Annotated in this window: 46 protein-coding genes, 2 tRNA genes and 1 pseudogene (2 of these 49 cut by a window edge); 27 read left to right on the forward strand and 22 right to left on the reverse strand. The window is 67.9% G+C overall.

From position 1 onward, the window contains the following. The 5 genes from NO998_RS08065 to NO998_RS08085 form a co-directional block, all read right to left on the reverse strand. Window positions 1–330: the 5' portion of a hypothetical protein gene (locus tag NO998_RS08065; RefSeq protein WP_267646596.1), read on the reverse strand. It extends 105 nt beyond the left edge of the window; the window shows 330 of its 435 coding nt (coding positions 1–330); the start codon lies at window positions 328–330; its stop codon lies off the left edge, out of view. Window positions 331–332: 2 nt separating this feature from the next. After that, window positions 333–1,763: a hypothetical protein gene (locus NO998_RS08070; protein ID WP_267646597.1), complete on the reverse strand. Its 1,431-nt coding sequence runs from the start codon at window positions 1,761–1,763 to the stop codon at window positions 333–335. A 225-nt stretch (window positions 1,764–1,988) separates the two neighbouring features. After that, a tRNA-Gly gene (locus NO998_RS08075) sits at window positions 1,989–2,059 on the reverse strand. 166 nt (window positions 2,060–2,225) lie between these two features. Next, the gene (locus NO998_RS08080) at window positions 2,226–3,266 is read right to left on the reverse strand and encodes an NAD(P)/FAD-dependent oxidoreductase (protein ID WP_267646598.1); all 1,041 of its coding nucleotides are present in this window, start codon (window positions 3,264–3,266) and stop codon (window positions 2,226–2,228) included. Window positions 3,267–3,344: 78 nt separating this feature from the next. After that, entirely contained in the window at window positions 3,345–4,319 is a 975-nt protein-coding gene (locus NO998_RS08085; protein ID WP_267646599.1) for an MBL fold metallo-hydrolase, read from the reverse strand. Between the two features lie 118 nt (window positions 4,320–4,437). Here NO998_RS08085 and NO998_RS08090 point away from each other — a divergent pair, with 118 nt between their 5' ends. After that, window positions 4,438–5,631, forward strand: coding sequence for a DnaJ domain-containing protein (locus NO998_RS08090; protein WP_267646600.1), 1,194 nt, complete (start codon window positions 4,438–4,440; stop codon window positions 5,629–5,631). Here NO998_RS08090 and NO998_RS08095 read toward each other — a convergent pair. Continuing rightward, window positions 5,628–6,263: a uracil-DNA glycosylase family protein gene (locus NO998_RS08095; RefSeq protein ID WP_267646601.1), complete on the reverse strand. Its 636-nt coding sequence runs from the start codon at window positions 6,261–6,263 to the stop codon at window positions 5,628–5,630. The genes NO998_RS08090 and NO998_RS08095 overlap by 4 nt on opposite strands. A gap of 89 nt (window positions 6,264–6,352) precedes the next feature. Here NO998_RS08095 and NO998_RS08100 point away from each other — a divergent pair, with 89 nt between their 5' ends. Further along, window positions 6,353–6,856, forward strand: coding sequence for a DUF5797 family protein (locus NO998_RS08100; protein ID WP_267646602.1), 504 nt, complete (start codon window positions 6,353–6,355; stop codon window positions 6,854–6,856). On the opposite strand, the gene NO998_RS08105 is transcribed toward NO998_RS08100, so the two are convergent. From NO998_RS08105 to NO998_RS08115, 3 genes are all read right to left on the reverse strand, one after another. Continuing rightward, entirely contained in the window at window positions 6,853–8,157 is a 1,305-nt protein-coding gene (locus tag NO998_RS08105) for an MFS transporter (protein WP_267646603.1), read from the reverse strand. The two genes, NO998_RS08100 and NO998_RS08105, sit on opposite strands and share 4 nt — an antisense overlap. A gap of 99 nt (window positions 8,158–8,256) precedes the next feature. Beyond that, a complete protein-coding gene (locus NO998_RS08110; RefSeq protein ID WP_267646604.1) occupies window positions 8,257–9,057 on the reverse strand; it encodes an HD domain-containing protein in 801 nt (266 codons plus the stop codon). Window positions 9,058–9,104: 47 nt separating this feature from the next. Next, window positions 9,105–9,632 carry a redoxin domain-containing protein gene (locus tag NO998_RS08115; RefSeq protein WP_267646605.1) on the reverse strand — a complete coding sequence of 176 codons (528 nt, stop codon included), beginning with the start codon at window positions 9,630–9,632 and terminating at the stop codon, window positions 9,105–9,107. 94 nt (window positions 9,633–9,726) lie between these two features. On the opposite strand from NO998_RS08115, the gene NO998_RS08120 reads away from it, so the two are divergent. The 3 genes from NO998_RS08120 (at window position 9,727) to NO998_RS08130 (ending at window position 12,979) form a co-directional block, all read left to right on the forward strand. After that, window positions 9,727–9,999, forward strand: coding sequence for a Sec-independent protein translocase subunit TatA/TatB (locus tag NO998_RS08120; RefSeq protein ID WP_267646606.1), 273 nt, complete (start codon window positions 9,727–9,729; stop codon window positions 9,997–9,999). Between the two features lie 45 nt (window positions 10,000–10,044). After that, window positions 10,045–10,117, forward strand: a tRNA-Arg gene (locus tag NO998_RS08125). A 291-nt stretch (window positions 10,118–10,408) separates the two neighbouring features. Next, a complete protein-coding gene (locus NO998_RS08130) occupies window positions 10,409–12,979 on the forward strand; it encodes a heavy metal translocating P-type ATPase (RefSeq protein ID WP_267646607.1) in 2,571 nt (856 codons plus the stop codon). 27 nt (window positions 12,980–13,006) lie between these two features. Here the strand turns inward: NO998_RS08130 and NO998_RS08135 are convergent, their stop codons facing one another. Continuing rightward, on the reverse strand, window positions 13,007–13,600 hold the full coding sequence (locus tag NO998_RS08135; RefSeq protein WP_267646608.1) for an AsnC family transcriptional regulator: 594 nt from the start codon (window positions 13,598–13,600) through the stop codon (window positions 13,007–13,009). Window positions 13,601–13,712: 112 nt separating this feature from the next. Between NO998_RS08135 and NO998_RS08140 the strand changes: the two genes are divergently transcribed. The 9 genes from NO998_RS08140 (at window position 13,713) to NO998_RS08180 (ending at window position 25,499) form a co-directional block, all read left to right on the forward strand. Further along, window positions 13,713–17,129, forward strand: a complete 3,417-nt coding sequence (locus NO998_RS08140; RefSeq protein ID WP_267646609.1) for an ATPase, T2SS/T4P/T4SS family — start codon at window positions 13,713–13,715, stop codon at window positions 17,127–17,129. Continuing rightward, window positions 17,130–19,163 carry a type II secretion system F family protein gene (locus tag NO998_RS08145; RefSeq protein ID WP_267646610.1) on the forward strand — a complete coding sequence of 678 codons (2,034 nt, stop codon included), beginning with the start codon at window positions 17,130–17,132 and terminating at the stop codon, window positions 19,161–19,163. It abuts the gene before it with no gap. After that, window positions 19,160–19,666 carry a DUF7287 family protein gene (locus NO998_RS08150; RefSeq protein ID WP_267646611.1) on the forward strand — a complete coding sequence of 169 codons (507 nt, stop codon included), beginning with the start codon at window positions 19,160–19,162 and terminating at the stop codon, window positions 19,664–19,666. Before NO998_RS08145 ends, NO998_RS08150 begins: the two co-directional genes overlap by 4 nt. A gap of 50 nt (window positions 19,667–19,716) precedes the next feature. Then, complete coding sequence (locus NO998_RS08155) at window positions 19,717–20,256, forward strand: DUF7288 family protein (RefSeq protein ID WP_267647201.1); 540 nt, start codon at window positions 19,717–19,719, stop codon at window positions 20,254–20,256. Then, on the forward strand, window positions 20,244–21,227 hold the full coding sequence (locus NO998_RS08160) for a DUF7261 family protein (protein WP_267646612.1): 984 nt from the start codon (window positions 20,244–20,246) through the stop codon (window positions 21,225–21,227). Before NO998_RS08155 ends, NO998_RS08160 begins: the two co-directional genes overlap by 13 nt. Next, a complete protein-coding gene (locus NO998_RS08165) occupies window positions 21,220–22,626 on the forward strand; it encodes a DUF7266 family protein (RefSeq protein WP_267646613.1) in 1,407 nt (468 codons plus the stop codon). The genes NO998_RS08160 and NO998_RS08165 overlap by 8 nt, the downstream gene beginning before the upstream one ends. A gap of 50 nt (window positions 22,627–22,676) precedes the next feature. Next, entirely contained in the window at window positions 22,677–24,182 is a 1,506-nt protein-coding gene (locus tag NO998_RS08170) for a DUF7289 family protein (RefSeq protein WP_267646614.1), read from the forward strand. A 228-nt stretch (window positions 24,183–24,410) separates the two neighbouring features. After that, window positions 24,411–24,968: a winged helix-turn-helix domain-containing protein gene (locus NO998_RS08175; RefSeq protein ID WP_267646615.1), complete on the forward strand. Its 558-nt coding sequence runs from the start codon at window positions 24,411–24,413 to the stop codon at window positions 24,966–24,968. A gap of 36 nt (window positions 24,969–25,004) precedes the next feature. Further along, window positions 25,005–25,499 (forward strand): phosphopantetheine adenylyltransferase, encoded by a 495-nt coding sequence (locus NO998_RS08180; RefSeq protein ID WP_267646616.1) that lies wholly within the window; start codon window positions 25,005–25,007, stop codon window positions 25,497–25,499. Here the strand turns inward: NO998_RS08180 and NO998_RS08185 are convergent, their stop codons facing one another. From NO998_RS08185 to NO998_RS08195, 3 genes and pseudogenes are all read right to left on the reverse strand, one after another. Then, complete coding sequence (locus NO998_RS08185; protein WP_267646617.1) at window positions 25,500–25,808, reverse strand: transcription initiation factor IIB family protein; 309 nt, start codon at window positions 25,806–25,808, stop codon at window positions 25,500–25,502. It abuts the gene before it with no gap. A 43-nt stretch (window positions 25,809–25,851) separates the two neighbouring features. Then, window positions 25,852–26,250, reverse strand: coding sequence for an acyl-CoA thioesterase (locus tag NO998_RS08190; protein ID WP_267646618.1), 399 nt, complete (start codon window positions 26,248–26,250; stop codon window positions 25,852–25,854). Between the two features lie 51 nt (window positions 26,251–26,301). Further along, window positions 26,302–26,490, reverse strand: a pseudogene (locus NO998_RS08195) (HVO_2922 family protein); the annotation flags it as partial. A 98-nt stretch (window positions 26,491–26,588) separates the two neighbouring features. Here NO998_RS08195 and NO998_RS08200 point away from each other — a divergent pair. Next, a complete protein-coding gene (locus NO998_RS08200) occupies window positions 26,589–29,696 on the forward strand; it encodes an FAD-binding and (Fe-S)-binding domain-containing protein (protein WP_267646619.1) in 3,108 nt (1,035 codons plus the stop codon). 134 nt (window positions 29,697–29,830) lie between these two features. On the opposite strand, the gene NO998_RS08205 is transcribed toward NO998_RS08200, so the two are convergent. Both NO998_RS08205 and NO998_RS08210 read right to left on the reverse strand, forming a co-directional pair. After that, window positions 29,831–30,910 (reverse strand): pyridoxal phosphate-dependent aminotransferase, encoded by a 1,080-nt coding sequence (locus tag NO998_RS08205; RefSeq protein ID WP_267646620.1) that lies wholly within the window; start codon window positions 30,908–30,910, stop codon window positions 29,831–29,833. Between the two features lie 60 nt (window positions 30,911–30,970). Further along, window positions 30,971–31,423 (reverse strand): GIY-YIG nuclease family protein, encoded by a 453-nt coding sequence (locus tag NO998_RS08210; RefSeq protein WP_267646621.1) that lies wholly within the window; start codon window positions 31,421–31,423, stop codon window positions 30,971–30,973. Window positions 31,424–31,497: 74 nt separating this feature from the next. On the opposite strand from NO998_RS08210, the gene NO998_RS08215 reads away from it, so the two are divergent. The 4 genes from NO998_RS08215 to NO998_RS08230 all read left to right on the forward strand — a co-directional run bounded on the left by NO998_RS08215 (window position 31,498) and on the right by NO998_RS08230 (window position 38,215). Next, on the forward strand, window positions 31,498–33,837 hold the full coding sequence (locus tag NO998_RS08215) for a DEAD/DEAH box helicase (protein WP_267646622.1): 2,340 nt from the start codon (window positions 31,498–31,500) through the stop codon (window positions 33,835–33,837). A gap of 67 nt (window positions 33,838–33,904) precedes the next feature. Next, window positions 33,905–34,528 (forward strand): nucleotide exchange factor GrpE, encoded by a 624-nt coding sequence (locus NO998_RS08220; protein WP_267646623.1) that lies wholly within the window; start codon window positions 33,905–33,907, stop codon window positions 34,526–34,528. A 138-nt stretch (window positions 34,529–34,666) separates the two neighbouring features. After that, complete coding sequence (gene dnaK / locus NO998_RS08225) at window positions 34,667–36,571, forward strand: molecular chaperone DnaK (protein WP_267646624.1); 1,905 nt, start codon at window positions 34,667–34,669, stop codon at window positions 36,569–36,571. 354 nt (window positions 36,572–36,925) lie between these two features. Next, window positions 36,926–38,215 (forward strand): aminoacyl--tRNA ligase-related protein, encoded by a 1,290-nt coding sequence (locus NO998_RS08230; RefSeq protein ID WP_267646625.1) that lies wholly within the window; start codon window positions 36,926–36,928, stop codon window positions 38,213–38,215. A gap of 164 nt (window positions 38,216–38,379) precedes the next feature. Here NO998_RS08230 and NO998_RS08235 read toward each other — a convergent pair whose 3' ends face one another. After that, window positions 38,380–40,152, reverse strand: coding sequence for a Rieske (2Fe-2S) protein (locus tag NO998_RS08235; RefSeq protein ID WP_267646626.1), 1,773 nt, complete (start codon window positions 40,150–40,152; stop codon window positions 38,380–38,382). 129 nt (window positions 40,153–40,281) lie between these two features. Between NO998_RS08235 and dnaJ the strand changes: the two genes are divergently transcribed. The 3 genes from dnaJ (at window position 40,282) to NO998_RS08250 (ending at window position 42,624) form a co-directional block, all read left to right on the forward strand. Continuing rightward, entirely contained in the window at window positions 40,282–41,445 is a 1,164-nt protein-coding gene (dnaJ, locus tag NO998_RS08240; RefSeq protein ID WP_267646627.1) for a molecular chaperone DnaJ, read from the forward strand. Between the two features lie 45 nt (window positions 41,446–41,490). After that, window positions 41,491–41,811, forward strand: coding sequence for a cupin domain-containing protein (locus NO998_RS08245; RefSeq protein ID WP_267646628.1), 321 nt, complete (start codon window positions 41,491–41,493; stop codon window positions 41,809–41,811). Between the two features lie 81 nt (window positions 41,812–41,892). Next, window positions 41,893–42,624 (forward strand): acyl-CoA synthetase family protein, encoded by a 732-nt coding sequence (locus NO998_RS08250; protein ID WP_267646629.1) that lies wholly within the window; start codon window positions 41,893–41,895, stop codon window positions 42,622–42,624. Here the strand turns inward: NO998_RS08250 and NO998_RS08255 are convergent. Further along, complete coding sequence (locus NO998_RS08255) at window positions 42,621–44,627, reverse strand: AMP-binding protein (protein ID WP_267646630.1); 2,007 nt, start codon at window positions 44,625–44,627, stop codon at window positions 42,621–42,623. The two genes, NO998_RS08250 and NO998_RS08255, sit on opposite strands and share 4 nt — an antisense overlap. A 141-nt stretch (window positions 44,628–44,768) precedes the next feature. Here NO998_RS08255 and NO998_RS08260 point away from each other — a divergent pair, with 141 nt between their 5' ends. Next, window positions 44,769–45,482 carry a CPBP family intramembrane glutamic endopeptidase gene (locus tag NO998_RS08260; protein ID WP_267646631.1) on the forward strand — a complete coding sequence of 238 codons (714 nt, stop codon included), beginning with the start codon at window positions 44,769–44,771 and terminating at the stop codon, window positions 45,480–45,482. Between the two features lie 152 nt (window positions 45,483–45,634). Here the strand turns inward: NO998_RS08260 and gyrA are convergent, their stop codons facing one another. From gyrA to NO998_RS08275, 3 genes are all read right to left on the reverse strand, one after another. Continuing rightward, complete coding sequence (gyrA, locus tag NO998_RS08265) at window positions 45,635–48,115, reverse strand: DNA gyrase subunit A (protein WP_267646632.1); 2,481 nt, start codon at window positions 48,113–48,115, stop codon at window positions 45,635–45,637. Next, window positions 48,112–50,043, reverse strand: coding sequence for a DNA topoisomerase (ATP-hydrolyzing) subunit B (gene gyrB / locus NO998_RS08270; RefSeq protein ID WP_267646633.1), 1,932 nt, complete (start codon window positions 50,041–50,043; stop codon window positions 48,112–48,114). The genes gyrA and gyrB overlap by 4 nt, the downstream gene beginning before the upstream one ends. A gap of 193 nt (window positions 50,044–50,236) precedes the next feature. Continuing rightward, complete coding sequence (locus NO998_RS08275; protein WP_267646634.1) at window positions 50,237–50,611, reverse strand: DUF2267 domain-containing protein; 375 nt, start codon at window positions 50,609–50,611, stop codon at window positions 50,237–50,239. A 143-nt stretch (window positions 50,612–50,754) separates the two neighbouring features. Between NO998_RS08275 and NO998_RS08280 the strand changes: the two genes are divergently transcribed. The 4 genes from NO998_RS08280 to NO998_RS08295 all read left to right on the forward strand — a co-directional run bounded on the left by NO998_RS08280 (window position 50,755) and on the right by NO998_RS08295 (window position 56,372). Further along, window positions 50,755–53,211 (forward strand): DNA topoisomerase VI subunit B, encoded by a 2,457-nt coding sequence (locus NO998_RS08280; RefSeq protein WP_267646635.1) that lies wholly within the window; start codon window positions 50,755–50,757, stop codon window positions 53,209–53,211. Further along, entirely contained in the window at window positions 53,208–54,305 is a 1,098-nt protein-coding gene (locus NO998_RS08285; protein WP_267646636.1) for a DNA topoisomerase IV subunit A, read from the forward strand. The genes NO998_RS08280 and NO998_RS08285 overlap by 4 nt, the downstream gene beginning before the upstream one ends. A 57-nt stretch (window positions 54,306–54,362) precedes the next feature. Continuing rightward, window positions 54,363–55,499: a serine hydrolase domain-containing protein gene (locus NO998_RS08290; RefSeq protein WP_267646637.1), complete on the forward strand. Its 1,137-nt coding sequence runs from the start codon at window positions 54,363–54,365 to the stop codon at window positions 55,497–55,499. Between the two features lie 63 nt (window positions 55,500–55,562). Further along, window positions 55,563–56,372: a nucleoside phosphorylase gene (locus tag NO998_RS08295; RefSeq protein WP_267646638.1), complete on the forward strand. Its 810-nt coding sequence runs from the start codon at window positions 55,563–55,565 to the stop codon at window positions 56,370–56,372. Window positions 56,373–56,381: 9 nt separating this feature from the next. Here NO998_RS08295 and NO998_RS08300 read toward each other — a convergent pair whose 3' ends face one another. Further along, a complete protein-coding gene (locus NO998_RS08300; RefSeq protein WP_267646639.1) occupies window positions 56,382–57,152 on the reverse strand; it encodes a class I SAM-dependent methyltransferase in 771 nt (256 codons plus the stop codon). 59 nt (window positions 57,153–57,211) lie between these two features. Then, a protein-coding gene (locus NO998_RS08305) for a glycosyltransferase family 2 protein (protein WP_267646640.1) crosses the window boundary here: on the reverse strand, window positions 57,212–57,671 show its end. The gene runs 764 nt beyond the window's last position; 460 of the gene's 1,224 nt are visible here — the last part of the coding sequence; its start codon lies off the right edge, out of view; the stop codon is at window positions 57,212–57,214.

Genomic DNA, 57,671 nt, shown 5'->3' on the forward strand with positions numbered 1-57,671 from the left:
CGCCAACACGATCGAACTCCCGCCAGTGGTAATCAGGAGCAGCAACCCGAGCGCAAGGCTTCCGCTTCCGGCACCAACGATTTGATAGTTCAAGTCGTGCTCGTTGAGGCAGTCCGGGCAGTGGAGTTGGGTGCGCTCGGTCTCCCCATCACTGGTGTACTTGTACTTCACCAGTTGGGGCTGGTGACGGATCCCGATCGCACAGCTATCACAAAGTAGCCGTCCACAGTCGTGACAGACGGCGTCGACATTGAACTCGCAGTCGCGTTCGTTCACTTCACACTCCGGCGATTCGGGGTAGGGTTTGTCGAACTCTTTTTCTATCAGCATTTTCAGACCTCCGTGGCCATCGAGTCGAGTGTCATCTGAATGTCGTTGCGCAGATCGTTCACGTAGCTTTCGACTTTCTCGTTGTCAGCACCACGACCGACGATGTCGACGCCGACTCGGCCGTACGCCATCGAGACGTTGCGACGTTGGGCAGGGAGACTCTCGCCTTCTTCGCGAGTCGCCTCTACCTCGCCGGTCCGTCGCTCACCCTTGATCGCGACTCTGACAGCGATACGGGTGTCCTCAACAACGACTGAGGCGTCGGTGAACTCGCCGTTGAACTTCGTCACTTCCGCATCCTCGTGCATTTCGCGAGTCTCTTCGAGGTTGGGGCCGGACGCGTCGAGGCCGCGTCGGCTCAGAATGGATTCGATCTCGCCCGCGGCCGTCGGCGGGGTCACCCCTTCGACGGTCAGCCGCTTGGTCACCTCGGCGCCTTCGCCGACCGTGATCGCCGACGTGGGCGTATGGAACTCTGCCTCGATCGCACAGGTCGAGGAGACATCGGCCATCCCGGCGTCGGCAGCGCCGTCCATGTCATACACCTTCTCACCACCGGCGTCGAACACCGCGTACGGCCAGAGATACGAGAACGTGTGGTCGGTGTGGATCTCGGCTTCACCAGCGACCTGTTCGAGATCGCGGCCAGCCGACGGTGGAACGACGAACGACACCGCAGTGTTCTCTCCCGGACCGAGGCCATCGATCACAAACTCGTACACCTCGTCTGCAGGGTCGTACGTCCCCGTCGTGTTCGGCCCGAGTTCGGCCTCCCGACCGATCTCTGGTGGCATCGAGAGGCTGATACTCGAATTCCGTGTCGGGTAACGTCGGTTGTTCCGGACAGTAAGCGTGAACTCGGTGCCGAACACGTCCTCGTTCTCGTCGGCAATTGGGTCGGCGCGAGCTTGGATGTGAATCGGGACGCCGATCTCGTACTCGCTGGGGGGTACTCCTTCCCGCTCCAAGTGATCCCGCAGGTCCGATTCCAGCGCTGAGTGGTTCGTCTCGTACTCGATCTCCTGTCTGAGCTCACGTTTCAGGTCGCTCGGGGAGGTTTCCTCGACCCGCTGGACTGAAACGTCGCTGCGTAGCGGCATCGACGGCTCGACCTCGTCCAGTGGGTCTGTTCCTCGGAGCACGAGCCGCCCGTAGTTGAGGCGTAACTCGTCGGCCGACGAGGCACCGTGGCTCCAATTTTCGAGCACCATATTGAGCCGGTCCCTGATCGTCGGCTCCTCGGCTCGCTCGATCACCTCCACCAGTTCACCCCGGTTCGCCTCGTACTCGACCAGTAAGCGACCCTCTATGCTGCCCAAGTCGACGTACTCACCGTCGCCACTCAGATCGTACTCCGCCTGTGCCCGCTCCTCGATCCGTACATCGATAGGAGCGTTCTGTGTCGTCATTTCCCGGGTTATCGGGATCTCCATGATGTCACCTTGGATACGCGTAAGAAAAACGTTTTGCCTGCTGACACATGTAACAGAGTAGCATGTGGTTTATTAACTTAATAACTGGTGGAACATTCTTCCCTGCAAAACGGTATGCAGTGGATAACTGTTTGGGATGGGCCGGCTGGTCGTTTACCATGAACCCGACGCCGTGGTCGTCGCGCCGCTCACGAAGCTTGTTTCGGCAGTAGCGAACGAAGAGAATGCACCGGCCGGGATTTGAACCCGGGCCATGAGCTTGGAAGGCTCAGGTCCTGCCACTAGACCACCGGTGCGCGTTCGGACAAACTACTGGGGGCAATAAGGATGTTCCCCTTCACGACGGCCCGACCCTCGCCGCAGAGGACGGGACCACCCACCCCGTGCGCTGAGGGCCTGCCGCGGAACGGGCCGCGAATGTGTGGCCACCCGTTGCGCGCCGACCGACTGGCGCCTGCTCGCTCAGTCGTCGTCGGCCGCCGGCGCTTCGGCATCGTCGTGACGCTTGGCGGCGGCGTCGCGGAGTTTCTGTGAAACCGCTGGCGTCGCCGCCGGGTCGACGGAGTCGCCGTCAAGTTCGGCCAGCGACTTGGGGTACTCCCGGAGGTCGTAGTGGAGCGCGATGCCGGCCTTCGCACCCTCACCCATCGCGACCGGGATCTGGTTGTGCCCCGGCGTCAGGTCGCCGACGGCGAACACGCCCTCGACGGAGGTTCGGCCGTGGTCGTCGACCTCGACTGCCTCCTCGCCGTCGTCGTCGACGCGTTTCAGCCCGAGCACGTCGGCGAGTTCGGCGTGGTAGTCCGAGCCGAACATGGGGAAGCCGCCGCGGTACTCCCGGACGGTCCCGTCCTCGAACTCGAAGGACTCCAGCCAGCCGTCGTCGCCGGTGTTCATCCCGGTGATCTCCTCGTCGATGATCTCGACGGGGTGGGCCCGAAGCTGTTCGTCGGTGGTGTCGCTCCACTCCGGCTCAGCCCCGCGGAGCAGCAGGTCCACCTCGTCGGTGAAGTTGAGCATGATCATCGCGACGTGGGCGGCGCTCTCGCCGGTGCCCATCACGTACACCGACTCGTCGATGAACATGTAGGCGTCACAGTGCAGGCAGTAGTGAAGCCCGCGGCCGGTTCGGGGCAGCGGCGGGTCCGGCCGCTCGTCGGAGAACCCCGTCGCGAGGACGACGCGCTCGGCGGTGTAGCTGTCGTCGCCCACGTCGAGGGTGAAGTTCCCCACGCCGCCGTGGACGTCCGAGACGTAGCCCCGGACGGTGTCGGCGCCGTAGGACTCGACCTGCTCGGTGGCGGTCTGGAGCAGTTCGGCGCCGGATGTCTCCTCGGTGATGCCGATGACGTTGTGCGTGTCCTGCATCATCGCCGCGCGGCCGCCGCCGCGGTTGATGAGGACGGTGTCGTGGCCCAGTCGGGTGGTGTAGAGCGCGGCTGTCAGGCCCGCGGGCCCCCCACCGACGACGGCGACTTGGTACTCGGGATCGGCTTCGCTCATACGCCTACTCCGGACTTGGAACGTAAAAACGCACCACTCGTGGCAGGCCCGTGGTCGGCCGCGCGAACCCGCGGCCGGCTACGGCGACGGGAACAGCGCGTCGAGGTCCGGGTCGTCCGCGACAAGCCGGTAGTCGGTCGCCTCGTGTTCGACGATGCCGTGTCGCTCCAGGTGATCGAGGTGGGCGAAAGCCTCACCCGGCCCGTGGAGGATGTGGATCGTCTCGAGTTCGCCGAACAGGTGGTGGCTCACCGTCCAGACGTCGCAGGCGCCGTGACGCTCCAGCACGTCGACGACGTTCCCGGTGCGCTCGCGGTGGTGTTCGAGGATCTCCCGGGCGCGTCCGGCGGGGTCCTCGATCGGGTCGCGGTGGCCCGGCAGCGCGCGGTCCCAGTCTCGTTCGACGATTTCGACGAGGCTGTCGGTGTACTGCGAAAGCGGCGCCTCGACGCGGACGTCGGCGCCGCCAACGTTCGGCGTGTACTTCGGCAGGATCGCGTCGCCGACGAACGCCTCGCGTCGGCCGTCCCGTTCGACGGCGAAGGCGGTCAGGCCCGCGGCGTGGCCCGGGAGGTGGACCGCCTCCATCTCCAGGCCGTTCACCGCGAAGGTGTCCCCGCCGGTGAAGGGCGTCACGTCGACCGGGTCGCCGCGGAGGTCCGCGTGCCCATCGAGGAAGCTGAGTAGCTCCTCGCGGGGGCCGTCGGGAAGCTGCCACGCCTCCAGCATCTCCTGTTGGCGCGTGTGCTCCTCGGCCAGTGACGCCTCGTCGCCGGCGATCAGCGGCGCGTCCGCCTCGTGGGCGTGGACCGTCGCGCCGCTCGCTTGCTGGATCATCCCCGCCAACCCAGAGTGGTCGTAGTGCCAGTGGGTCAGGAACAGTCGGTCCACGTCGGCGGGCGTGACACCGTGGTCGGCCAGCCCGTCGATCAGTTCCGTCCGCGTCGGCTCCGTGGCGACACCGGCGTCGACGAGCACGGTCTCCTCCCCCTGCAGGAGGTAGACGTTGTTCTGCCCCTCGAAGACGGTGTTCCCGAGCCGGATACGCTCCATGGAGGCTCTCCTCGGGCGGCGACAAAGAGGGTTCCCACTCGGGACGGGCGGGCGTCCCGTCGGCTGGCTGTCGGGTCGTGGCGGTAGATTCAAACACGGACTGTTCGTAGGCCGTGGCATGCCGGCGGACCTCTACGACGTTCTCGGGACCTCCGACGACGCCTCCGCCGAGGAGCTGAAGGGGGCCTACCGGGAGCGCGTCCGGGAGTACCATCCAGACGTGAACGACCATCCCGAGGGGGACGCCCAGTTCAAACTCATCCGCAAGGCCCACGACGTGCTCTCGGACCCGGCCGAGCGGAAGGATTACGACCGGCTCGGCCACCGCGAGTACGTCGAGAAAAACCTCGATGACCTCCCGCCGATCTCGGTGTTCCCCGACGAGGACCTCCCCGACGGGACGACGACGAGCGACGCCGATCAGACGACGAGCAGCAGCAGTTCGTCCGGTTCGAGCGCATCGACCGGACCGAGCGACCGGAGTCGGTCGACGACGACCGACACGTCCGGGTCCGCGTCGGGGTCGTCGTCGCGGACCTCCGCGTCTACCTCGACTACCTCATCGACTACCTCGACGGATACCGACTCACGCGAGAGCACCACGACAGACAGCGGGAGCCGCGGCAGCGACACGTCTGCCTCGGCGAGTGGGAGCACGAACACGACCCGCCAGCGCCGCGAGCGCGACGAGCGCGGAACGAGCCAGCGCGACAGTACGACGAGTAGCGGCGGAAACGGCGGCGGAACGACGGCGGGCGCCGAACGGGACAGTTGGGACGCCGCGACAAACACCGCCAGGTCACCGAGTACCGAACCGTCCACGTCCGCGGGCGCCCGTCGCCGGCGCGGACTGCGCCGCTGGTACGGCGTCGTCGCCATCGGTCTGCTCGCGTACCTCGCTGGGCTGGGCATCTACGCCGCCGGCCGACAGGCGGCACTCCGGACGGCCGTCAGCGATCTGACGGCGAACCCGGTCGGCACGCTGCTCGGGGGGTTCCCGCTCGCCTCGCCGGGGCGGTACGCCCTGAACGCTGTCGAGACAGCGACGGCCGGGACGCCCACTCTTGGACTCCTCCTCCCGGTCGGGGCAGCCGTGCTCCCGCTGGTCGTGCTGACGGCAGTCGGGCGGTTCGGACGCGGCGCCGCGTGGGTGTACGCGCTCCCGTCGCTCGCGCCGGCGGTCGTGCTCGGGTTGTGGTTCGTCAGCGCCGTCCCCACGTGGGCCGCGCTGCTGGGGTTGGTGGTGCTGCCGGTCCTCAGCGGCGGCGGGTTCCTCGTCGACGTGGGTCGGTACCTCCGGGCGACGCGCTAACGGACGTGGTAGGACTCCCCTCCCGGGAGGAACCGGCCGAGGTCACTCTCCCGACGGAAGTCCGTCGACTGAAGTTCCAGTAGCGACTCGACGAGCCGTTCGTCGTCGCCGTCGTTCCAGTCGTCGGGGTCCTTGATCGGCATCACGAGCCAGCCGCTGCCCAGTAGCTCTTGACCGTGGAGTCGGTCCATGTCCATCTCGGTCCGGTAGGCCTGCGCGGTGAACGTCTCCAGTACGTGTCGCGTCGCTCGTTCGCCGACGGGGAGCAGAACGTGTGCCGCGATCGCGCGGAGTTCGGCGTCGAAGTACCGCTCCATCTCGACGTAGTCGGCGTCGCTGGGGCCGTCCTCGCCCGTCGACACACAGCTGTGGAGGTACGACATGAACGTTCGCTCGACGGCGGGTTCGTCGCCGATGCTGTGGAGGAGCCCCGCTTCCTGTAACGCCCGTTGCAGCCGTTCAGCCGCCTCGGTTCCGGAGAACGGGACACCCGTGTCGGCGCCGCCGTGGACGCCGGGGTGATCGCCGACGACGTGGAAGTCCGCGTTCGCGTCGCCGTAGCCCGGGACGAACCGCTCACAGGGCGGCGTCATCCCGAAGGGGTTCGAGACCCGATCGGTGATGTTTCGCACACGGGGTGGTAGCCGGCTGTGGGGCTTAGCTGGCGCGGTTCGCTCCCGCGACCGGAATAGCCATAGGGCCCGATACCCCAGTCCCGCCAATGAGTCTGAGCGACGAGGCGAAAGAGCGCCTCGCGGACATCGTCACCCTCCAGCCGACGAAGAACAAGGAGCTACAGGACCGCTGGGGGATGGAGTCGGGCAGCGAGGTCCACCAGTACCTCGAAGGGGAGCTCAAGGACTACTACTACCGCGACGACGACAGCCTGATCCGGGCCACCGAGGAGGGCGTCGAACTCGTGGACGTGGAGCCGAGCGTCCCCGCCGAGGACACCGACGGCGTCCCGGAACTCATCCGCGTCCCGGAACTCCACGCACAGGTCCTCGACGTGATCGCCGGCCCCGACGAGGAGTCAGAGAGCGTCGTGAGCGTGCTGGGGAAACTCCGGACGGAGTTCGACATCGACCCCGAGGTGGAGGCGGTCCGGGACGCCCTGGGGAGCCTGCGCCGGAAGAACGTCGTCGAGGTCATCTACCGAACCGTCCCGACCTACCGGCTCGCCGCCGACCGCGACGAGTTCGAGGTCGAGAACATCGACGACTAATCCCCGAGCGCGGGGTCGACGCCCTCGGGTTCCTTCGAGAGGCTGTGGGTCACCCAGAACACCCCGGTTGCGAAGACGACGAACACCGAGGCCGTCAGGAACGCCTCGACGACGCCGATGAAGTCCTTGATCAAGCCGACCCCGAGCGGGCCGACCGTCTGGCCGATCTTCCACGAGATCGAGCGCAGCGACATCGCGCTGGCGACCGAGTCGTAGCGTTCCCCCTCCTCGACGAACAGCGCCATGCTCGCGGGAAGCCGGATGGAGTCGCCGATACCCATGATCGCGTAGGCCCCGAACAGGACGAGGAAGCCGCCGCCGAGTTCCTGCCCGCGGCCGAAGTAGCCGAACCGGAACCGTCCCACCATCTCCTCGGCGGGCAGGGAGAGGGGAATCAGGGCGATCCCCACCCCGTACAGCAGCGCGCCGACGGCGACGAACTTCGCGCGGTCGCCGATCCGGTCGGTCAGGTCGCCGACGTAGCCCTGTAACAGCGCCTTCGTGATCTTCCCGCCGGCGAGGATCCAGCCGATGGCGAACGCGCCGATACCGAACTGCCGGGCCGCGAGGATGGGCAGGAAGATGATGACCGCCATCTTCCCCACCGAGAAGGAGAGGCGGAACAGCACCAGCGACCGGAGCATCGGGAGCGCGAGCAGTTTCTTGATCGTCCCCGTCCCCGACTGGGCCTCGGGGTCGTCGACGCCGCCGCCGGGGTCGTCACGGAGGTTCAGGTAGACCAGCGCGAACGCGACCAGCGTGATGACGGTGAGGACGGCGAACACCACCCGTGACTGGAGCGGGTCGTAGATCGAGAGGAGCAGCCCTCCCACGACGTTGCCCGCGAGCGAGGAGAGCGCGGCCACCTGGTTGTACGACCCCAGCCAGCGGCCGCTCTCGTCGTCGGGTGAGATCTGTCCGACGACCGACGCACCCGTAATCCAGAGCATGCTGGCGCCGATGCCCTGCAACATCCGGACGAGGACGATGTGGACGGAACTGGTCACGAACATGTAGCCGACGAAGACGAAGACGTTGACCAGCAGGCCGCCGAGCAGCCAGTTCTTCGCGTTCCCCGTGTCGATCTTCCGACCCAGCGGGAGGACGATCAGTAGCTGGACCGTCGCGAACGCCGTGCCCCAGAGTCCCTCGACGAACCCGGTGGTACCGAAGGCGTCGGCGTAGAGCGCGAGCGCGATGATGATGGTCGAGTACGCCTGACTCCGGGCGAAGGCGGTCCCCGCGAGCGCGAGGAACTCCCGGTTCCGGAGCAGGCCGACCGAGTTTCCGAAACGTGCCACTCTCGTCCGGACCGACGAAACAGCGACGCAAAAAGGAATCCATCCCCCGCCGAGATTACCGCAGTCGGCCGACGGCGTCGACCGACGACACCCCCGCCCTCAGAGTTCGATGCGCTCGACGAGGTCGTCGTCGGTCTTAGTGTTGACCGCGACGATGCGGACCGCGTCCTCGATCGTCGAGTCGGTGAGTTTGGCCTTGAGGAGGTTGTCGACCTGATAGACGCCTGCCGCGTTGATCATCTCGATTTCGACCAGCACGGGCTTGCCGTCGCCCGGTTGGAGGCTGACCTGCCGGATCGCCTGGCTGGAGAGGGTGTTGATGCCGCGACCGCCCTCTTCGTAGGGGATACGCGAGCGGCCGTGTTCCATGTCCAGCGCGTCGGCGACACGGATCACGCCCGCCTCCCGGGTCAGCGGCGTCTCCTCGGTGTGGTGACAGAGGATCGCGTGCAGCACCTCCCCCTTGATCCGGACCTTCGCGCCGATATCGTAGAACGGGTCGAGAAAGCGGTCGAGGAAGTCGGCCGCCAGCGGGATCGAGTAGTAGGCGTGGTCGTCCCGGTGAACGACGTGGCCGATGTCGTGCAGCGTCGCCGCCAGCGCGACGATGACCGCCTCGTCAGCCTCGTCGAGGCCCTGCTGACTGGCGCCGTTGAACTCGACGCCGCCGGCTTTCAGCAGGTCGTACAGCCGGAGCGCGCGGTTCCGGACGATCTCGATGTGTTTGCTCCCGTGATCGTTGTACCCCTTGCGCGTGACCGCGTTGACGTTCTGGGCGTCGAGGTACGCAACGAGTTCGGGGTCCTCGATGAGCGCGGGGAGCACGCGGTTGAGCCGTTCGTCGGGGAACGCGTGCCGCGCCTCCGGGTCGTACTCGTAGCTGGAGGAGTCCGTCGCCATAGCCCCACCTCACAAGGGCAACACAAAAAGACCGTCGGGGTGGCCGCTCACTCGGTGGGTTCGGCGCCCACGCTGGTGGCCGCTGCCGCATCGGCGACGGCGGCGTCGACGGCCTCGTAGTCGGGTTCCTGCCCCGAGTCGTCGGCGAGCCACCGGTACGTGATCGTCCCCTCGGCGTCGAGGACGAACACGGATCGTCGCGCCACGTCGTCGATACCGAGGCGCTCGAAGTGGGTCCGGACGCCGTAGTCCGTACAGATCGTGGCGTCGTTGTCGGCGACGAGAGCGAACGGGAGCGACTCCTCCTCCCGGAACGCCGCGAGCGCCCACGGGAGGTCGGTGCTGACCCCCAGCACCGTCGCGTCGCCGTTGGCGAGCGGGCCGAGTCGGTCCCGGAACGTACAGAACTCGGTCGTACAGGTGTTCGAGAACGCGGCGGGGTAGAACGCCAGCACGGTCGGGGTGTCCGTGAGGTAGTCCTCCAGCGGGTGCGGGTCGATCCCGTCGGCGTCGGCGACCGGTGCGGTGAACGGCGGTGCGTCGTCGCCCACGGCGGGCGGGGCGGGGTCGTCCATACCCACGGGTCGGGTGTCTGCGTGATAAGCGCTGGCCCGGCGCCCCGCATATCCAAAAGGCCTATAGTTCGGAGTGGGGTACAGTCGCATAGAGATGTTCCAGATTGCGCCGCTACAAGTACCGATCCCCGGGGGCCCCGAGCTCATCATCATCCTCCTCGTGCTCGTGCTCCTGTTCGGCGCGAACAAGATCCCGAAGCTGGCCCGTTCGACGGGGCAGGCGATGGGTGAGTTCCAGAAGGGCCGTGAGGAGCTGAACCAGGAGCTCGAAGACATGAAGGAGCCGCCGGAGACCTCCACTGACTCGACGACCGCCGAGAGCGTCGAGGAAGAGGAGGAGACCGAGACCGAGACGACCGACAACTGAGCCGGAAGCGCGTTCTTTTGACCCCTGACCCAGTAGCGGCGCTTGGGGCACGTGGCCTAGCGGACAAGGCGAGGGGTTCCTAACTCCTCGATCGTGGGTTCGAATCCCACCGTGCCCGCTGTCTGCGAACGAACGTGAGCAGCAGCGCCACTCGTGGGATTCCGAAGCAGGGAGCGGGAGGTGGGCAAGCGCGGCGATCGAACGGGAGCGATCGTGGTTCGAATCCCACCGTGCCCGTTCACGCGGAACCCACCCACTCCGTGTACGTCGACGATCCCCAACGCCCGGCGACGAACGTCCCTTCGGAGCGGAGTTAACAATTTGTTTCCTCTGAATTGCTAATATGACCCATTTAGACCCCCCGTTTTTAGCAGCGGGGTTATTAACTGAGGGACGACTATCCCGGAGCATGAGCAGTAACGACGAGTCAGACGACGCCCACGATCACGACGATCGGGTGGGCGCCCCCGCGGCGGACCTCGGTGAGGCCGAATCGGTCCAACTCACGGTCCCCGGGATGGACTGCCCATCCTGTGCCGGCAAGGTCGAGTCGAGCGTCCGCGAGATCGACGCCGTCGAGACCGTCGATCCGCAGGTGACGACCGGCACGCTCACCGTGGGCTACGAGGCCGGCGCCACGACGCCGGAGGCGGTCGCAGACCGGGTAGAGAAGGCCGGCTACGAGGTCGAGTCCGGCGTCGGCGAGGCGACGGAGTCGTTCACCGCGCCGGAAATGGACTGCCCCTCCTGTGCCGGCAAGGTCGAGAACGCGATCCAGAGCGTCGACGGGGTCGTGAGCTTCCGTACCCAGCCGACGACCGGAAAGATCGTGGTCACGTTCGACCAGTCCCGCGCGTCCGCCGCCGAGGTGATTCGGGCCATCGAGAACGCCGGCTACGAGATCACCGACTCGACGGTCGACGGCGGCGGCGACGGCGGCGTCGCCGGGGGCGAGAGCGTCTGGCGGAGCACGCGAGCGATCAAGACGTGGATCAGCGGCGGCTTCACCCTCCTCGGCCTGCTGTTGGAGTTCGTCCTCGGCGGGCTGAACGCCGAGCTACTCACGGTCGCCGCCACGGTGTCGCTCTCGACGGCCGACGTGCTGTTCCTCGCGGCCGTCGTCGTGGGCGGACAGGAGATCGTCCGCGGCGGCTACTACTCGCTACGCAACCGCAACCTCGACATCGACCTGCTGATGACTCTCGCCATCGTCGGCGCCGTCTCGGTCAGTCTAGGGTTCGGGGAGGCGCTGTACATGGAGGCCGCGACGCTCGCGTTCCTGTTCAGCGTCGCCGAACTGCTGGAACGCTACTCGATGGACAAGGCCCGGAACTCCCTGCAGGAGCTGATGGATCTCTCTCCCGACGAGGCGACGGTCCAGCGCAACGGGGAAGAGGTCGTCCTCCCCGTCGACGAGGTCCGCGTCGGCGACGTGGTCGTCGTCAAGCCGGGCGAGAAGATCCCCCTCGACGGCGAGGTGCTGACCGGCGAGAGTGCGGTGAACCAGGCGCCGATCACCGGCGAGAGCGTGCCCGTGGACAAAACGCCCGGCGACGAGGTGTACGCCGGGACGGTCAACGAACAGGGCTACCTCGAACTACAGGTCACCTCGGAGGCCGGGGACAACACCCTCTCGCGGATCATCGAGATGGTCGAGGACGCCCAGTCGAACAAGACCCAACGCGAGCAGTTCGTCGAGCGCTTCGCGGGGTACTACACGCCGCTTGTCGTCGTCTTCGCGGTGCTCGTGACGCTCGGCTCGCCGGCGCTGCTCGGGGCGACCCGGACCCAAGCCATCGTCTACGGGCTGACGCTGCTGGTGCTCGCCTGTCCGTGTGCGTTCGTCATCTCGACGCCCGTCTCGGTCGTCTCCGGGATCACCAGCGCCGCGAAGAACGGCGTGCTGATCAAGGGGGGGAACCACCTCGAAGCGATGGGCGAGGTGGAGGCTGTCGCCCTCGACAAGACGGGGACGCTCACGTTCGGGGAGCTGACGGTGACGGACGTGGTTCCGCTGGGCGACAACACCGAGGACGACGTGCTTCGGTGTGCACACGGCCTCGAATCGCGCTCCGAACACCCGATCGGTGAGGCCATCGTCGGCCACGCCGAGGAGCGGGACGTCGACGAACGGTCGGTCGGCGAGTTCGAGAGCATCACCGGCAAGGGCGTTCGGGCCGACCTCGACGGCACCACCCACTACGCCGGGAAGCCGGGGCTGTTCGAGGAACTCGGCTTCGACCTCAACCACGTCCACGCGGCGACCGACGGCGGCGTCGTCACCCGGAAGAGCCGGCAACTGTGTGAGCGAAACGACTGTGTGGACCTCCTCGAGACGGTGGTGCCCGAACTCCAGTCCCAGGGGAAGACGGTGGTCCTCGTCGGCACCGAAGACGAGATCGAGGGCGTCGTCGCCGTCGCCGACGACATCCGCGATGAGGCGGCGGCGGCGGTCGCCCGACTCCACGACCTCGGCGTCGAACACGTCGTGATGCTGACCGGGGACAACGAGCGAACCGCCCGCGCCATCGCTGAGGAAGTCGGCGTCGACGAGTTCCGCGCAGAACTCCTCCCGGAGGACAAGGTCGACGCCGTCACGGAACTGGACGAGACCTACGGCGGCGTCGCCATGGTCGGCGACGGCATCAACGACGCGCCGGCGCTCGCCACCGCGACGGTGGGCGTGGCGATGGGCGCGGCGGGGACCGATACCGCCATCGAAACCGCGGACATCGCGCTGATGGGCGACGACCTCTCGCGGCTCCCGTACCTCTACGAACTCTCGGGCGACGCCAACGGCGTCATCCGGCAGAACATCTGGGTCAGCCTCGCGGTGAAGGCCGGACTCGCGTTGGCGGTCCCATTCGGCTACGTCCCGATCTGGGCGGCGGTCCTGATCGGCGACGCCGGGATGACCCTCGGCGTCACCGGGAACGCGATGCGGCTCTCCCGGATCGTCCCCGAGTCGCTGACGGAGTAGCCGTTTCGTCGTTTCCGCGATGTCCCCCTACTCCGCGCCCGCCTCCATCCGCTCGTAGCGCTCGACGAACCGCGAGCGACAGGAGGGACAGCAGAAGTGGTAGACGTCGTCGCCGAGCCGTTCGGTCTCCCCCTCGCTGTCGACGGTGTTGCCACACTCCGCACAGGTGAGTGCGAACTCCACCCCGCCGAGCGCGGGCGTCCACTCCACGTCGTCGACGACGGTGACCTCCCGGTCACGCACGTCGGCGTCGCCCACCAGATCGTCGAGCCAACTCCGGACGCCATTGGCCCTGGCGCGGCCGTAGAACATGAGTTCCTCGTCGGCGGTGACGAAGAGGTGTTCGACCGCGCTCGCGGTCGCGACCCGCTGGCGGAGCGCCGGCATCGAGCCGTCGGCGACGACCAGTCGGACGAACACCGGCACGCCGGCCCGCAGTTGCGATCGGTCCACGTCGACGGTGAACCGTCGGAGGACGCCGGAGTCCTGAAGCCGCTTGACGCGGTCCGACACCGCCGGCCCGGAGAGCCCCACGTCCTCGCCGATGTCGCTGTAGGACCGCCGGGCGTCCGCCGCCAACAGTTCGATGATCCGCAGGTCGGTCTCGTCGAGGTCGCGCATGGGACCGGGTAGGCGAAGGGGGCGGAAATGGCTTCCCGTCGTGGCGGTCCGATTCGCTCGAACGATAGCTTGAGGGGTGATTTTTTGCGTGCGCAGCGTGACCCAGTAGTCAATGGCTACCGACGAGGCTGACACCACCCCTGCCCTCGAAGGTGAGGTGCAGGAGCGCCCCGATCCCGCCGACGACGCCGTGGGCGGTCAGGAGGCCGTCGTCGGATCGTACACTTGGGACGACTTCCTCCGCGAACACGGCGAGACGACCGCCGCCCGGAAGCTCTACCAGCGCTTCGACGAGACGCCGGGCAGCGAGCGCTGGGGCGAAGCGGACCTGAGCCTCACTCGCGAGGACTGGGACCGAACCGACGTGGACCCCGCCGACTACCTCGGGTTCCCGCCCTGGGAGATCGAGGCCCGCATCGGCGCCGCCCACGGCGTCGCCGCGGACATCACCGACTACTCCCCGCTGATCGGCTACGACGAGACGCCGGTCATCAAGGACATCTACGGCTGGGAGGACTACAAACGGCAGTACTTCTACACCGACGAGGGCGAGGCGCCGACCGACCGCGAGGGCGAACCCGAGACGTTCGACGCCGAGGAGGCACTCGGACACCCGCCGGAGTCGATCGGCGGGACGATGGCCGACTGTAAGCGGGCCGGCGAGGAGCTACAGGAGCTCATCGACGAGCGCACCGTCGACGTGGACGAGGCCGTCGACGAGGACGCCTTCTTCTCGGACACGCAGGGTCGGACGACCGTCGCCAACCGCTACGACCTGGAGAAGACGGTCCCGATGGCGAAGAAGGCCCACTTCCGCGAGGAGGACCGCTACTGGGTGAACAAACCCTACTCCTACGTCGTCATCTTCCACTCGACGAAGGAAAACGAGAAGAAGTACTACGTCGTCCAACCCCACCTGACGGAGATCGAGGACGGCCTCACGGACTACCTGACCGACAAGCTCCGGGCCTCGATCAAGTACGAGGACGAGGGGACCACCGCCGCCGACGAGGACCACCGCCGCTCGGTGATCGAAAACAGGACCCGCGATCTGCTCGACCGGTACGACCTCTACGACGAGCCCGCCGACCCCGAAAACCGCGGTGGGCTCGGCAACACCATCGTGGACAAGTTCGGGCTGGACCCGAACGGCGGCGTCTCCGGCCGCGTGGTCGACCTGCTGGGCTACGATGAGCCCATCGAGGGCATCCGACAACTGGAGGGGATCGAGGTCCGGCCCGAGCCGGCGCTCGTCGAGGAGGACGCCGACACGCTGAACGAGTACCAGGTCGAGAAGCTGCTGTACTACCTCGAACGGGACTTCATCGGCTACGAGCGCATCGACGGCATCAAACACGACATCAACGTCGAGGACATCTCGTGTGACGGCTACAACGCCCCCGTCTTCGTCTACCACTCCGACTACGAGCAGATCATCACCAACGTCTACCACGAGGAGGACGAACTCGACGACTTCGTCGTCAAACTGGCCCAACGGTCGGGCAAGGGCATCTCGAAGCGACGGCCGCAGGTCGACGCCACGCTCCCCGACGGCTCCCGTGCGCAACTGACCCTCGGGCGGGAGGTCTCGGACCACGGGACCAACTACACCATCCGGCAGTTCAAGGACGTGCCGTTCACACCGGTGGACCTCATCAACTGGCAGACGTTCAGCCTCGACGAGATGGCGTTCCTGTGGCTCTGTATCGAGAACCACAAGTCCCTCATCTTCGCCGGCGGGACGGCGTCGGGGAAGACGACGTCCCTGAACGCGGTTTCGCTGTTCATTCCCTCGAACACGAAGATCGTCTCCATCGAGGACACCCGCGAGGTCGAACTGCCCCAGCGCAACTGGATCGCCTCGGTCACGCGACCCTCCTTCAGCGACGACGACAAGGGCGACGTGGACGAGTTCGACCTGCTGGAGGCCGCGCTCCGCCAGCGCCCGGACTACATCGTGATGGGTGAGATCCGTGGTGAGGAGGGCCGGACGCTCTTCCAGGTCATGTCCACGGGCCACACCACCTACACGACGTTCCACGCCGACAACGTCGGCGAGGTGCTCAAGCGGTTCACCACCGAACCGATCAACGTCTCGAAGACGATGTTCACGGCGCTCGACCTCGTGTCGATCCAGACCTCGACGCGGGTGCAGGGCCACAAGGTCCGCCGGAACAAGTCCCTCACCGAGATCAACCACTACGACGCCGAGAACGACGAGATCAACGTGCAGGACGTCTACCAGTGGCAGGCCGAGACCGACGAGTTCCTGAAGATGGGGGACTCGAACACCCTGGACGAGATCATGTTCGACCGCGGGTGGGACCGAGACACGCTCGATCTGGAGATCTTCAAGCGCCAGACCGTGCTCGCTTACCTGATCTACGAGGGGCTCAACACCTACACGCAGGTGGCGGCGACGTTCCAGGCGTTCATCAACGACCCCGAGACCATCCTCTCGCTGATGGCCAACGACATGCTCGAGGCCTCACTGGAGGACCTCCGAGAGATGGAGTCGGTGCTGATCGATATCGACCCGGAGAAAGAGGAGATGGTCCCCCGTCCGGACCCGAACGACGAGATACTCGCGGAGGCGAAGGCGATCCTCGAACGGGCCGAGGAGGAACTGTTCGAGCAGTACCTCGGGGAGACGCCCGACGACGTGGCCGACGCCCTCGCCGACACCGAACCGCAGGGCAACGTCCAGGCGGCCCCCGACAGCGCCGGCGAACTCCCGCCGGCAGCCGAGGAACCCGACGACGACCCCTTCGGCGAGGCGGAGATCAGTCGCCCCGCGCTCGACGAGGAGGCCGAGGGCGACACCGACCCGACCACTCCCGAACTCGAACCCGGCGATGACGAGGACGACGACGCCGGCTCGACGGCCGACGGTGCCGGAACCGAGCGGGCACTCCCCGAGCGCGACGACGGCGTCGACGACGGGAACGACGCCGGCGCCGACCCATCCGAGGAGGTGACGCCGGGCGACCACCCCTCCGCCGAGGACGGAACCGACGCCGGCGAGGAAACGGCCTCCAGCAGCGACGACGGCGACGGGACGGACGCGGAGTACGTCATCGGCGAACCACCTGCGGAACCCGACGACGACCCCTTCGGCGAGCCGCCGGACGGACTCTGGGAGCCGGATCCGGAGTTCGACTCGACGCCCGAACCTGACGAGTTCGACCCGTTCGACGGCTCGTCGGGCGACGAGGAGTACTTCATCGGCGAACCGGCCGACGACGGAAGCGCCGACCGGAACGGCGGATCGGTGGCCGACGACCCGTTCGGGAACCCGCCGGGGCGCGACGACGAACCGCCGGAGCCGACTGACGGCTCCTTCGACGGCGGGTTCGACGGCGGTGGGGGAGACGAGGAGGAGGAGGAAGCGGTCGACGGCCCCGGAGAGGAGTTCGAGGACCCGTTCGACCCGGGTGAGGCCGACGAGGAGGCCGAGGACGACGAAGTCGAAGTGGACTCGTGGGAACTCGACGACGGGGGCGACGGGTTCTGGGAGGGCGAGGAGTAGATGAGTCTCGAACTCGGCGACGGCGCGGGCCGGGACTCCGGCGCGCTCGCCGACGCGTTCTACCCGCTGTACGACCTGCTGTTCGACTCCGACGGCGACATCGTCGCCGACGTGGAGGCCAAACTGGTCGAGGCGCGGATGAACCAGGCGGTCGAACTCTACCTCTCGAAGGCGCTGGCCGTCGGGACGCTGGTGGGCGGGGTGCTGTGGGCGGTCGGCTGCCTGCTGGGTTGGGCGGTGTTCGAACTCGGCTTCGTGGACCCCGACTCGCTCAGCCTCGGTATCCCCGTCGGCAGCGCCGAGACCGCGGCGCTACTGCAGTCGGCGACGGTGCCGGTGGCGGTTCTGCTCGCCGGCCTCGTGTTCGGGAGCGTCGGGTTCGGGATGGGCTTCGGCACGCTCGCGGCGGTACCCTACTCCCGCGCGTCGGGGCGGAAACGCGAGATCAACATGCTGCTTTCGGACGCGGTGTCGTACATGTACGCCCTCTCCGTGGGCGGGCTGAACCAACTCGAGATCCTCGAGGCGATGGCCGACGCCGACGACACGTACGGCGAGGTCGCAAAGGAGTTCCAGAGCATCGTCAACGAGACGGAGTACTTCGGCACCGACTACCGGAACGCGGTGCGCAAACAGTCGATGGAGACCCCCAGCGACGAGCTCTCCCAGTTCCTCACGGACATGCTGTCGATCATCAACTCCGGCGGGGACATGGAGCAGTTCCTCTACGACAAGAAGGAGAAACACATGCGGACCGCCAAACAGGAACAGGAGACCACCCTCGAAACGCTGGAGCTGTTCGGCGAGATGTACATGACCCTCTCGTTGTTCCCGCTCCTGCTCATCATTATCCTCGTGGTGATGAGCATGATGGGCAGCGGCCGGGAACAGCTCATCTACGGCACCGTCTACGCGCTGATCCCGCTGACCGGTGTGGGCTTTCTGGTGATGATCTCGACGGTCAAACAGGACGAGATCGGCGACGGCTACCTCTCACCCGGCGACGGCAACGAACGCCTCGAAGCCACCCAGCGGGAGGGGCTGATCCACCTCGGCCTGATCGAGGCGTTCAAAGGTCGGTTCAGCGTTTTCGACCGCATCCGCTCGCGCGAGGGGAACTACAAGACGAAGGAACTGCTCTCGGCGCCACAGCTCTTCTTCCGTGACAACCCCCTGTTCACGCTGGTGTTGAGCGTCCCGACGGCGGCGGCGGTGGTCGGGATGCTGTTCCTCGACGGCTCGGCGCCGACGGCGTGGGAGGGGATGATCGCGAACCCCATCTGGGGGACGGTCGTCTGGTTCTACATCCCGGCGTACATGACGCTGATCCCGCTCGCGGTGTTCTACGAGTGGAACGGCCTCACCCGGCGGTCGATCACCGGAAAGCTTTCCGAGAACCTCCGGAAGCTCTCGTCGGCCAACGACACCGGGCAGACGCTGCTCGAGTCGATCCAGACGGTCTCGGACACCTCGACGGGGAAACTCGCCGACGAGTTCGAGGTGATGTACGCGAAGGTCAACTACGGGATGAGCCTGCGTGAGGCGATGGTCGAGTTCAACAACAAGTACCACATCCCGCGGCTGGCCCGGACGATCAAACTGATCGCGGAGGCACAGGAGGCCTCCAGCCAGATCACCGACGTGCTCTCGACGGCCGCACAGTCCTCGGAGAACCAGGACGACATCGAGCGCGAGCGCAAGTCCCGAACCCGGATGCAGGTGGCGATCATCCTGATGACCTACCTGACGCTGCTTGCGGTCATGGCCATCCTCAAGACGCAGTTCCTCGACACGATGGCGGGGCTGGGCGGGCAGTCGGGTGGCGGCGAAGCGGCGGGTGCGGGGGGGCTGAGCTTCGGTGCCAGCATCGACACCCAACTGCTCTCGCTGCTGTTCTTCCACGCGGTGACGCTGCAGGCGGTGCTCTCGGGGTTCATCTCGGGCTACATCCGTGACGCCAAGATCATCTCCGGGGTGAAGTTCGTCATCATCCTCCAGACGCTCGCCCTCGCGGTGTGGGTGGTGGTCGTATGAGGACCCCACGGGACGGCGCCGCCGACCGGGGCCAGACCGTCCTCGACTACGCCATCGGGATGGGGGTCTTCTTCATCGCCCTGGCGTTCGTGATCGCCACCATCCCGGGGATGTTCGCCCCCTTCGTCGGCACGGGGGACACGCTGGTCGCGGACCGGGTGGCGACCACCGCGGCGACCGAACGGCTCGGTTCGCCGGACGACCCCTACGTGCTCGACCGGGACTGCACCGTCGCGTTCTTCGAGCAGGTGAACGGCGGCGACGCCGCCCCCTCGAACTGTCGGTTCGACACGACGGCGACGACGCTCAACGGCGTGTTCGGTCTCGACGACACCGAGTCGATCCAACTCCGTATCGAGGACGCCGACCGGCAGCCGGCGACCCTCGACGGCGTCACGCTCGAAGCCGGGGAGGACCCGCCGAGCAGCACCTCCGTCACCACCGCCCGCCGGACGGTCGGGATCGACGGCGCGACCTACTGGCTGGAGGTGCGTGCGTGGTGAGCGACGACGACCGCGGACAGGCCCACACGCTCGAAGCGATCACGGCGGGGATGTTGCTGCTCGCGAGCGTGCTGTTCGCGCTGCAGGTCACCGCGGTCACGCCGCTCACGGGGAGTACGTCGAGTCAGCACATCGAGAACCAACAGGCTGCGCTCGCGGAGGGGGTGTTGGCGGCCGAAGCCGACAACGGCACCGTCGTCCCCTCGTTGCTCTACTGGAACGAGAGCGCGGGGAGTTTCCACGGCGCGCCGGTCGCGGGCTACCACAGCGGCGGCCCGCCGACGGCGTTCGGCCGGGTACTCGACGCGACGCTCCGGGAGCGCAACATCGCCTTCGACGTGAACCTGTTCTACGTCCGTGGCGGCGGCGCCGACCGGGAGCGCCACTCGATGGTCGACCTCGGGTCGCCATCCGATCACGCCTCGGCGGCCACCCGATCGTTCACGCTCTACGACGACGACCGGATCCGGTACGCGAACGGCTCGGCGGGCCCGACGCTGGCTAACGCGACCTACTTCGCGCCCGACGCGGCACCCGACAGCCGGGTGTACAACGTGATCGAAGTGGAGGTGGTCGTATGGCGGATGTAGACGACCGGGGCCAGCTGTTGATCGTCGGCGCGTTCACGTTCGCCGTGATGCTCGTGGCGCTGGCGGTGTTGCTCAACACCGCGATCTACACCGGGAACGTCGCGACCCGCGACGCCGGCCCGGGGACCGGCGAGGCCATCGAGTACGAGGGCGAGGCGGCGACGATGGCACGCGACAGCCTCGGCGCGGTGAACGAGCGCGAGGGGGCAACTTACGCTGACCTCCGTGGGAACTTCACGCGCGCCGTCGACGATTGGGTGGCCATCACCCGCGTTCACGGGGCCACGTCGCTGGCCGGCGGCGGGCTCGAGCCGGTCGGTGACCCGACCCGGGGGACCCTGATCGAACAGCCGAACGAGCGCAACTTCACGAGCGCCGCGACCGCGCGGAACTGGACGGTCGCCAACGACAGCACGGTCCGGGCGTTCCGGCTGAACGTTACACAGGACTCCCTCGAGACCCCCCCGGACGGTGACCTGGTCGACATCATCTTCGGCGAAGACGAACGGCCGAACTACTTCCACGTCCGGATCGACGACGGCGCCGAAACGTGGCGGATCTACTTCGCCCGGGACGCCAACGACAGCGTGAGCGAGGACGTGACCCTCTCGGTCGACCACGACGGCAGCAGCGACGCCTGCTCGGCGCCGGCCGACAACGGCACCGTCGCCGTCGACATCACCGGCGCCGAACTCGGGGGGAGTCACTGTGAGCCACTCGAGAACATGACGACGGCTCTCGACGACTCCTACACCGTCTCGTACCGCAACGGCGTGAACGGGACCGGTACCTACTCGCTGGTCTCGAACCGGGCGATCGGCCGCCTCGACACCGGCGCCGACACGACCGGGGCGAACGACCCGACCGCCGAGCGCGCACTCTACGACGCGACGTTCCGGGTGACGTGGCGCACCGCGGACGTGTACTACCAGTCGGAACTCCGGATCGCCCCGGGGGAGGCAGATGACTGACGGCCCGCCGGCGCCCGAACCTGGGGCGTCGCTCCTCGACGACGACCGGGGCGTCTCGGTCACGCTCGGCTACGTGCTGACCCTCTCGATCACCGCCGTCATCGTCGCGGGGCTGCTCGCCGCCGGCGGCTCGTTGATCGAGGACCAGCGTCGGATGGTGGCGGCGGACGAACTCTCAGTCACGGGCCAGCAACTCGCCGTCGGCTTCGGCGAGGCCGACCGCCTCGCCGGCACGACCGACGACGGCACCGTCCGAGTGAACGTCGACCTGCCGAGCGGCGACAACAGCGACTACACGCTCCGGGTGGTGAACCACCCGACTGCGGCCGGCCAGCCCGCGCGGGCGACGGTCGTTGCCAGCGCCGACGGCCTCGAAGTGTCCCGCAACGTCAGCTTCCGGACCGCGGCCCCGGTCGCCAACCGAACGGTGCCGGCCGGCCCGGTCACGATCACGTACACCGACAGCGACGGCGACGGCGAGCGGGAACTCGTCCTCGCCGAACGACGCCGTATCGCGCCGGATCCCCTCGATCCCGCCGGCTTCGGTCACGAGGAGGTCGTCTACGTGGACGCGGACACGGGCGAACTCAGGAGCGTCGCCCCCGACAACACGATCACGAACTACGGCGTCGGGGCCAGCGCTATCGGGCCCAAACAGGTGGATCTGGACGGCGACGGCCTGCGGGAGGTCCCGTTCGTGAACAGCGCGAACGAACTCCGAGTCGTCGACGCCGACGGGGAAACCCGGACGCTGGCGACCGACGCCGCGACCGCGTCGCTCCAGAACGGCTACACGTCGATGCTCGCGGTCGGGGAGTGGAACGGGTCGACCAGCGTCTTCTACATGAACACCTCCGACCTCGGCGGTGACGACGAGGCGACGATCTATCGTGTGGGCATCGACGGGGCCCCACGGAAGGTCACCGTCGCGGGGAACGGCGTCGAGGCAAACGCCATCGCCGGCATCGGCGACGTCAACGACGACGGGGACGCTGACCTCGTCTTCGTCGGCGGCTCACAGCGGGTCCGCTACATCGACGACGACACCATCACCGACACCAGCCAGGGCGTCGACGCCGACGTGGCGATGGGGGTGGGCGCACCGCGGACGTTCGCGAGCGGCGAGGTCGACCGCGTGCCGTTCGTCTCGAGCAACAACGTCCGACTGCTCAGCTACGTCGGCGGGAGCAGCGACGTTGAGGACCTCACCACCGGCGGCGTCGCCGCGCCGACCTACGTCTCCGGGATCGACTGGGTCGGCGACGGCGCGTTAGAGGTCGTCTACGTCGACAGCGGCTCCGGAACGCTCCAGTACGTGACACAGAGTGACACCGGCGGGACCGTCTACGGTCCCGACGGGAACGTCATCGAGGTCGACGAGAGCGTGGGGGTCGCATGAGCCGGGATCGACGGGTGGGACTATCCGTATGGGGGTCCTACTGACCGATGATGCCATCGGACCGCCGCGGCCAGTCGAACGTCGTCGGGGTGGTGCTCCTGCTCGGGATCACCATCCTCGGCACCGGCGTCGTCGTCGGCCTCGGCGCGCAGGCGTACGAAGACACCGAGCGGACGGCCACGGTTTCACAGGCCGAACAGTCCCTGACACAGTTCGACTCCCGGGCCGCGGTCGTGGCGCTGGGCGAGAGCGTCTCCCAGCGCGTCGACCTCGGGAGCACCGGGGGCGGGGAGTTCGTCAGCGAGCGCGACTCGGGGTGGATCAGGATCGTCCACTCGAACGCCACCGGGTCAAGCGAGAACGAGACGATCTACAACGCCTCGTTGGGGTCGGTGAGCTACCGCAACGGCGATGTGGAGGTCGGCTACCAGGGCGGCGGGGTCTGGGAACGTCGGGGGAACGGGAGCACGATGCGCTCGCCGCCGGAGTTCAACTACCGCGGCGCGACGCTCACCCTGCCCGTGATCCGCGTCACCTCGGACGACCAGGCCTCGGGGCGGGTCAGCGCCATCGTCCGGCAGTCGAGTGATTCACGCCGAGTGTACCCCAACGACTCCACCGACGGCGGCGAAACGTGGGACGACGCGGGCGCGCCCTACGGCGACGGGACGACGTACGCGAACCCCATCACCTCGGGGAACGTCACCGTCACCGTCCAGAGCCGCTTCTACGAGGGCTGGGCGGAGTTCTTCCGGACCAGAACGAGCGGCGAGGTCAGCGTCGACCACGACCGGGAGTTGGCGAACGTCAAGTTGGTCACGACCGACACCATCGGCGAGTTCGACCTCGGGGAGGTGATCGACGACAACGAACTCACCGCCCGTGGACAGGCGCCGGGCCACAGCCTCTCCCGGTTCAACATGACGTTCGTCAGCGGCGGCGGGAACGACTTCAACAACCACTACGCCGGCTTCTACACCGAGCGCGGTCCCCACCGCTTCGAGTACGTGGTCCACGTCCCGCAGGGCAACCCCAGCACGCTCGAACTCCGGATGTTCTACCGGAACACCGAGACCGGCGAACAACACGAGTGGGTCAACGACAGCATGCCCATCGACAGCGGGCCGGTCCGACTCGTCGACACCGGCGGCGACACCCACCTGGTCGTCGACCTCACCGCCGGCAGCGCGACCAACGGGCTGAACCTCACCTATCGGGACACCACCGCCGGTGAGTCCTACTACGACTGGAGCGGGAGCCCGGACGGGACGGCCACCTTCGGTCACAGCGGCTCGGACGGGGAGCCGATCACGTTCGGAACGGCTGCCGGCGACCGCGACGAGGCGACGACGTACCTCCTCGCACGCCACTACATCGCGTTGATGGGTGACGAGTTCCCCCTCAACGCCCGGAGCAGTACCGGCGGGAACGGGAACGGGGCCCAACTCGACTTGGACGCCTCCCGAGGGACGTTCGACTACGAGTCCGGGGCCGGCGGGACCTACATCACCTACCTCCACGTCACCGAGAACGGCATCGAGGTCGAACTGGAGTAGCCGGCTCCTCAGGCCCGCGAAAGAGCTTTTGGCGTCAGAACACGACGAACGAGTGCCGGAATGTGCCGAGCCGGTGCCATCGACGGCGCCGGCACCACTGTGGCCAGTTCGCGGGCGGCCCGTTTCGGGCCGTCCGGGGAGCTGGCGGACCCAGCGCGTTCACCCGCCGACGCCCACGGGCCGGCAAACGTTTTTCCCCGCGCAGTTCTGACCTCCGGACAAGCACACATGTCCGAAAACCCCCAACCCGACGAGGAAACCGACGAGCCGAGCTCCGCACGGGAGCGGCTCGAAGAGGGCGCAGACAAGGCGATCGGCGAGTTCGACCAGGGCGTCGTCGACCTGCTCGCGTGGCTGCTCGATACCGAGACGCGCGCACGGATCTACGTCTACCTCCGCCAGCACCCCGACAGCACCAGCGAGGAGGTGGCGGAGGGCACCGGCCTCTACCCGAGCACCGTCCGCGAAGCGCTCGCCGAACTGCACGATGAGGAGACGGTCTCGCGCGGCAAACGCGAGAGCGAGGGCGCCGGCAACAACCCCTACGAGTACGAGGCCATCTCCCCGAGCGAACTCGTCTCGGGGGCCGTCGGGCAGGTCCAGAACCAACTCAACGCGGTGTTCAACCTCGACGAGCGGCTCAGCCGCGGCGACGAGGGCAACGACGAGGGCCCAGTGACGATTTCCGTGACGGGCGCCGGGGCGACCGAGACGGACGGCGATGCGGACGACGAGGTGGACGACGACGGCGACACCCCCACGGCGGCCGACGCCGAGGACGAATGACGGCGCTTTAACCGTCGGCACTCCGAGAGCCGGGGTATGCAGGTCGCCATCGGGGGGACGTTCGACCCCGTCCACGACGGTCACCGTGCGCTGTTCCGCCGAGCCTTCGAACTCGGCGACCTGACCGTCGGGCTCACCGCCGACGAACTCGCCCCGGAGACACGCCACGTCGAGCGGTACGTTCGGTCCTTCGAGGACCGGAAACGGGACCTCGAGGACGAACTCGGGCCGCTGGCTGAGGAGTACGACCGCGAGTTCGAGGTCCGCGAACTCACCGAACCGACCGGGATCGCCACCGAACCGGAGTTCGACGCGCTGATCGTCTCGCCGGAGACCCGCGAGGGCGGCGAGCGCATCAACGAGATCCGCGAGGAACGGGGCGACGACCCGCTCCGGATCGTGGTCGTCGACCACGTCCCCGCCGAGGACGGCGAACGCATCTCCTCGACGCGCATCGTCTCCGGCGAGATCGACCGGCACGGCAACCTCACGCCCGAGCGTGAGGGCCGGGGGAAAACGCGGCCGGAGTAGCTACCAGGAGGGAGTCCGGAAGCCGGCCGCTTCGAGCAAGGGTTTCCAGCGTTGTTGGACCGACAGGCGAGAGACGTCCATAGCGTCGGCGACGGCCGTCTGTGCGCGCTCGTCGCCGGCGATCAGCGCCCCCGCGTAGAGTGCCGCAGCCGCGACGGCGGGTTTCGAGCGCTCGGCGTCCGGGACGTTGTTCAAGTAGAGGTCCTCGGCGGTCGAGCGGGCGTCGCTCCCGAGGTCGAGGCTGTCGGCTGCACGGCTCATCTCGGTCAGCCACTCCTCCTCCCGTACTCGGTCGCCTGCGCTGTACACGACTCAGGGTCCGTCGCCGACGGGCATAAACGACTCCCTCGGCTCAGAGGTCGTGGTAGTCCGCCATCGCCTCGCGCCACGCATCGGGCATCGGCCGGGACGACCCGCTCTCGCGGTCGACGACCACCTGCACGCTCTCTATCTCGGCGGCGAGGTCGCCGTCGGCGGTGTAGATGTCGTAGGTCATCGGGATGCTCGACTCGCCGAGGTGAGGAACGTCGACGACGATCGTCAGCGGCCCATCGTCGAGTTCGATGGGTCGGCGGTAGTCGATCTCGATGGTCGCGAGCACCGACCCGGTAGAGGAGAGGTCCCGATCGACCACGTCGTCGAAGTAGTCCACTCGGGCCTGTTCGGCGTAGCTTGCGTAGACGGCGTTGTTGACGTGCCCCATCGCGTCGATGTCGCGGAACCGCACGCCGACGGTCGTCTCGTACTCCATAGCCGGCCGACGGCCGGCCGAGGAAAAGACCCTCCGGTCCGTCAGTCCCGCTCAGTCCTGCTGTTCGACCATGGCACCGGCGGCGTTCTTCTGAACGCTCTCGATCCCTTGGCGGGCCTTCTGCTTGCTCGCGTACCCCTCGCCGCTGTCGGCGATGATGTTGCCGTTGTCGTGTCGGAGCCGCCAGCGCCACTGCCCGTTTTTGTCCTCGTACAGTTCGAACGTCGCTTTGGAGTCGGCCATCGGGTTGGCAATTTGTCCCACACTACATACCTCTTCCGGCCGTGGCGCTCGCCGGAGTGGGTGCGTTTTTCCCAGTACCCGTGCAACCCTTCCGCATGGCAGCGGACCCGGACCCGTCGACGGCGGGGGATTTCGACTACCGCGGTGGCGAGGTCGCTCGCCCCGGGCTGGTCGCGGACCTCGAAGGGTTGGTCGACGGCGACGTACGTTTCGACAGCTACTCCAGACAGCTCTACGCGACCGACGCCTCGGCCTACGAGGTGACGCCGGTCGGCGTCGTACTCCCGGAATCGACGGCGGATATCGCCGCCGTCGTCGAGTACTGCGCCGATCGGGACATCCCCGTCCTCCCCCGGGGAGGCGGCACCAGCCTCGCGGGCCAGACGGTCAACGAGGCAGTCGTGTTGGACCTCTCGGCGGAACTGAACACGATCCGGTCGGTCGACCCCGAGGCGGCGACGGCCACGGCGGGTGCCGGCACCGTCGTCGCGGAACTGAACGCCGCCTGCGAGCCTCACGGGCTGAAGTTCGCGCCCGACCCCGCGTGGCGCGATAAATCCGTTCTCGGGGGCGCCATCGGCAACAACTCCACCGGCGCGCACTCCCTGAAGTACGGCAAGACCGACGCCTACGTCGAGGAGTGTGAGGCCGTGCTCGCCGACGGCACCGTCACCCGGCTGGGCGAGGAGCGCGTCGGTGACCTCCGGGAGCGGGCCGACGCCGACGGTGACGCGGAGGCCCGAATCGCCGCCGGCGTGATCGACGTACTCGACGACCACGCCGAGGAGGTCCGGGAGCGCTACCCCGAACTCAAGCGGAACGTCTCGGGCTACAACCTCGACCTCCTCGTCGACGAGGCGACCGTCGGCGGCGACCACGCTCCCGGCGACGATGCTGGTCGCGGCGAGGTCCGGGACGACGCCACGGTCAACCTCGCGCGCCTGCTCGCGGGCAGCGAGGGTACGCTCGCGATCGTCACCGAGGCGACCGTCTCGCTCGAACCGATCCCCGAGACGAAGGCCGTCGCCCTGTTGGCCTACGACGGCCTCGAAACCGCGATGGAAGACGTGACGGCCGTGCTCGAACACGACCCCGCGGCCGTCGAGGTGATGGACGACACGCTCCTCGACCTCGCTCGGGGCACCCAGGAGTTCGCCGACGTGGTCGGCCTACTCCCCGAGGGGACCGACTCGGCACTGCTCGTCGAGTTCTACGCCGAGGACGACGACGACGGGCGGCGGAAGGTCGCGGACCTGCTCGCGGATCGACGGCCCGGGACCGAAACGGCGGTCGAACCGAGCGACGAGCCGCCGAGCACGGGTGGTCCGGCCCGCGCGACCGCCGGGATGGAGGCCCACGACGAGGAGACCCGGAGCCGCTTCTGGAAGATGCGCAAGGCGGGGATGCCGATCCTGCTCTCCCGCACCAGCGACGAGAAACACCTCTCGTTCATCGAGGACTGTGCAGTTCCTCCCGAGAAGCTTCCCGAGTACACCCGGCGCTTCCAGCAGGTACTGGAGGACCACGACACGTTCGCCTCCTTCTACGCCCACGCCGGCCCGGGGGTGCTGCACGTCCGGCCGTTGATCGGTACGAAGACCGACGCCGGCGTCGAGCGCTACGAGTCCATCGCCGACGCCGTCAGCGACATCGTCGTCGACCTCGGCGGCAGCGTCTCCGGCGAGCACGGCGACGGCCGCGCCCGCACCCAGTGGAACCGCAAACTGTACGGCCAACAGCTCTGGGCGGCGTTCCGCGACCTGAAGGGGGCGTTCGACCCGAACTGGCTGCTCAACCCGGGACAGGTCTGTGGCTACGCAGAGGACGAGACCCGGCCCCAGTGGCTCCCCGAGCGCGCCGACGCCGTCGGGATGACCGAGAACCTCCGGTTCTCCCCGGACTACGAGTTCGACGCCGGCTTCGAGCCGTCGATGCGCTGGGAGAACGAGAACGGCTTCCAGGGGATGGCCGAGCTCTGTCACGGCTGTGGTGGCTGCCGCGGCGAGCAGGACACCACCGGCGGCGTGATGTGCCCGACCTACCGCGCCGCCGACGAGGAGATCCAAGCCACCCGGGGCCGGGCGAACCTCCTTCGGCAGGCGATGAGCGGCGACCTCCCCGAGGAGGAAATCTTCACCGAGGAGTTCGAAAACGAGGTGCTCGATCTCTGTATCGGCTGCAAGGGCTGCTCGAAGGACTGCCCCAGCGAGGTGGACATGGCGAAGATGAAGACCGAGATCGAGCACGCGCGCCACGAGCGTGAGGGGGCTGGCATCCGGGAGCGCATCTTCGCCAACGTCGACGCCCTCTCGGCGTGGGGGAGCCGACTCGCTCCGATTTCGAACGCCGCATCCAAACTGCCGGGGGCGCGCTGGGCGATGGAGAAAACCGTCGGCATCGCCGCCGACCGCACGCTCCCGACGTTCCACCGCGAGAGCGTCGCCGACTGGCTCGCCGACCGGGAGCCGGCCGTCCCGGAAGCCGAGGCCGAGCGGAAGGCGCTGCTCCTGCCCGACACGCACACGAACTACAACAACCCCGACGCGGGCAAAGCGGCGGTCGAAGTGCTCGAAGCCGCTGGCGTCCACGTGCGACTCGCCGAAGGGGCCGGCTCCAGCGGCCGACCGCCGCTCTCGAAGGGGTTCGTCGACGAGGCCCGCGAGCGCGCCGAGCGGAACGTCGACGCGCTCGCACCGAAGGTGGAGGACGGCTGGGACGTCGTCGTCGTCGAACCCTCCGACGCCGTGATGCTCCAGTCGGACTACCACGACCTGCTCGCCGGCGACGGCGTCGAGGCGCTCTCGAACGCCACCTACGGCGTGTTCGAGTACCTCGACGCGTTCCGGCTCGACGAGGCCCTCGACGTCGCGGGCGAGGGGTCGCTGGCCTACCACGGCCACTGCCACCAGAAGTCGACGAAGAAGGACCACCACGCGGTCGGGGTACTCCGGCGGGCCGGCTTCGCGGTCGACCCGCTCGACACCACCTGCTGTGGGATGGCCGGGAGCTTCGGCTACGAGGCCGAACACCGGTCGATGAGCGCCGCGATCGGCGAGATGCTCTACGAGCGCGTCGAGGCCGCCGACGCCGACGAAGTGGTCGCACCGGGTGCCTCCTGCCGAACCCAACTCGAAGACCGCCCGGGCGCCGACGACGAGCCGCCCCACCCGATCGAGACGCTGGCCGACGCGCTCGTGGGCTGAGCTTCAAGTACGAGAGCGCGACCACTCCCGGCGTGACCTGAGCACTGCGGCGGGGCAGCCGCGGGAGCGTGGCACCTGTCCCGCCGAGGAGTCGCCACCTGTTCGCCAGCGTCGGCGCCGACGCCAGCGACGACTTAGAGGTCGTCCAGTACGTCCCCGAGCGCCGCCAGTCCCGACTCGATCTCCGCGGGAGCGCGGCCCGCCGAGAGCCGGATCCCCGATGGCTCGTCGAAGAACCGGCCCGGGACCACCAGCACGCCCGCCTCCCAAGCAGCCTCGGCGAGGCGGTCGCCGTCGACGCGCTCGTGCTCGATCAGCCCGTACGTGCAGCCGTCGGCGACCTCGCCGGAGAGGCCGGGCCGCCCGTCGACGAACGAGGCCAGCAGGTCGTGGTTCTCCCGGAGGTGCGCCCGTGAGGCAGCCACGAGGTCGTCGCGGTGGGCGAAGAAGCGCCGGGCGAGCGCCCGGGTCGGACCCGCGACCGTCGGGACGTGCATCAGCACCTCCCGAGCACGGGAGACGAACGGCTCCGGAGCGACCAGCCAGCCGATCTGGAGGTCGCCCAGCCCGTGGAACTTCGTGAACGAGCCCGTAGCGACGGTGTCCGGTAGCCCCGCGGCCGTCACGCCACCGAACGCACCGCCGGCATCGCCGTCGGTGTACGGCCCGTACACTTCGTCGACGAGGAGGTACGCCCCCGCGTCGGCCGCCACGTCGGCCAGCGTCGATAGCTCTGTGCGGCTCGTGAGCCGCCCCGTGGGGTTGTGGCGGTTCGTGACCGTGACCATCGCCGTTTCCCCGGAGAGCCCCTGCTGAATCCGGGCCGGCAACAGCGGATAGCCCGACTCGGCGGGACGCTCGAACCGGGAGACGTCGGCCCCGACGCCTGTGGGGGTGTGGACCAGCGGGTCGTAGCCGGGCTTCTCGACGAGCACCTCCTCGCCCTCGCTGAGCGACAGCGCCGTCGCGGCCGCGAGGAAGTTCGCGTGGGTCGCACCCGCCGCCACCAGCACTTCCGACTCGTCGACGCCGTACTCGGCGGCTATCGAGGCTTCGAGCGACGGTGGGTCCTCGGGGTCGTCGAGTCCGACGAGCGTCGGCGGCACGACGGCGCCGTTCGAGCGCTCCGTTCGGAGGTCGCTGGAGCCGAGGTCGTGGGTGGCGGCCCCGGGACGGCCGTGGATCCACTCCAAGTACGGCATCGGTTCGAACATAGCTCCGAGGTCGGCGCCGGGGGGCTAAGAGCCACCGGCTCACCCGACGGCCTGCCGGGATCAGTGACGGTGTGCCTCGCGGGCCCGCTCCCGGGCCGCGTCGACGTCGTCGAACTGCGTTCGATCAGCAGCCGGACGTAGTCCGGCGACGCCGCCGAAGTGAGCGAGATGCGTCCCACAGTCGCAGTCGGAGGCGCCGAAGCCGGGAACGGGGCCGGCACCGAGTTCCGTCGCGACTTTGCATTCACAGTCCTCGCCGACGCTCCGGACTACATCGACCAAGTCCACCTCTGTGTGAGCCCCGAAGTAGTCGACGTGCCAGTGGCGAACGTCGTGCTCGCCCGCGGCGACGCGCCGGTGGCGGTCGATCCGCGAGAAGCCGCCGCTGCCCAGCGCGCTGCCGGTGTAGCAGTAGCCGCCCGCGGGGAACCGGTGCTCGCCGAGCGCGCCGACCTCGATATCGACGGCCACCGGTAGCGAGAAGACGAGCGTGTATGTGCCGCCCTCGGCCATGCTCCGGGTTCGGTGTCGGCGCTCAAAAGGGCCGGGACCAGAACCGTCATGGCCCGCGGGCGCGGAGTTCGTCCGTGCACGATCCGCTCGACTGGCTCCGCGAGCGCCCTTACTACGCGGATCAAGTCGCCGCCCACCGGCGAATCCCCGCTCGGGACCCCGTCTTCGCCGACCTCGATCTCGAACCGCGCTTGGAGAGCGCGCTGGCCGAGCGCGGGATCGAGCGACTGTTCGGCCACCAAGCCGACACCATCGAGGCCGTCCGCAGCGGCGACGACGCCGTGATCGCCACCGAGACAGCGAGTGGCAAGAGCCTCGCCTACACTGTTCCCGCCTTCGAGGACGCGATGGACCACGGCGGCCGAACACTCTATCTCGGGCCGCAGAACGCGCTGATCGCCGACCAACTGGAGACGCTCTCGGAGTTGGCCCGCGACCTGGGCTTTGGCTCCAGGGTGTCTGTCGCGCAGTACACCGGCCGGCTCTCGAAGTCCGAGAAACGCGACGTGCGGGACCGCCGCCCGACGGTGCTGCTCTCGAACCCCGATATGGTCCACTACGCACTGCTCCCCCACGCCCACCGGCTCTGGGAGTGGTTCTTCAGGTCGCTCGAAACGGTGGTCATCGACGAGGTCCACAGCTACCGCGGCGTGTTCGGCTCGCAGGTCGCCCTCCTCCTGCGTCGGCTCAATCGGGTCTGTGAGCGCTACGGCGCGGACCCGACGTACATCTGCTGTTCGGCGTCGATCGGCAACCCCGTCGAGCACGCCGCGACGGTGACCGGCCGCGATCCCTCGGGCTTCTCGCTCGTCGACGACGACACCTCCTCGACGGGGCCACGCGACTGGGTGCTCTGGAACCCCCCGGAGTACGAACAGGAGCGCGGCACCGGCCGCCGCCGATCCAGCCACACCGAGTCGATGCGCCTGTTCACCGATCTCGTCGAGGCGGGCCAGCAGACGCTGGTGTTCACCCGGAGCCGTCAGACCGCGGAGCGCTACGCCTCCGAGTCGGCGAAGGAACTCCGGAGCCGCGGGGCAAACGACCTCGCGAACACGGTCGGCGCGTATCAGGGGTCGCTCACCGACGACCGCCGGCGCGAACTGGAGGAACAGCTCCACGACGGCGACCTTCGAGGGGTGTGGAGCACGAACGCACTCGAACTCGGCGTCGACGTGGGTGGGCTGGACGCGGTGATCATCGACGGCTACCCGGGAACGCGGATGTCGGCGTTCCAGCAGGCCGGGCGCGCCGGCCGGGGCGACGACGCGGCGCTCGTCCTGCTCGTCGCCGGCGAGGACCAATTGGACCAGTACCTGATGAGCAACCCCGCCGAGTTCTTCGACGGCGAGCCCGAGGACGCCATCTCGGACCCGGAGAACACCGAGATCATGCCGAACCACGTCGCCTCGGCCGCGGCAGAGAACTGGCTCTCCCGTGACGACGAGCGGCACTTCGGCGAACCGTTCCCCGACGTGGTCGGCGATCTGGAGGCGTCCGGCGTGCTGGAGCGACGGGAGACCGCAGACGGGATCCGCTGGACCCACGACGGCGGCGAGAGCCCCCAGCACAGCATGAACCTCCGGACGATCGACGACCGCGAGATCGACCTCCGGGACGCGCGCTCGGGGGACGTGATCGCTTCCTTGTCGTTCTCCGACGCACTGCGGGACGCCCACCCCGGCGCGATCTACCACCACCAGGGCCAGCGCTACGAGGTCGCGGAGTTGGACCTCGACCGCGATACGGCCCGACTCCAGCCGACGTGGGCGGACTACCACACCCGCGTGCTGACCGAGAAGTCCGTGACGGTCCACGAGGACCTGACGGAGAAGCCGCTGTCGGCGCGGCCGGACACGACGGTCCGGTTCGCGGATATCTCGATGACCGAGCGGATCACCGGCTTCGAGCGCCAGGACGCCGCCTCGGGCGAGACCCTCGGAACGGAAGCGCTCGATCTGCCCGAAACCACGCTGCGGACGAAGGCGCTCTACTGGACGGTCCCCGAGGACACCGAAGTCGAGATGCGCGCCATCGGCGCCGAGAACGGCGACCCGGAGTACGGATTCAACGGCGGCATCCACGCCGCCGAACACGGCGTCATCTCGCTGTTCCCGCTCTACCTGCTCTGTGACCGGGCGGACATCGGCGGGCTCTCGACGCCGTACCACAGCCACACCGATCAGTCGACGATCTTCATCTACGACGGCCATCCGGGCGGCGTTGGGCTGACCCGGCGGGGCTACGACCGCATCGAGGAACTGATGAGCCGGACGGCCCGCCTCATCGACGACTGCGACTGCGCCGACGGCTGCCCGTCCTGCGTGCAGTCGCCCCACTGTGGGAACGCGAACGACCCGCTCTCGAAGCCCGAGGCGGTCCACCTGCTGGACGAACTCACCGGCGGGAACTGAGTCGGGTACTCGCCCCGATCGGCGCGCTTCTGCAACGCTTAAACCCGCGGCGGCGCTCTCAACGACCATGACCGACGACGCCAACGCGACAGCCGAGGAGCCGACCGAGGAAGCCACGGCGACGGAGGCCGCCGGCGACGCCGCCGAAGAGGCGGCCACGGCCGACGCCGACGCTGAACCGGCCGCGTCCGAGTCCGCGGACCTCGTCGAGCGCGTCGCCGCCCACGACGAGGACCTGGCCGCCGAGATCGAGGCCGAGCGCGCCGACTTCGAGGAGCGGATCGACGAACTGGAGAGCAAGCTCACGCGCAAACAGGCCGACTTCCAGAACTTCAAGAAGCGCCAGCAGAAGAAACTCGAACAGCAGCAGGCCCGGGCGACCGAGGACCTCGTCGAGCGGCTCCTACCCGTCCGGGACAACCTCGCCAGGGCGCTGGAGCAGGACGGCGACGCCGACATCCGCGAGGGCGTCGAGGGCACCCTCCGGGAACTCGACCGCGTGCTCGAAAACGAGGGCGCCGAGCGGATCGAACCCGAACTGGGCGAGGAGCCCGACCCCGAGCGCCACGAGGTGTTGATGCGCGTCGAGAGCGACCGACCGGCCGGCACCATCGAGGAACTCTACCGCCCGGGCTACGAACTGGGCGAGAAGGTGATCCGGACCGCGCAGGTCACGGTCAGTCAGGAGTAGCGAGCGGTCGGTAGCCGGTTCGTGTTAAACCCTTCTTCGAGCCCTCGCGCCCGCTGGTGGAACCGCAAGCGGGCGTAGGGGCGGTCTGCGGTCGTGAAAGCAACCTTTAACCGATTCAGCCCGGAACATACGACCAAGATGGCGAGCAACAAGATCCTCGGTATCGACCTCGGGACCACCAACTCCGCCATGGCCGTCATGGAGGGTGGTGACCCCGAGATCATCGTCAACAGCGAGGGCGACCGAACGACGCCGTCCGTCGTCGCGTTCTCCGACGACGGCGAGCGACTGGTCGGCAAGCCCGCCAAGAACCAAGCGATCCAGAACCCCGAGAAGACGATCGCCTCGATCAAGCGCCACATGGGCGAGGACGACTACACCGTCGAGGCCGACGGTGAGGAGTACACGCCCGAACAGATCTCGGCGATGATCCTCCAGAAGCTCAAGCGCGACGCCGAGGAGTACCTCGGCGACGACGTGGAGAAGGCGGTCATCACGGTCCCCGCGTACTTCAACGACAAGCAGCGACAGGCGACGAAGGACGCCGGCGAGATCGCCGGCTTCGAGGTCGACCGCATCGTCAACGAGCCGACCGCGGCGTCGATGGCCTACGGGCTCGACGACGACTCGAACCAGACCGTGCTCGTCTACGACCTCGGTGGGGGGACGTTCGACGTCTCCATCCTCGACCTGGGCGGCGGCGTCTACGAAGTGGTCGCCACCAACGGGGACAACGACCTCGGCGGCGACGACTGGGACGAGGCGCTGATGGACCACCTCGCCGACGAGTTCGAGAACGAACACGGCATCGACCTCCGTGAGGACCGACAGGCCCTCCAGCGGCTCAAGGACGCCGCCGAGGAGGCCAAGATCGAACTCTCGAACAAGAAGGAGACGACGGTCAACCTTCCCTTCATCACGGCGACCGACTCCGGCCCGGTCCACCTCGAACAGTCGGTCACGCGAGCGACCTTCGAGTCCCTGACCAAGGACCTGATCGAGCGGACCGTCGAGCCGACCGAGCAGGCCCTCGCGGACGCCGACTACGAGAAGGGCGACATCGACGAGGTCATCCTCGTCGGCGGCTCGACGCGGATGCCGCAGGTCCACGACAAGGTCGAGGAACTGCTCGACAGCGAGCCCAAGAAGAACGTCAACCCCGACGAGGCCGTCGCGCTGGGCGCGGCGATCCAGGGTGGCGTCCTCTCGGGCGACGTCGACGACCTCGTGCTGCTCGACGTGACCCCGCTCTCGCTCGGGATCGAGGTCAAGGGTGGCCTCTTCGAGCGCCTGATCGAGAAGAACACCACCATCCCGACCGAGGAGAGCAAGGTGTTCACCACCGCCGCAGACAACCAGACCTCCGTGCAGGTCCGGGTGTTCCAGGGTGAGCGCGAGATTGCCAACGAGAACGAGCTGCTGGGCGAGTTCCAGCTGACCGGCATCCCGCCCGCGCCGGCCGGAACCCCCCAGATCGAGGTGACGTTCAACATCGACGAGAACGGGATCGTCAACGTCGAGGCCGAGGACCAGGGCTCGGGCAACGCCGAGTCGATCACCATCGAGGGCGGCGCCGGGCTCTCGGACGACCAGATCGAGAAGATGCAGCAGGAGGCCGAACAGCACGCAGAGGAGGACCAGCAGCGCCGTGAGCGCATCGAAGCCCGCAACGAGGCCGAGGGCGCGGTCCAGCGTGCTGAGACCCTGATCGAGGAGAACGAGGAGAACGTCGACGCCGAGATCATCGAGAACGTCGAGGCCGCCATCGAGGACGTTGAGGAGACCCTCGAGGACGAGGACGCCACCGCCGAGGACCTCGAAGCGGTCACCGAGGAGCTCAGCAGCGAACTGCAGGAGATCGGCAAGCAGATGTACCAGGAGGAGGCCGCAGCGGGCGGCGCCGGCGGCGCTGGTGCCGCAGGCGGTCCGGGCGGCATGGGCGGCGCCGGCCCCGGCGGCATGGGCGGCGAGCCCGACGGCGGCGACGACGAGGAGTACGTCGACGCCGACTTCGAGGACGTGGACGACGAAGACGACGAGTAGTCGTCGTTCCCGTCGATTCGAGAGAGGAGCGAAGCGAGTTTTTTCGTAATCCCAGGAAACCGACCCTCGGGAGGTTTCTGGGCCGCATTGGAACGGAACTGGCAGCCGGTCCCTGATTGTTCACCGAGGTCGACGGCCCTGCCCGGTCCACCAGCGGCAAGATACGCGATAGGTACACACTGGCAAGGTACACTTTTGACCCACGCGCCGCAGCAGTTAGCCGATGCGTTCCACACGCAGCATCCGTGGGTCCTGCACGGCCCGTGGACACGTTCCGAAACGGTACTGAGACGCGGCTGTTCCTGTCGAGCGCCGACGCCGACCGATCCGGCTCTGTCACAACGGGGGTGACCTATGCGACGGAGTGACCTGTTCCTGCCCGCCAGCCGCGAGCGCCGCGGCGAGTGGGTCGGTGCCACGCGGCTGCTGGTCCGGGCCGGCCTGATACGCGAGTTCGGAAGCGGGCTCTGGGGGCTAACCCCTGCCGGCCAGCGAGTCAAGACGAAGATCGAGGCTCGGGTCCACGACGCGATGCGTTCCGTCGGTGCCCAAGCGGCCAGCCTGCCCAACCTCCAGTACAGCGACCGGTGGCGGGAGAGCGGCCGCTGGGGGGCGTTCGAAGGCGAGATGTTCACCTTCAGGAACCGCGAGGACCGGGCGATGTGTCTGGCACCCAGCCACGAAGAGGGGGTGGTGCATCTGCTCGACGGCCTGGTCAGGTCCTACGATGACCTACCCGTCGTGCTCTACCAGATCGACTCGAAGTTCCGGGACGACCACGCCCGCGCTGGCCTCCTTCGCTGTAAGGAGTTCACGATGAAGGACGCCTACAGCGCTCACGTCGACGCCGATTCGCTGCGGGAGGCCTACCGCACTATGCGAGCCGCCTATCTCCGGATCTTCGACGACCTCGGACTGACCATTGCGGTCTGTGGCGCTGACAACAGCGTGATGGGCGGTGACCGCTCCGAGGAGTTCGTCGCACCCGTCGACGAGGGGAGTTGCCGGCTCACTCACTGCAGCGCCGATGGCTGCCGCTGGGGCGTCACCGACGAAGCAGCCGAGTTCGACGAGTACGCGGCGAGCGACGACTGCCCCGACTGTGGCGGTCGCCTCGCGACCGACGGCGGCGTCGAGGTCGGCCACGTCTTCGAACTCGGCACCCGGTACACCGACGCGATAGGGCTGACCGTCGACGACCGCGACGGGGGCACGACGACCGTCGAGATGGGCAGCTACGGGATCGGTGTCACGAGGCTCCTCCAAACGATCGTGATGCAAGGGGCGTGGGAGCGCGACGGCGGCAGCGATGCGGAATCGCTCGACTGGCCCGTCACCGACTGGGGGTCGGTCGCCCCCTACCGCGCCGCGGTCGTGCCCATCGGCGACGACGATGCAGTCCGAGAGACAGCGACGGGAATCCACGACGCCATCGGCGCCGACTGCCTGCTGTTCGACGACGACCAGTCGGTGGGAGAGCGCTTCGCCGAGAGCGACCTCTTGGGAGTCCCCGCGACCGTCGTGGTCGGGAACCACTACCGTGAGACCGGCGAGGTCGAAATCGAGCGGAAGGACGGCGAGACTCGGTCGGTCACTCCCGAGTCGGTCCCCGCCGCAGTCGAGCGGTTCGCGACCGGCGACTGACCGCTGAAGAGTCCGGCGTCGTCGGGGCCCGCCCTCACGACGCTGGACGCCACGCGGTCCAGACGCACGAGCGAAGCCAGCCATTTGAACCGGCTTTGACACAACGCGAGAGAGCGAACACCGGCGGAAATCGACTCGACCCCGACTTTCCGGGTTCTCCCCAGCTACTCCGCCTCGTAGAGCTTCTCCCCGCGGTGGAGCCGCGTCGCGATGGAGAACGTCTGTTCGTTCTCCCGGCGGGTCGGGAAGTGGGCGGCCATGTAGCGTGCCGGCGCGATCAGCGCCAGCCGCCGCTCCGCCTCGGGGGCGTCCCGTGCCACGAGGGCGTCGAAGCGCTCGAACGCCCACGAGACGTTCTGGAGCGTGTGGAACCCCGCGTCCTCACGGAGCAGCCCGCGGCCCATCGTCCGCTTCAGCGCCGCCGGGTCGCCGCCGGCCGCGAAGTGCTCGGCGACGAGCGTCGCCGCGCGCTCGACTGCGCCCTGCCGGTCGAACGTCTCCAGTAGCTCCTCCCGGACCATTTCGGGGGCACGGTCACCGTCGGGCGACGGCGACGGCGCCCGCGGGCTGTTGAGGAACCGATCCAGGTAGACCGAGACCGCGGCGTCGAAACAGCCCCGGTAGAGCGCGTCCGTGCCCGTCCGTTTCGTCGCCTCGAACACCGCGTTGGCGTAGGAGAACGTGTGGTGGACGGTGTTCCAGTCGCCGAACTCGTTGCTGGTGGCGAACCACGCCACCCGGCGTGTGGCCGCGCGGAGAACCGCGTCGGCCAGTTCCGTCCGGGTCGCGCCCCCCCGGATCGCTCCCGTGAGGGCGTCGATGATCGCCTCGGGGTCGTCACCGAGCAGCGTGTCGAGGAAGTCGTCGGGCTCGGTCCACGTCTCCCCGGCGCCGACGGCAACACAGTCGTCGAGGCGGTCGTGGGCGTCGAAGCAGAGTTGGGCGACGTCGATCGGCTCCCGCCACGAGGAGAGTTCCTCCGAGCGCGTCGCGCCGGTCAGTTGGTCGACCGTCGAGCCCAGAACCTTCGCGGCGTTGCCGTCCTCGTCGTCGCCGAGTCCCTCCCAGCCGATATGGTCGAGCGTGGCGAATGCGGTGTTGAGGAAGTCGAGCGTGTGGCCGCCGTTGAGGTACAGCGAGTCCGTCGCGGCGGTGAAGACGATGTCGGCCACGTCGTCGGGGTCGAGACAGGCCACGGCAGTCAGGAGGCAGCGCTCGGCGCCGTCGCTGTCCCGGACCTCGACGGTGTCCCGGAACCACTCCCGGAGGCGCTCCTTCGAGAGGTCACGGTTGTCGAAGGCGTACTGCTGGAAGCGCGGGGGTTCGCCGGCAGCCTCGTCGGCGACCTCACGGACGCCCGTGAACATCGCGCGGCGCTTGTCGCGGCCCCCGACCTGCGAGTAGAGGTTCGCCATGCAGCCGAGCGTGGTCAGCCCGCGACCCCAGCCGGCGGCGCGGTACTTCGTCCCGAAGTTCACGGCGGTCTCGACGGGCGTGTGAAAGCCCTCGCCGGCGTCGTCGAGGCCGATGACGGCCTTAGCCATCACCAGTGTGAGGTCCTCGTTGAGGCCGTCGGCGAGTCGGTTGCGCCAGTGGACGCCCGGGCTCACGTCGCGGGGTGGGTCCGGGTCGAGGTAAATCTCGCCGTCGTGTACCTCGACGGGAAACGTCTGTACGTCGTCGGCCCACGGGTCGAACGTGTCGCCCTGCTCCAGTTCGAAGCGGGCGTGGTGCCAGTGGCACGTCAGGATCCCGTCCTCGACGGTACCGCGGGTGAGGGGGAACCCCATGTGCGGGCAGCGGTTGTCGACGGCGTAGACCTCGCCCTCGTGGTCGAACAGCGCGATGGCTTGTCCGTCCTGCTGGACGACGGTTCGGTCGTCGTCGAGGTCGACGAGCGACGCGACGGAGACCATCGTGTCCGTGTCTGACGACATACCTGTGGGTTGGTACCATGTCCACTTGAGCGCTCCCTGAAGCCCAGTTTGGTAAGTTGTCAGACAGGTACGGGGCGGCGTCGGACCCGTTCCTTTCAAACGTCTCCACGGGCTACCCTGCATCAACGAATGAGCGAGGACTTCTACGAGGTGCTGGGGGTCTCGCGGGACGCCGACGAGGAGGAGATCAGTCAAGCGTTCCGCAAGAAGGCCGCCAAGTACCACCCCGACGTGAACGACGACGAGGACGCCGAGGAGAAGTTCCGCAAGGCCAAGAAGGCAAAGGAGGTGCTCAGCGACGAGGAGAAGCGCCAAGCCTACGACCAGATGGGCCACGAGCGCTTCGAGCAGGCCGAGAAGCGCGGCGGCTTCGACGGCGGCGGCGCCGGCGGCGGCATGGGCGGCGGGCCCTTCGGCGGCGGGATGGGTGGCGGTGGCGGCGGCTTCGAGGACATCTTCGAGCAGTTCTTCGGCGGCGGACGCGGCCGCGGCGGCGGCGGCGGCAACCGCCCCCAGCCAGGCCGGGACATCCGGACGAACATGCGGATCAGCCTCGAAGCGGCCTACGAGGGCGTCACCAAGGAGTTCACCATCGAGCGCCCCGAGGAGTGTCCCGACTGCGGCGGCGCCGGCCACCCCGAGGACGCCGACGTGGAGACCTGCCCGGAGTGTGACGGCCAAGGACAGGTCACGCAGGTCCGCCAGACGCCGCTCGGTCGGGTCCAGCAGTCCCAGACCTGCCGGCGCTGTTCGGGCGAGGGCGAACTCTACTCCGAGGAGTGTTCGACCTGTTCGGGCGACGGCGTCGTCCGGAACGAGGCGACCCTGCAGGTCGACGTGCCCGCGGGGATCCGTAGCGGCCAGAGCCTCCGGATGGACCGGGAGGGCGCCCCCGGCGAGAACGGTGGGCCCAAGGGCGACCTACTGATCGAGGTCAGCGTCGAGGACCACCCGGACTTCGAGCGTGACGGCGACGACCTGCACCACCGACACGCCATCTCGTTCCCGCAAGCCACCTTCGGCGCCACCGTCGAGATCCCGACCCTCGAAGGCACCGTCGAGATGGACATCCCCGCCGGCACCCAGTCGGGCGAGCGCTTCCGCCTGCACGGCAAGGGGATGCCCCGACTGCGCGGCCGCGGGCAGGGTGACCTCTACGTCGACGTGCAGGTCGTCACGCCCGAGGACATGAACAAGGAGCAGCGCGAGGCCTTGGAGCAGTTCGCGGAGGCCGGCGGCGAGGAGGTCGACGTGGACCGAGGGTTCTTCGAGAAGCTGCGCAACTCCTTCTGAGACCGCCAGTCGACTTTTCCTTTCGGCGACCCAGTTCCGAACTGCATGAGCTACGACGCCACCAGCTACGACGACGTGGAGCCGAAAGCGCCCGGGATGTACTTCCTGCGCGAGGCGCTTGACTGTGAGAACCTCGGGATCACCGTCGTCGAAGCCGGCGACGGCTGGGAGGGGATGGAACACGCACACGACGAGGACGGACAGGAGGAGGTGTACCTCCTGCTCGACGGCGCGGCGACGCTCTCGGTCGACGGCGAGACGGTCTCGCTCGGCCCCGGCGACGCCGTCCGCGTCGATCCGGGCGAGGACCGGATGCTCGCCTTCGAGGAGGACGACTCGCGCATGGTCATCGCCGGCGCCCCCTGATCGACGGCCCCCTGATCCACGACGCCGTCGCGGCCGGCAGCGACCGCCGGAGCCTTGTTCCTGCCGGCCCCCCGTTCCCGTATGAACGTCGTCGGGGACCTACTCGCCCGCGAGCGCCGGAGCGACCGCCCCGCGCTCGTCATCGGCGACCGCGAGCGCAGCTACCACGAACTGCTGACGAACGCCTACAAAGCCGGGAACGTCCTGCGGTTCTACGGCGTTGGCGAAGGGCGGCCGCTCGCCGCGGCGCCCGTCCCCGACCTCCCACCGGTGCTCGCCTTCCTCGGCGCCGCCCAACTGGGCGCGGCGACACGGTTCGACCCGGCAGCGGGCGCCGACGCCGGCGACCGATTAGTGCTCGTTCCGACCGCCGAAGAAGCGGCCTACGATCCCGCCCCCGGAACCAAGCTGGCCGTCTTCGGTGGCGAGGCGGACGACGCCGACACGATCGACTGGGAGGAGTCCGTCTGGAGCGAGAACCCCGCGTTCCCGCCGACGCGGGTCGATCCAGAAACGCCGCTGTTGCTCGACGGTGATCGGTCGGTGAGCCACGCCGCCGCGCTCGAAGCTGCGACCGAAGTCGCGGAGATGGAGGGGCTCGGCGAGGAGAGCAGAGTCGTGGTTCGGAGTTCGCTCGCTGAGCCGGGTGCCGTCGTCGCCGGCCTGCTCGCGCCGCTGCTGGTCGGTGGCTGTGCGGTGCTCGCCGATCCGTCGGCGGCGGCCGAGGACGGCTTGGGTGATCTCGCGATAAGCGGAAACGAGGCACCGGAGCCGGCGCGGATCGCGCCGGGGTCGGTTCCGTTGTCCGATTAGTTCGCGTCCTTGATCGCTTCGAACGCCTCGGGGTTCTCCATCGAGGAGAGGTCACCCGGGTCCTCGCCGCGGTAGGCGGCGCCGATGGCCCGTCGGATCACTTTCCCCGACTGGGTCTTCGGGAAGGCGTCGACGAACAGTACCTCCCGCGGACGGAACGGCTTGCCGTGTTCCTCGCCGACGAGCGCGCGGAGGTCCTCCCGGAGGTCGTCGCTCGGTTCGGCGCCGGGTTCGAGGACGACGTAGGCGACGACGGCGGTCCCGGTGGTGTCGTCGGGGACGCCGACGGCGGCGGCCTGATTCACGGCGTCGTGCTCGACGAGCACGGCCTCGATCTCGGCGGGGCCGACCTTCCGGCCCGCGACGTTGAGCGCGTCGTCGGCGCGGCCGTGGAGGAACCAGAAGCCGTCCGCGTCCTGCTGGGCGAAGTCCCCGTGGTCCCAGAGGTCCGGCCACGTCGACCAGTACTCCTCCAGATAGCGCTCGTCGCCCGACCAGAGGCTCTTGGTCATCGACGGACAGGAGTCCCGCGCCACGAGGAATCCCCGCTCGTGGTCGTCCTTGACGGAGTTCCCGTCGGCGTCGACGATGTCGATGTCCATGCCGAGGCCGGGGCCGCCGAGCGTGCCGGGCTTGAGGTCGTTGATCGGCATGGGCATGAGGAAGCAGCCACAGATCTCGGTGCCCCCGGAGATGTTGATGATCGGCGCCTCGCCGCCGCCGACGTGTTCGTAGAACCAGACCCACGTCTCGGGGTCCCACGGCTCCCCGGTGGAACCGAGGATTCTGAGGCTGGAGAGGTCGTAGGAGTCGACCACGTCGTCACCGTGCTTACGGAGCGCGCGGATCGCCGTCGGCGAGACGCCGAAGGTGGTGATCCCGTGCTCCTCGATCATCTCCCAGAAGCGCCCGGGGTGCGGGTGGTCGGGCGCGCCCTCGTACATGACCGTCGTGCCCGCGAAGTGGTGGTTCCCGATCAGCGTCCACGGGCCCATCATCCAGCCGATGTCGCTGACCCAGAAGAAGCGGTCGCCGGGTTGCTGGTCGAAGCCGAAGTGGATCTCCTTAGCACACTGCATCAGGACGCCGGCGTGGGTGTGGACGATCCCTTTCGGCTCGCCCGTCGTGCCCGAGGAGTAGAGCAGCATCGACTCCTGATCGGACGGCAGGGATTTGGTGGCGTACTCGCCGTCCTGCGGCGCAACGGCGTCGGCCCACCACGCGTCACGGTCGTCGTCCCACGGCACGTCGGCGTTGGGGTCCGCACGGGAGTCGAGTCGGTCGAAGACCACCACGTCCTCGACGTGGCCGGCCTCCTCGATGGCCTCGTCGGCGCTCCCCTTCAGGCGGATCGGGCTCCCCCGGCGGTAGAAGCCATCGCCGGTGAACAGCACCGAGGGCTCGGCGTCGTCGATGCGCGTCGCCGTCGCCTCAACGCCGAACCCCGAGAAGATCGGGACCGCGATGGCGCCGACCTTGAAACAGCCATAGAGGATCGAGATGACCTCGGGAACCATCGGCATGTAGAGCCCGACCGTGTCGCCGGTCTCGACGCCGGCGTCTTCGAGGTAGTTCGCCACACGGTTGGCCTGCCGGTAGAGGTCGTGGAAGGTGCGCTGGTCGACCTCGCCGTCCTCACCCTCCCAGATGCAGGCCACCTTGTTTCGCTCGGCCGCGTCGACCTCGGCGTAGCGGTCGAGTGTGTTGTGGGCGATGTTGATCTCGCCGCCCGGGTACCAGTCGGTGAACTGCGGCCCGTCGGTGTCGTCCCGCACCGTCTCGTAGGGCTCGTAGAACTCCACGTCGAGGTAGTCGGGCATCTCGTCCCAGAACCAGTCGACGCCCGACTCGGGTTCGCCCTCGATCTCGGTCGTCGTGCGCTCGATGAGCGCCTCGTAGTCGTCGATGCCGTACGTCCGCATGAACTGCCAGACGTTGGTCGACTCCACGAACTCCCGGCTGGGCTCGTGGACGACTTCGTCGAAGCCCTCGGTCGCGTCCATACCTCGGGCGTTCCGGCGGCGGGGGGAAGTAACTTTCTCGACGGCGGGCGGGGAGTCGCCCGCGGGGAGTCAGCCCGGCCTGACGCCGTTCAGCCCCCGGCGATCAGGTTTATCTGTCACTCAAACCAATAACGAAGAGAAATGTCCACGAACTACCCTTCGACCCCGCGGGCGCTGCTGGAACTGGTGGCCCTGACCGTGGGGGTCTTCCTCGTCTCGCTCGTCGCCGGCGTCGCGTTCATCGTCCCGGTGCTCGCGCTCGGATACGGCATCGAGACGACGCTCGTTCTCGTCGGATCGACTGCCGTCGGCCAGTTGGCGATGTTCGGCCTCGGCTACGCGTATCGGCGCTACCGGGACGTCTCGGTGCCGATCGCGCTCCCCTCGCTGTTCCAGTTCGGCTACGTCGTCGGCGGCGTCGTCGTCGCCATCGCCTTGGCGATCGGACTCTCGGTACTGCTGACGACGCTGGGGCTGCTCCCCGGCTCAGTCATCAGCGATACGGCGACGACGAACCCCACGTTCCTCCTCGGTCTGGCGGCGCTGTCGGTGGTCGTCGTCGCCCCCGTCGAGGAGTTCGTCTTCCGCGGCGTCGTCCAAGGGCGGCTCCGTGCCCGGTTCGGCGCGGTGCCGTCGATCATCGGCGCCAGCCTCCTGTTCGGCTCGCTGCACCTGGCGAACTACTCGGGCAACCCCGTGTCGATCGTCGCCGGCGCGCTCATGATCGCCGCGGTCGGCACCGTCTTCGGCGTCGTCTACGAGCGGACCGGGAACCTGCTCGTGCCGGTCCTGGTCCACGCGATCTACAACGTCATCCTGCTCGTGAGCAGCTACATCTCGATAACCGCCGTCTGAGCCACGGCGGCGGTCTCCCGCCGGGTCGAACTGGACGAAGCACCCGGTGGGCATCTCGGAGTTTGTAGAAATTGTGGAGTGTCCGAGCGGCGCAGACGCCGTGAACTGTCGAAACCCGATACCGGAAACCGGCAAAAAAGCGGCGCGGGTTGCTACTCCTCGTCGCCGTCCTCGATCCGCTCGGCTTCGACGACGTCGACGGCGGCGACGGTGTCGCCCTCGTCGAGGTCCATCACCGTCACGCCCATCGTGTTGCGGCCGACGATGGAGATGCCCTCGACGGGACAGCGCATGATCTGGCCGGCCTCGCTCATCACCACGAGGTCGTCACCGGGCCCGACCGCGTTGAGCGCGGTCACACCGCCGTTTCGCTCGTTAGTCTTGATGTCGATCAGCCCCTTGCCGTTGCGGGACTGGGTCCGGTAGGCGTCGAGGTTCGAGCGCTTCCCGTAGCCGTGCTCGGTCACGGTGAGCAGCCACGAGTTCCGCTCCTCGTCGATACCGGCGACGGCGGCGACCTCGTCGTCGTCCTCGAGGTCGATCCCCCAGACACCCCGGGCGGTTCGGCCCATCGCGCGGGCCTCGGTCTCGTCGAACCGGATGGACATCCCGCCCTTCGAGGCGATCACCACGTCCTGCGTGCCGTCGGTGACCTCCACGTCGGCGAGTCGGTCGCCCTCCTCGAGGCTGATCGCGCGGATCCCCGTCGAGAGGATGTTCTGGAACTCAGAGACGCCGCTGCGCTTGATGTAACCCTCGCGGGTGACCATCGTGAGGAACTGCTCGTCCTCGTCGCCGTCCTCGTGGTCGATGTCGTCGGTGTTGACGACGGACTCGATGCGCTCGCCGTCGTCGAGGTCGAGCAGGTTGACCGCGGACTTCCCGCGGGCGGTCCGGGACATCTCCGGCACCTCGTAGGTCTTCAGCTTGTAGACCTGCCCGTGGTTGGTGAAACAGAGCAGGTAGTCGTGGCTGTTGGCCACGAACACCGAGGCGACGGCGTCGCCCTCCTTGAGTCCGGTGCCGATGATCCCCTTGCCGCCGCGGTTCTGGGCGCGGAACGCCGAGAGCTCCATCCGCTTGATGTAGTCGTCCTCGGTCATCACGACGACCTGCTCGGACTCAGGGATGAGGTCCTCGTGGGTGACCGAGCCGGTGTCCTCGATGAACCCGGTGCGGCGCTCGTCGCCGTACTCCTCGGCGACGGTCTCGAGTTCGTCGACGATCACCGAGTCCAGTTCCTCGGCGCTGCCGAGGATGGTCTCCAGGCGCTCGATAGTCGCCTGCACGTCCTCGTACTCCTCCTCGATGGAGGCCCGCTCCATCGAGGTCAGGGAGCCGAGTTGCATGCGGACGACGTGGGCGGCCTGCTCCTCGCTGAAGCCCCACTCCGCCTGCAGGACGGCCTTGGCGTCGTCGCGGTCCTCGCTGTTGCGGATCGCCTCGACCACGTCCTCGGCGTTCTCCAGGGCCTTCAGCCGGCCTTCGAGGATGTGGGAACGGTCCTCCGCCTCGGCGAGGTCGAACTCGCTGCGCCGCCGGACGACCTCGCGACGGTGCTCGATGTACTCCTGAAGGGTCTCCTTCAGCGTCAGCACCTGCGGCTGGCCGTCGACCAGCGCGAGGTTGATGACGCCGAAGGTGGTCTCGAGGTGGGACTCCAGTAGCTGGTTCTTGACGACCTCGGCCATCGCGTCGCGCTTGAGTTCGACGACGATACGGATGCCGTCGCGGTCGGACTCGTCGCGCAGGTCGCGGATGCCCTCGATAACCCCCTCGTTCACGTCCTCGGCGATGCGCTCGATCAGCCGGGCCTTGTTGGCCTGATAGGGGAGTTCGGTGATGACGATCCGTCCCTCCTCCTCGAACGTCTCGAACTCCGCACGCAGGCGGACCCGACCGCGACCGGTCTTGTACGCCTTGTGGACGCCGTTACGGCCGACGATGTTGGCACCAGTCGGGAAGTCCGGTCCCTCGACGTGCTCCATCAGGTCCTCGACGGTCGCCTCGGGGTTCTCGATCAGTTCGACCGTCGCGTCGACGACCTCACGGAGGTTGTGCGGCGGGACGTTGGTGGACATCCCGACGGCGATACCCGAACTGCCGTTGACCAGCAGGTTCGGGAACGCGGAGGGGAGCACTTCCGGCTCCTGCAGCCGGTCGTCGTAGTTGCTGGCGAAGTCGACGGTGTCCTTCTCGATGTCGGCCAGTAGCTCCTCGGCGATGGGCGACATGCGCGCCTCGGTGTAGCGCATCGCCGCCGGCGGGTCGCCGTCGATGGAGCCGAAGTTCCCCTGCCCGTCGACCAGCGGTTCGCGCATGGAGAACGGCTGGGCCATCCGGGCCAGCGCGTCGTAGATCGCGGAGTCGCCGTGGGGGTGGTAGTCACCCATCGTGGTCCCGACGATGGAGGAGGACTTCCGGTGGCCGGAGCCGGAGGTGATGCCGTCCTCGTGCATCGCATAGAGGATGCGCCGGTGGACCGGCTTCAGCCCGTCACGGACGTCCGGGAGCGCACGACCCGCGATGACCGACATCGCGTAGTCGATGTAGCTCTGCTCCATCTCGTCCTCGACGCGGACGCGTTCGATCCGTTCGGCGATGTCGTCGTCGGCTGGCGTGTCCGTGCTCATATGTCCACCCACTCGGCGTCGGTCGCGTGGTCCTTGATGAACTGCTTTCGCGGGCCGACGGCGTCGCCCATCAGCACCGAGAACATCTTGTCGGCGGCGGCGGCGTCGTCGAGCGTGATCTGTTTGAGCACCCGGTTCTCCGGGTCCATCGTGGTCTGCCAGAGCTGTTCGGGGTTCATCTCACCCAGACCCTTGAACCGCTGGACCTGCGTGGGGTTGCCGTCACAGACCTCCTCGACCACACGGTCGCGCTCGGCGTCGCTCATCACGTCGTAGGTCTCCCCCCGGTACCGAACCCGGTAGAGCGGCGGCTTGGTCGCGTAGACGTAGCCCGCCTCCAGCAGCGGCTTCATGTGCCGGTAGAGGAACGTCAACAGCAGCGTCCGGATGTGGGCACCGTCGACGTCGGCGTCGGTCGCCATGATGATCTTCTTGTACCGGGCGTCCTCGATGTCGAACTCGTCGCCGATCCCGGTGCCGATGGCGGTGATCAGCGCGCGGATCTCGTCGTTCTCGAGGACGCGGTCGAGTCGGTGTTTCTCGACGTTGAGGATCTTCCCCTTGATCGGCAGCACCGCCTGGAACGAGGCGTCCCGGGCCTGTTTGGCGCTGCCGCCGGCGGAGTCACCCTCCACGACGAACAGTTCGGCGCTGTCTGGGTCGCGGCTCTGACAGTCCGACAGCTTGCCGGGCAGCGCCGTCGACTCCAGCGCGGACTTCCGACGGGTCAGCTCCTCGGCCTTCTTCGCGGCCTGCCGGGCCTTCGCGGCCTCGGCGGCCTTCGAGACGATCCGTCGGGCGGTGTCGGGGTTCTCCTCGAAGTACGTCCCCAGCCCCTGGTGGACCGCGCTCTCGGTGATGCCGCGGACCTCGCTGTTGCCGAGCTTGGTCTTGGTCTGGCCCTCGAACTGCGGGTCCGGGTGCTTGACCGAGATAACCGCGGTCAGCCCCTCACGCACGTCCTCGCCGGTGAGGTTGCCGTCCACGTCGCCGATCAGCCCCTCGCTGTTGGCGTAGTCGTTGACGACGCGGGTGAGTGCGGTCTTGAACCCCGTCAGGTGGGTCCCACCCTCACGGGTGTTGATGTTGTTGGCGAAACTGTGGACCGACCCCTGTAGCTCCTCGGTGGCCTGCATCGCCACTTCGACGCGGATCCCCTCCTCCTCGTCCTCGAAGTAGACCACGTCGTCGTGGATGGGGGTCTTGGTCTCGTTGAGGTAGCGCACTAACGCCCGGATGCCGCCGTCGTAGACGAACGTCTCCGAGCGGGGTTCGCCGTCCTCGACATCGCGCTCGTCGGTGAGGCCGATGCGGACGCCGCTGTTGAGGAACGCCAGTTCGCGCAGGCGCCCCTCGAGAGTGGAGAACTCGAACTCGGTGGTCTCGAAGATCTCCTCGTCGGGCCAGAACCGGATCGTGGTCCCGGTACTCTCCTCCTCGTCGAGGTCCCGAACGCGCTCGATGTCGCCCTGGGGCTCGCCACGCTCGAACTCGTGGCGCCAGACGGCGCCGTCGCGCTTGACCTCGGCGGTCAGGCGGGTCGCGAGCGCGTTGACGACGCTCACGCCGACGCCGTGGAGCCCCCCGGAGACTTGGTAGGACTTGTTGTCGAACTTCCCCCCGGCGTGCAGGACGGTCATGATGACCTCGAGGGCGGGACGATCGTACTCTTCGTGGGTGTCGACGGGGATCCCGCGCCCGTCGTCGGTGACCGAGACCGACCCGTCGTCGTGGATCGCCACCTCGATGTGGTCACAGTAGCCGGCCAACGCCTCGTCGATGGCGTTGTCGACGACCTCGTAGACGAGATGGTGGAGCCCACGGTCGTCGGTGGACCCGATGTACATGGCGGGGCGCTTTCGAACGGCCTGGAGTCCCTCCAGAACCTGGATCTGGCCCGCGCCGTAGTCGGAATTCTGCTCTGACATACGCGTGCCTTCCGGTACGTGGGCCCCCCGGATAAACTCCCCGTACGCGCGCGGGCGCCCGCGAAGAAAAAGTCGCTGCGGGCGGTGGGAACTTCGACTTTTGCCAAACTGATACGCCGGTTCCGAAAAGTGAGTTCGGTCTCCTCGCGTGCGCCCCGGGAACGGCCCGCGCGCGAGCGCGGTCCGGAACCGGTCAGGCGACGTCGAACAGCGGTCCGTAGTCGGCGGTGAGCTCCGCCCGGACGTCGTCGAGTTCGCCGGCTGGTGCGTTCTCGGCGACGACGCCGAGGACGGCCTGAGCGGTCGCCTCGGCGTCTGCCGTCGTCGAGTCGGTCCGCTCGGCGACCCGTTCGAGGAAGGCGTCGTAGTCGAACCGGTTCCGGTGGTCGGGGTAGGTGAGGTACCAGTCGACCTCCATGGGGAGGACCGCCGCCAGGTCGGCGGCCTCGTCGGCGGCGATCCGTTCGCCGAGGGCGCTCAGAGTCGCCCGGGTCGCACGGACGGCCTCCCCCTGTGTCGCGCCCTCGATCCGGTGCTGGACCTCGCCGGTGAATTCGTGGAACTGCATGTCCGGACGGAGGGCCGCCGCCCGGAAAACCGCGGTGGCCACTGGGGGTGTCGGACCCCCCGAACCCGTCGTCGCCGTGGAGTTTCAGTTTCACCGAGCTACGAAAGGGACTTTAAGGAACCGCCGGGTAGCCCGGGTACAGAATGACCTCGCAGCAGACGACACTCGGCGAGGGCGCGACGACGGCCGAGGAGTTGGCCGAGAGTCAGCGCGAGATCTCCATCGCCGAGTTCTTCGAGAAGAACAAGCACATGCTCGGGTTCGACTCGGGCGCCCGGGGGCTGGTGACGGCCGTGAAGGAGGCCGTCGACAACGCCCTCGACGCGACCGAGGAGGCGGGCATCCGCCCCGACATCTACGTCGAAATCCGCGAGGTCGGCGACTACTACCGACTCGTGGTCGAGGACAACGGTCCCGGGATCACCAAAGAACAGCTCCCGAAAGTGTTCGGGAAGCTCCTCTATGGCTCGCGGTTCCACTCCCGCGAACAGACCCGTGGCCAGCAGGGGATCGGTATCTCGGCGGCGGTGCTCTACTCCCAACTGACCTCCGGCAAGCCCGCGAAGATCACCTCCCGCACGCAGGGCAGCGCCGAGGCGGAGTACTTCGAACTCATCATCGACACGGACAGCAACGAACCCGAGATCCAGACCGAATCGACGACTTCGTGGGACCGCAGCCACGGCACCCGGATCGAGTTGGAGATGGAGGCCAACATGCGGGCCCGCGCGCAGCTCCACGACTACGTCAAACACACCGCGGTCGTCAACCCCCACGCCCGGATCGAACTCCGGGAACCCGGGCTCGACGAGCCGCTGAAGTTCGAGCGCGCGACCGACCAACTCCCCGCCGAGACGAAGGAGATCCGGCCCCACCCCCACGGCGTCGAACTGGGGACGCTGATCAAGATGCTCGGCGCGACGGACTCCTACTCGGTCTCGGGGTTCATGCAGGAGGAGTTCACCCGTGTCGGGAAGAAGACCGCCGACAGCGTCATCGACGCCTTCCGGGACCGCCACTTCGGCCGCGAACTCGGCTGGCCCGCCCGCAACGGTTCCCCCGGCGCCGACGTGACCGCCGACATCGAGGCCACGCTCCGGGAGGCCGTCTCGAACAAGGGCGCCGACGCGACCGACACCTTCGCCGAACGGATCGCGAACAGCCTGACCGAGCGCGAGCGGACGAACTACTCGGCGGTCGTCGACATCGTCGCCACCGTCGCCGACGAGGTCGGCACCGAGACGGGCAAGACGTTCGGCTCGACGGTCCGGGAGAACGCGGTCGAGGCGGCGTGGACCGAACTCACCCGCGTCGGCGGCGACACGGAGGAGAACGGCGACGGCCTCGACCGGCTGACGCCGACGCTGTACGAACTGGTCGACGACGCCACCTCGACGCGGAAGGACGACGCCGCGGTCCACGGGCTGGCCGAGCGACTGGCCGAGCGCCTCGTGGCCGCCGGCGACGACGGTCCCGACCGGATGCGGTTCACTCACTCGGCGCTGAAGGTGATCGTCGACGAGGCCGCCGACACCACCGAGGAGTACGACGAGGAGACGTTCGGCGACACCGCCCGGGAGAACGTCGTCGAGGCGCTTTGGAGCCGGATGGTCACGGTCCCGGACGACCCGCCGAACGTGACGGTCGTCGCCGAGGACCGCGACACCGCCTCGGAACTGCTCGAAGCGATGCGCGCGACGGACATCCTCGCGCCGCCGACGGACTGTCTGGCCCCGATCACCGAGGAACTGGTCGAGGCGGGGCTGCGAAAGGAGTACGACGCGGACTTCTACGCCGCCTCGACGCGTGACGCGGAGGTCCACGGCGGCGACCCGTTCGTCGTCGAGGCCGGGATCGCCTACGGCGGCGAGATCGGCGCCGAGGGCAACGTCGAACTGCTGCGCTTTGCCAACCGCGTGCCGCTCGTCTACCAGCGCGGTGCGTGTGCGACGACCGACGTGGTCAAGCGGATCGGTTGGCGCAACTACGGGCTCGATCAGCCCGGCGGCTCGGGGATGCCCAGCGGCCCGGCGGTCATCTCGATCCACGTCGCCTCGACGAACGTCCCCTTCACCAGCGAGTCAAAGGACGCGCTGGCGTCGGTGCCGGCGATCGAGGACGAGATCGAACTCGCCATCCGCGAGGCCGCCCGCGAACTCAAGTCCTACCTCAACAAGCGCCGCTCGATGGCCAAGCGCCGGGAGAAACAGGACGTGCTCGGGCGCATCCTCCCCCAGATGGCCGAGAAGGTCTCCGAGGTCACCGGCCGGGAGTACCCCGACATCGAGGGGGCGATGGCCCGGATCATGAACAACATCGGCGTCGACCGCGAGCGCGATGACGACTCGGTGACGCTGACGGTCGAGAACCACTCCAGCCGGGGTGAGAGCCTGGAGATCACGGAGATCGTCTCCGCGGAGCCCGCGGCCCTCCCCGACGGCGTCGACGCCATCGAGGTCGACGACGAGTGGTTCATCAAGTGGAACCCCGAGGTCGGCTCGGGTGAGACGGTCGAACTGACGTACAGCCTACCGAGCGACGCCGACGCCGACGCGAACGTCGACGGCGTCGACGCCGAGAAACTCACGGTGAACGCATGAGCATCAAGGACACCAGCGACGAGGAGGCACGCGAACGGCTGATCGAGCTTGCCGCACAGTTCTACGACCAGTTCGCGGCCGGGGAGATCCCCCATCTGGACCTCCCGACCCGGACCAAGACGAACATCGAGTACGACCCGCAGAAGAAAGTCTGGGTGTACGGCGACCGTACGTCGACGCGCTCGGCGAACTCCGTCGGCGGCGCCCGGAAGCTGCTGAAAGCGAGCTACGCGGTCGAGTTCCTCGCGAACCAGTTGGACGAGAACCGCTCGTCGACCCTGCGTGAACTCTACTACCTGAGTGAGTCCTGGGACAACGACGAGGCCCAGTTCAACAGTCAGGACGAGTCCAACGGCCTGATCGAGGACTTGGAGATCGCCACCGGCGTCACCCGCGAGGACTTCCACATGCGACCCGAGGAGTCCGGCGCGAAGGTGATGGGTCCGCTGAAGCTCCGCGAGCAGACCCGCCGGGGCGACCGGGACATCCACTGTCAGGACGACGTGGGCCAGGGCGGCTACCAGATCCCGAACGACCCGGACACCATCGAGTTCCTCGACAACGACGCCGACTTCGTGATGTGTGTCGAGACCGGCGGGATGCGCGACCGACTCGTCGAGAACGGCTTCGACGACGAGTACAACTGTCTGGTCGTCCACCTCGGCGGCCAGCCGGCCCGGGCGACCCGGCGGCTGACCAAGCGCCTGCACGACGAACTCGACCTGCCGGTCGTCGTCTTCTGTGACGGTGACCCGTGGTCCTACCGGATCTACGGCTCCGTGGCCTACGGCTCGATCAAGTCCGCCCACCTCTCGGAGTACCTCGCGACTCCTGAGGCCGACTACGTGGGCATCCGCCCACAGGACATCGTCGACTACGACCTGCCGACGGACCCGCTGGCGGACTCGGACATCAACGCACTGGAGTCCGAGCTGGAGGACCCGCGCTTCCAGAGCGAGTTCTGGGAGGAGCAGATCGAACTCCAACTCGACATCGGGAAGAAGGCCGAACAGCAGGCGCTGGCCTCGCGCGGCCTCGACTTCGTGACCGACACCTACCTCCCCGAGCGACTCGAGGAGATGGGCATCCTGTAGGCGGCGGTTCGTCCCGGTTGCTCCCCGTTTTTTGACCACACCCCGTCAGCGACGCGTATGGAGTTCCCCGACCCCCACGACGAGGGCGGCTTCGACCGCATCACCCCGGAAGAAGCGGGAATCGACGCCGACGCCGTCGAGAACGCCGTGACCTTCCACCTCACCCACGGCACGCCCGACGAAACCGTCCAGTACCACATGCCCGACCTCGAACCGTTCGACGAGACCGAGGGCGAACTGGGCGGCTTCCTCGGGCCCGTTCCTGACCGCCGGGGCGGCCCCGCAGGGCTGATCCTGAAAAGCGGCGAGATCGTCGCCGAATGGGGCGACATCGAACGGGTCGACCACTGCTTCTCCTGTGCGAAATCGTTCCTGAGCATCGCCGGCGGCGTCGCGTGGGACCAGGGACGCTTCGACCTCGGGGATCGAGTGAAGAAAGATATAGCGGATGGCGGTTTCAAGAGCGACCACAACCGACAGATCACGTGGGAGCACCTGTTCCAACAGACCTCCGAGTGGGAAGGTGAGCTGTTCGACCGGCCGGACAGCATCGACCGCAACCGCGCAGTGGGGAAAACCGGCGGTCCGGGGAAAGAGGAGCCCCGGGATCTCGAAGAGCCGGGGACGTTCTGGGAGTACAACGACGTGCGGATCAACCGCCTCGCGCTCTCGTTGCTGCGGCTGCACGCCAAACCCCTGCCGCGCGTGCTCGCCCACGAGGTGATGGACCCCATCGGCGCCAGCCGGACGTGGGAGTGGCACGGCTACTACAACTCCAAGGTCGACGTGGAGGGGCGGACGATGGAGTCCGTCTCCGGCGGCGGCCACTGGGGCGGCGGCTTCTGGTCGTCGACGACCGACCTCGCGCGGGCTGGCCACCTCCTCCTGAACGGCGGCGAGTGGGACGGCAAGCGCCTACTGAGCGAGGAGTGGGTCGAGAAGGCCACCGATCACTGCGACGTGTACGAGAACTACGGCTACCTGCTCTGGCTCAACACGAACCGGACGCTGTGGCCCTCGGCGCCCGAATCCGCCTACGCGTTCCTCGGCCACGGGCAGAACGTGGTCTGGATCGACCCCGAACACGAACTGGTCGTCGTGCTGCGCTGGCTTGACCTCGCCGATGACCGCGGCGAACGCGATGACCAGCCCAATCAGGACCGCTTCTTCGAGAAACTGCTGGCGGGGGTCTGAGCCGATACCGGGGTCGTCGGAACACGACAGCCTTACGCCCCCGGTAGCCGGATCCTCGGGGGTATGTCTGACGCCTCCGACGAGATGCAGTACCACGTCGAACTCGAACCCGGCGACGTCGCCGAGAGCGTCCTGCTCCCGGGGAACCCCGAGCGCCTCGACAAGATCACCCCCCACTGGGACGACCACGAGGAGGTCGCCTACCACCGCGAGTACCGCACGGCCACCGGCACCTACGACGGCGCCGACATCTCGGTCACCTCGACGGGGATCGGGTCCCCGTCGGCGGCCATCGCCGTCGAGGAACTCGCCCGCGTCGGCGCGGACACGTTCATCCGTGTCGGCTCCTGTGGCGCCATCCAGCCCGAGATGGACGTCGGCGACCTCGTCATCACCCGCGGGGCCGTCCGACAGGAGGGCACGAGCAAGGAGTACGTCCGCGAGGACTACCCCGCCGTCGCCGACGAGGAGGTCGTCTCCGCGCTGATCGCCGCCGCCGAGCGACTGGGCCACGACTACCACGTCGGCCTCACGATGTCCGCCGACTCCTTCTACGCCGGACAGGGCCGCGAGGGGTTCGGGGGGTTCGAGGCCGCCGGCAGCGAGACGCTGGTCGAGGACCTCAAGGAGGCGAACGTCCTGAACATCGAGATGGAGACCGCCGCCATCTGTACGCTCGCGAACGTCTACGGCCTGCGCGCGGGTGCGGTCTGTTCGGTGTTCGCGAACCGGACGACCGGCGAGTTCATGACCGAGGGCGAGTCCGTCGCCGCCGAGACGGCGAGTCTGGCGGTGAAGCTCCTGGCGAAGATGGACGAAGTCAAGGCGGAAGCCGGCGCCGACCGCTGGCACGCCGGCCTGAGTCTGGAGTAGTTCGGCCTCTCACCCCGCGACAGCCCAGAACCGCACGCTTTGGGGGATCTCCCAGAGCACCTCGGGGGCGTCGCTCTCCTCGGGGTCGTTGTTCTCGACACGGTGGCTGTGGTGTTCGAACAGTCGTCGGACCTCGAAGCCGGCGTCGACGAGGCCGTTGTGGAGGTCCGCGACGGTGCGGTCGAACACCGTCAGCACCTCGTCGTAGCCCTCGTCGATCCGGATCTCCCGCGGGCCGGCGTCGACGTAGCTGTGTTCGAGCGTGCCCGACGCCGGGTCCATCGCCTCGTGCAACGGATGCATCACGCTGAAGACGAACACGCCGCCCTCCCGGAGGACGCGGTGGGCCTCCGCGAACGCGCGGTCGACGTGTTCGACCATCTGGAACGCCGCCTCCGAGGAGGCCACGTCGAAGCGGTCGTCCGGCAGCGGGAGGTCGGTCACGTCGCCCTGTACGAACCGCGCGTCAACCCCGTAGCGGTCACGGAGCCGGCGTGCGTGGCCGAGCTGTTCGCCCGAGAAGTCGACGCCGACGACGGGATCGGCTCCCAGTTGGGCGGTCCCGACGCTCCCCTGTCCGCCGCCACAGCCGAGTTCGACGTACGCCTCACCCTCGACGCCATCGAGGATCTGTGGCTGTGGCCCGCCCGGCGCGTCCTCGGCGAACGGCGACGGCGCCGGCGGCAGTTCGCCCTCGTCGGTGTCCGAGCGCCAGATCGCCTGAAAGTCGTCGCTCCACTCGTCCCAGAGCCGGCGGTTCGACTGTCGGAGATCGCTCACAGCGGACCCTGGTCGGGTAGTGGTATCAGTTTTCCGTCCGTTCGGCACGGGCCCACACGTTACAGCCCATGGCTGTCGTCCTCCTGGTCGACTTTCTCCGTGACCTCGAACGTCTCCGGCGGCGAGAGCAGGCCCCACAGTGCACCGGCGGAGTGGAGCACGGTCGTGATCGGCGCCAAGAGGAGACACAGCACGGCGATACGCCGTTTCGGCTGGTGGAGATACACCCCGAGAACGGCCCAGAGGAGCAGCATTCCCAGCAGTACGAACGAGACTAGCCGGTACGCCTCGAAGAAGTACAGGTCCACCACCGGCACGAACGAGAGCACCACCAACGCCGGTATGAACGCGGTCACCGACCACGAGAGGTCCCGGATACCGTACATCAGCACCCGATCGATGGAGAGGATGCTGTTGTCCTCCCGAGCGCCGGCGATCCACCGGCGCCGTTGGCGGAACATGGCGCCGACCGAGGGCGGTGCCTGATTGGAGACCTGGTCGGTGACGTAGGAGAACGTC

The sequence above is a fragment of the Halolamina litorea genome (assembly GCF_026616205.1).
Lineage (GTDB): Archaea > Halobacteriota > Halobacteria > Halobacteriales > Haloferacaceae > Halolamina > Halolamina litorea.

Bases quoted from the DNA above. Each gene is read 5' to 3' on its own strand.
- NO998_RS08070 (WP_267646597.1), bottom strand. From the start codon at position 1,763: ATGGAGATCCCGATAACCCGGGAAATGACGACACAGAACGCTCCTATC.
- NO998_RS08080 (WP_267646598.1), bottom strand. From the start codon at position 3,266: ATGAGCGAAGCCGATCCCGAGTACCAAGTCGCCGTCGTCGGTGGGGGG.
- NO998_RS08085 (WP_267646599.1), bottom strand. From the start codon at position 4,319: ATGGAGCGTATCCGGCTCGGGAACACCGTCTTCGAGGGGCAGAACAAC.
- NO998_RS08090 (WP_267646600.1), top strand. From the start codon at position 4,438: ATGCCGGCGGACCTCTACGACGTTCTCGGGACCTCCGACGACGCCTCC.
- NO998_RS08100 (WP_267646602.1), top strand. From the start codon at position 6,353: ATGAGTCTGAGCGACGAGGCGAAAGAGCGCCTCGCGGACATCGTCACC.
- NO998_RS08110 (WP_267646604.1), bottom strand. From the start codon at position 9,057: ATGGCGACGGACTCCTCCAGCTACGAGTACGACCCGGAGGCGCGGCAC.
- NO998_RS08115 (WP_267646605.1), bottom strand. From the start codon at position 9,632: ATGGACGACCCCGCCCCGCCCGCCGTGGGCGACGACGCACCGCCGTTC.
- NO998_RS08120 (WP_267646606.1), top strand. From the start codon at position 9,727: ATGTTCCAGATTGCGCCGCTACAAGTACCGATCCCCGGGGGCCCCGAG.
- NO998_RS08130 (WP_267646607.1), top strand. From the start codon at position 10,409: ATGAGCAGTAACGACGAGTCAGACGACGCCCACGATCACGACGATCGG.
- NO998_RS08135 (WP_267646608.1), bottom strand. From the start codon at position 13,600: ATGCGCGACCTCGACGAGACCGACCTGCGGATCATCGAACTGTTGGCG.
- NO998_RS08140 (WP_267646609.1), top strand. From the start codon at position 13,713: ATGGCTACCGACGAGGCTGACACCACCCCTGCCCTCGAAGGTGAGGTG.
- NO998_RS08145 (WP_267646610.1), top strand. From the start codon at position 17,130: ATGAGTCTCGAACTCGGCGACGGCGCGGGCCGGGACTCCGGCGCGCTC.
- NO998_RS08150 (WP_267646611.1), top strand. From the start codon at position 19,160: ATGAGGACCCCACGGGACGGCGCCGCCGACCGGGGCCAGACCGTCCTC.
- NO998_RS08155 (WP_267647201.1), top strand. From the start codon at position 19,717: ATGTTGCTGCTCGCGAGCGTGCTGTTCGCGCTGCAGGTCACCGCGGTC.
- NO998_RS08160 (WP_267646612.1), top strand. From the start codon at position 20,244: ATGGCGGATGTAGACGACCGGGGCCAGCTGTTGATCGTCGGCGCGTTC.
- NO998_RS08165 (WP_267646613.1), top strand. From the start codon at position 21,220: ATGACTGACGGCCCGCCGGCGCCCGAACCTGGGGCGTCGCTCCTCGAC.
- NO998_RS08170 (WP_267646614.1), top strand. From the start codon at position 22,677: ATGCCATCGGACCGCCGCGGCCAGTCGAACGTCGTCGGGGTGGTGCTC.
- NO998_RS08175 (WP_267646615.1), top strand. From the start codon at position 24,411: ATGTCCGAAAACCCCCAACCCGACGAGGAAACCGACGAGCCGAGCTCC.
- NO998_RS08180 (WP_267646616.1), top strand. From the start codon at position 25,005: ATGCAGGTCGCCATCGGGGGGACGTTCGACCCCGTCCACGACGGTCAC.
- NO998_RS08190 (WP_267646618.1), bottom strand. From the start codon at position 26,250: ATGGAGTACGAGACGACCGTCGGCGTGCGGTTCCGCGACATCGACGCG.
- NO998_RS08200 (WP_267646619.1), top strand. From the start codon at position 26,589: ATGGCAGCGGACCCGGACCCGTCGACGGCGGGGGATTTCGACTACCGC.
- NO998_RS08205 (WP_267646620.1), bottom strand. From the start codon at position 30,910: ATGTTCGAACCGATGCCGTACTTGGAGTGGATCCACGGCCGTCCCGGG.
- NO998_RS08210 (WP_267646621.1), bottom strand. From the start codon at position 31,423: ATGGCCGAGGGCGGCACATACACGCTCGTCTTCTCGCTACCGGTGGCC.
- NO998_RS08220 (WP_267646623.1), top strand. From the start codon at position 33,905: ATGACCGACGACGCCAACGCGACAGCCGAGGAGCCGACCGAGGAAGCC.
- dnaK (WP_267646624.1), top strand. From the start codon at position 34,667: ATGGCGAGCAACAAGATCCTCGGTATCGACCTCGGGACCACCAACTCC.
- NO998_RS08230 (WP_267646625.1), top strand. From the start codon at position 36,926: ATGCGACGGAGTGACCTGTTCCTGCCCGCCAGCCGCGAGCGCCGCGGC.
- NO998_RS08235 (WP_267646626.1), bottom strand. From the start codon at position 40,152: ATGTCGTCAGACACGGACACGATGGTCTCCGTCGCGTCGCTCGTCGAC.
- dnaJ (WP_267646627.1), top strand. From the start codon at position 40,282: ATGAGCGAGGACTTCTACGAGGTGCTGGGGGTCTCGCGGGACGCCGAC.
- NO998_RS08245 (WP_267646628.1), top strand. From the start codon at position 41,491: ATGAGCTACGACGCCACCAGCTACGACGACGTGGAGCCGAAAGCGCCC.
- NO998_RS08250 (WP_267646629.1), top strand. From the start codon at position 41,893: ATGAACGTCGTCGGGGACCTACTCGCCCGCGAGCGCCGGAGCGACCGC.
- NO998_RS08255 (WP_267646630.1), bottom strand. From the start codon at position 44,627: ATGGACGCGACCGAGGGCTTCGACGAAGTCGTCCACGAGCCCAGCCGG.
- NO998_RS08260 (WP_267646631.1), top strand. From the start codon at position 44,769: ATGTCCACGAACTACCCTTCGACCCCGCGGGCGCTGCTGGAACTGGTG.
- gyrA (WP_267646632.1), bottom strand. From the start codon at position 48,115: ATGAGCACGGACACGCCAGCCGACGACGACATCGCCGAACGGATCGAA.
- gyrB (WP_267646633.1), bottom strand. From the start codon at position 50,043: ATGTCAGAGCAGAATTCCGACTACGGCGCGGGCCAGATCCAGGTTCTG.
- NO998_RS08275 (WP_267646634.1), bottom strand. From the start codon at position 50,611: ATGCAGTTCCACGAATTCACCGGCGAGGTCCAGCACCGGATCGAGGGC.
- NO998_RS08280 (WP_267646635.1), top strand. From the start codon at position 50,755: ATGACCTCGCAGCAGACGACACTCGGCGAGGGCGCGACGACGGCCGAG.
- NO998_RS08285 (WP_267646636.1), top strand. From the start codon at position 53,208: ATGAGCATCAAGGACACCAGCGACGAGGAGGCACGCGAACGGCTGATC.
- NO998_RS08290 (WP_267646637.1), top strand. From the start codon at position 54,363: ATGGAGTTCCCCGACCCCCACGACGAGGGCGGCTTCGACCGCATCACC.
- NO998_RS08295 (WP_267646638.1), top strand. From the start codon at position 55,563: ATGTCTGACGCCTCCGACGAGATGCAGTACCACGTCGAACTCGAACCC.